The organism is uncultured Merdimonas sp., from assembly GCF_963929015.1.
Classification (GTDB): domain Bacteria; phylum Bacillota; class Clostridia; order Lachnospirales; family Lachnospiraceae; genus Merdimonas.
On sequence record NZ_CAWVHE010000003.1, the window covers coordinates 317,672 to 374,323 of the forward strand.

The following is a 56,652-nucleotide window of genomic DNA, read 5'->3' on the forward strand; positions in this document are numbered from 1 at the left end:
CCGCAATAGCTTTACCGGAATCTGTCAGATGGATAAAACCGCTGTCTTCCATGACGATATGATTCTGTTCCCGCAGATGCTTCATGGCAACACTGACGCTTGATTTTTTAAAGCCCAGTTCATTTGCGATATCGACAGAACGGACCACAGGCAGTTCTTTACTTAAGATCAGAATCGTTTCCAGATAATTTTCCGCGGATTCGCTAGTATAGGTTCTCATATGCGTTCCCTCCTGTCATCATGTGTCCAGTATAACATATATTTTTTTTGAATACAAAATAAAAAAATATTCTCAGGAAGGATTGACAAAACAGCCCGGTTAGTTTAAACTATCAAATGTTAGAAGAACCTACTAAAAATTTGTTATGTATAACCATCCGGGAAGACGGATGAAAAAGATAAGTGAGAGGATCTGGTTTTATGACATTAATGGATGCAAAAGAAGGGGAAGAGTATATTGTGAAAGAGATTGTCACAGAAGATGATGATCTGGAAGCATTTCTTTTTTCCCTGGGATGTTACAGCGGAGAGCCGATTACCGTGGTTTCCCGTGTCCGCGGCGGCTGCACGGTTTCCATCAAAGATGGGAGATATAATATAGATACTGATCTGGCGAAAGCCATATCAATATAATTTTTTTACAACTGGGTTAGTTATAGCTAATCAATATAAAGGAGGAGATCAGAACATGAGAATTGCTTTTGCAGGGAATCCCAACAGCGGGAAGACAACCATGTACAATGCTCTGACCGGCAGGAATGAAAAGGTCGGCAACTGGGCCGGCGTGACGGTGGAGCGGAAGGAAAGCCTGATTAAAAAGGCATATTATGCCGGGGAAGAGGAGCTGGTGGCAGTAGACCTGCCGGGCGCTTATTCCATGTCGCCGTTTACGTCTGAAGAAAGTATTACCAGCAGTTATGTGAAAAATGAACATCCGGACGCGATCATCAATATCGTGGATGCAACCAATTTGAGCCGGAGCCTGTTTTTTACCACGCAGCTTCTGGAACTGGGAGTGCCGGTGGTTGTTGCGTTGAACAAAAGTGATATTACCGATAAGAAGCAGACGAGGATTGATGAGAGACTTTTGTCAGAAAAGCTTGGCTGCCCGGTGGTAAAGACGATTTCTACATCTTCCGGCCACGATGGTCTGAAAGAGGCGGTTGCGGCCGCGGCTTCCCTGAAAGGAGCCGGACAGAGAGCGCCTTATGTGCAGGCCGATATTGATCTGACCGATAAAAATGCGGTAGAAGAGGCGGACAGAAAGCGGTTCGCTTTTGTTAATGAGATCGTAAAGCAGGTAGAACAAAGAAAAGTCTTCACAAAAGATAAAAATGCACAGGATAAAGTAGACGCTGTTATCACTCATAAGATTGTGGGGATCCCGATTTTTGCGGCAGTGATCTTCCTGGTGTTCTACATTTCCCAGACAACGCTGGGAACCTGGATCGCCGACTGGCTGGTGGCCTGGATCGAGACATTCCAGGGATGGGTCGGAGGAATGATGGAGAATGCCAATCCGTTACTGTATGCGATCCTGGTGGATGGTATCATCGGCGGCGTGGGAGCGGTCATCGGTTTCCTTCCGCTGGTTATGGTGATGTACTTCCTGATCGCTCTTCTGGAAGATTGTGGGTATATGGCAAGAGCTACGGTGGTGCTGGATCCGATCTTTAAGAGAGTGGGGCTTTCCGGAAAATCCGTGATCCCGATGGTCATTGGAACCGGATGCGCGATTCCCGGAGTCATGGCCTCCCGCACCATCCGCAATGAGAGAGAACGGCGTACCACGGCGATGCTGACGCCATTTATGCCCTGTGGAGCAAAGATCCCTGTGATCGCTTTATTTGCAGGCGCATTTTTCGCAGATGCCTGGTGGGTGTCCGCAACCATGTATCTGGTGGGAATCGTACTGATTCTTTTGGGGGCTTTGCTGGTAAAGAGAATTACCGGTCAGAAATACCGGAAATCTTTCTTCATCATTGAACTTCCGGAATATAAGATCCCAAGCCTGAAACGGGCATGTATTTCCATGCTGGAACGCGGCAAGGCATACATCATCAAGGCCGGAACAATTATTCTGGTGTGCAACACCGTTGTCCAGATCATGCAGACCTTTAACTGGCAGTTCCAGCTGGTGGCAGAAGGCGCAGAGGATACTTCCATTCTGGCAAGCATTGCCCACCCGATCTCCATTCTCTTTATCCCGCTTGGATTTGGCGTATGGCAGCTGGCGGCAGCGGCAGTGACCGGATTTATCGCAAAAGAAAATGTAGTCGGCACGCTGGCGGTAGTATACGGCGTCACCAATCTGATCGATACTGATGAACTGGCGCTGGTGGGAAGCGGAAATGCAGTGGCAGCAGTTCTGGGACTTACCAAAGTGGCTGCTCTTGCGTACCTGATGTTCAATCTTTATACGCCGCCATGCTTCGCGGCACTCGGAGCCATGAACTCTGAGATGAAGAGCAGAAAATGGCTGCTTGGAGGCATCTGCCTTCAGCTGGGAACCGGCTACACCGTTGCCTTCCTGGTATATCAGATCGGCACATTGATCACAACCGGATCTCTGGGAACCGGATTTGTTCCGGGACTTGTCGCAGTCATCGTCTTTGTTCTGATCGTGCTGTGGAGAATCCGCAAGTCCGACCGGGAGTTCGCGGAAACCTACAGCCTGCATGCGGCGGCATAGGAAAAAGGAGGAATTCATATGGTGGATTTCATAGCGTTGGCTGTATTGGCGGCCATGCTGGGAAGCGCGATTACTTATATCGTAAAAGCAAAAAAGAAAGGCGTGAAATGCATCGGATGCCCGGCGGGCGGGAAATGCTCCGGGTGTAAGAAATAGCAAATGGGGACGTAGTACTTTGCAAAAGGACTACGTCCCCATTTGCATTTTGCCCTGTCCCTTTTTGACAAGAAGGGTGTACCCAACTAAAAAAAGATCAAAAAAATCCGGGGTCATGGGTGGATGATCCCGGGTTTTTCTGATAATATGATATATATTTCTATATTTCTTAACTATATTTCTGAATATCTTCTTCTACGTTCTGTATCTGACCCTGAAGGTGTTCCCGTTCGGAATCAGAGAGATGATCTGCCAGTGCTTCCATGTCTTCGCGGATCCGGATGGGATTGTAGGGGACTTCCAATGCGAAATCGCTGTAAGCGCGTATTTTCTGAAAATACAGGTTGGTATCCGGTTCTTCGCCGGCTCTCCGGCACATCTGATACATCATGACGCAGTCGGATGCATCGGTGTCCGTACACATTTTGCAGATCCATTTTCCAAGATAATAGTAATTCCCGCTGACCTCATAAATGAAACCGGGCATGGTCAATAATTTTTCTACCAGCATGAAAACCCCTCCTTGTTTGTAATGCGGTTCTTTACAGTCTTTATCGTAACAAATTTTATACTGAAATGCAATGTATGCGGAAAGGCGGAGCATGAAAATATTTTTTAATGTTGTAATGATTGGGATTTTATTGAAAATTGCATGGGTAGATTTTCGTTCCTGCCGGATACGCGACCGGCTGCTGATTTTGCTGCTGGCGGCAGGACTCTGGAATCGTTTCGGGTATGGGGAGATGCAGGAAATCCTTTGGGAAAGTTTGGCCGGTATTTTGAGCGTCAGTGCGGGGATGCTCCTGATCTGTCTGTGGAAACCCGGCTGTTTTGGAGGCGGGGATATCAAACTGATGGCAGTATCCGGTTTTCTGCTTGGCTGGGAGAAGAATCTGGATGCCTTTTTTGCCGGCATGTTGTTTGCGGGGATTTTCTGTATCTGGATGCTGGCGGCAGGGAAGATTGATAGAAAATCGAAAATTGCACTGGGTCCGTTTTTGTGTGCAGGACTGATCTTGAAGATCCTGTGCGGTTGTTTCGGTTAATCGGTTCGTTGGTTAAGTTTGCTGGTCTGCAGATGTCGCGCGCCAGAGCAGATGGAAGCAAAATGCGCCTGTCACAGATGCCAGAATGTAGAGGAAGATCCCGGCGGCATCCCCGGTGTATTCCGCAATATCCCGGAATACCTTCTGATTCATGGGAAGATAGGGGCTGATATAAAACAGGTTGATATTTCCCAGAGAATGCAGGGCAACATTGAAACCGGTGGCGATCAGGCAGCAGGCAAGATAAAGCAAAGTCCCATGAAAATATCCGCAAAGAGAATATTCTGACATCTGACTAAAGCCTGCCGCAAGCCCCAGGATGATCAGAAGAATGTGCCAGGTAAAGGAGTGGACGGTTAGCGGAAAGTAGGAATAATGCATGCCGCTGGTGTCAAAAAAGGCAAAAATCCCGCCCAGAAGACCGTAATCCATAAGAAAAACCAGCATGATTTTCTGCAATTTTTCAGAATGTATCCATGGAAACATCAGACAGATGTACATGGGAATACTGCAAAGCTGGAAAGGGAAATGCCACCAGTTGTAGTGGCCCTGTCCAAGGAGGAAGGTCAGGCACCATTGTTTCCAGATTTCGCTGACAGCCATGACAAGACCGCAGGTAAAGAAGAATGTTTTGTATCGATACACAGACATCACCTGTTTTCACATTATTTCATACCATTGTATTTTAATTAAAGTGTCTTAAAATACAATTATTATACACCCGGAAGGGGAAATATGCTATAATACATCCTGGCTTAAGAGAAGACATAAGAATAGAAAGAGATGTTTATGAAGACAAAAAATGTATGTATGCTGATATTGACCGCATTTATCTGGGGAACGGCGTTTGTGGCCCAGAGCGTAGGAATGGATTATCTCGGCCCTTTTACTTTCAACGGAATCCGGAGCCTGATCGGCGGCGTGGCCTTGCTGCCATGCATCTGTTTTCTTGGGAAATGGAAAAGAACGGCTGAAAATAGCGCAAAAGAGGAGAATGCGGCGGGGGCCGGAGGCAGGGATCTTCTGACAGGAGGGATTGCCTGCGGGATCCTGCTGTTTGGAGCCAGCAGCCTGCAGCAGGTGGGAATTCAATACACAACTGCAGGAAAAGCAGGATTTATCACCGCGTGTTATATTGTGATCGTGCCGGTTTTGGGAATATTCTTGAAAAAGAAGATTGGATGGAAGGTGTGGGCTGCAGTTGTGTTGGCAGTTGTCGGACTCTATTTCCTTTGTATTACAGAAAGCTTACGCATCGGGAAAGGAGACTTTCTTGTATTTCTCTGTGCGCTGGTTTTTTCTCTGCATATTCTGGTGATTGATTATTTTGCGCCAAGAGCAGATGGCGTGAAAATGTCCTGCATTCAGTTTTTCGTGTGCGGGATCCTTTCCCTGCCGGTTATGTTTTTTACAGAGACACCTGCGATCGAAGGAATGATCGCAGGCTGGTTTCCACTTTTTTATGCAGGAGTATTATCCTGCGGCGTGGCGTACACGCTACAGATCGTTGGGCAAAAGGATATGAATCCGGCTGTCGCCGCCCTGATCTTAAGTCTGGAATCCTGCTTCTCCGTACTTGCAGGCTGGGCGCTTTTGGGGGAACAGATGTCTACAAGAGAAACCATTGGCTGCGTGCTGATGTTTGCGGCAATCATTCTGGCTCAGCTGCCCGAAAAAAGTAAAAATATATAATCAAAAATAACAAAATAAAAGGAGAACTTCACAATGAGATTTGTAATTCAGAGAGTATCAGAAAGCGAAGTAAAAGTCGAAGGAGAAACCCTGGGAAAGATCGGGAAAGGATTTATGGTGCTGATCGGCGTGAGCAATTCAGACACAAAAGAAATCGCAGACCGGATGATCAAAAAAATGCTAGGACTGCGGATCTTTGAAGACGAGCAGGGAAAAACCAATCTTTCTCTTGATACAGTGGGAGGAAGTCTTCTTCTGATCTCCCAGTTCACATTATATGCCAACTGCAAAAAAGGAAACCGGCCAAGTTTCATTGAAGCAGGCGCGCCGGATATGGCAGAAGAAATGTACGAATATATTATTGCAAAATGCAAAGAGCAGGTTCCTACGGTAGAGCGTGGCAGGTTCGGCGCAGATATGAAAGTCAGCCTGGTAAACGACGGGCCTTTCACGATAATTTTGGATTCAGAGACTTTATAACTTTATAGAAGGAAATGGGGGACGGGGGATTTCCAGAAATCCCCCGTCCCCCATTTCCTAAAACTGAATGCAGAAAGGGACTAGATAGATATGAAAAAATTATTTGAGTTTTTGAAGCCATATACCGGGCAGGTGCTGCTGGTGATCTGTGTGCTGATCATCCAGGCCTATTGCGATCTGTCTCTGCCGTCCTATACGTCTGATATTGTAAATGTAGGGATCCAGCAGAGCGGGATTGACGAGCAGGTGCCGGAAGCAGTGGCAGAGGAGGATCTGGGAGTGCTCCTTACGCTGGCGAAAGAGGAAGACCGGGCAGAGATAGCAGATGCCTATCAGAAAACTGATGAGTCATATGACTATGACGGAACAGTTATGGCTCTTAAAGAAGAGATAAAAGAAAATGAAGACGAGATGGAAAAGCTGGTGGAGAAGCTGGAACTTCCCATGGTCATGGCCATGATGCTGGAGGAAACGAATGCCGGCGGGGCCGTTTCGGGAAATGTGGGGGATACCGTTGAATCCGGTGGGGCCGCACGGGAGAAGGTGATGGAAAGCCTCCCGGAGACCATGACGGAGCAGGCGGCCGCAGCCTACATTCGGTCCGCATACGAGAAGATCGGTATGGATCTTGACAAGATCAGTTCCAGCTACATCCTGGTTACCGGCGGGAAAATGCTGGCGCTTGCAGGGGCAGGCATGGCGGCCAGCATCCTGGTGGGCCTGATCGCTTCTCTTGTGGGCGCCGGGCTTGGCCGGAACTTAAGAAAGGATGTGTTCCGCAAAGTAGTCGGCTTCTCCAATGGAGAGTTTGATCAATTTTCGACTGCGTCTTTGATCACACGCAGCACCAATGACATCCAGCAGATCCAGCTTCTGACGGTGATGATCCTGCGAATGGTGCTCTATGCGCCGATCCTGGCGGCGGGCGGCGTCTGGAACGTCTTCCACACGAATGTGGACATGTCCTGGATCATTGCCCTTGCAGTGGCGCTGATCTTCCTTCTGGTAGCGGTGCTGTTTGCTGTGGTCATGCCCAGATTCCGGATCCTGCAGAATCTGGTAGACCGTCTGAATCTGGTAAGCCGGGAGATTCTGACCGGCCTTCCGGTGATCCGCGCCTTTGGAACAGAAATGCACGAAGAAGAAAGATTTGATCAGGCAAACCGGGAACTGACAAGAACCAATCTTTTTGTCAACCGGGCGATGACATTTATGATGCCGGCCATGATGCTAATCATGAACGGAATCTCGGTTCTGATCGTGTGGGTGGGCGGCCACAGCATTGACGCTGGAACGATGCAGGTGGGAGACATGATGGCATTTATCCAGTATACCATGCAGATCATCATGGCATTTCTTATGATCTGCATGATTTCTGTGATGCTGCCGCGAGCGGCCGTGTCGGCGGAGCGTGTCAGCAGCGTGCTGGAAAGCCATACCATGATCTGTGATTCTAACATGCCGGAAGAACTGCCGGAATGCGGCAGGGGCGAACTCTCTTTTGACCACGTTTCCTTCCGGTATCCGGGAGCCGAAGAAGAGGTTCTAAAAGACATTACATTTACTGCAAAACCGGGACAAACCACGGCCATCATCGGAAGCACGGGAAGCGGAAAATCCACACTGGTAAATCTGATCCCCAGATTTTATGACGTGACAGAAGGAAGCATCCGGATCGATGGCCGGGATATCCGTAAGATCCGGCAGCACGATTTGCGGGAAAAACTTGGGTTTGTGCCGCAAAAGGGGATTCTCTTCTCTGGTGATATTGCTTCCAATATCCTGTTTGGCCGTCCGGATGGTACGGAAGAGGAAATGAAGGAAGCGGCCCGGATCGCCCAGGCTGCGGAATTTATTGAGGTCAAAAATCATAAGTATCAAAGTCCCATTGCTCAGGGAGGAACCAATGTGTCCGGCGGACAAAAGCAGAGGCTTTCCATTGCAAGAGCCATCGCAAAACATCCGGATATCTACATTTTTGACGACAGTTTTTCTGCGCTGGATTATAAAACTGATACTGCGCTTCGCAAGGCGCTGAAGGAAAAGACGGCAGACAGTACAGTGATTATTGTGGCCCAGAGGATCAGTACGATCCTGCATGCGGAGCAGATCCTGGTGCTGGATGACGGAAGGATTGTGGGGAAAGGAACCCACGGGGAATTGCTGGAAAATTGTCCGGAGTATTATCAGATTGCTTCTTCGCAGTTATCACAGGAAGAACTTTCGGGCAGCAGGAAGGAGGCGGTCTAACATGCCGGGAAGAAGAATGGGCCATGGGGGCGGCCATATGCCTGGAGAAAGGGCAAAGGATTTTAAAGGAACCATAAGAAAACTGATAAAATATCTTAGAAACTATAAAATTGTTTTAATAGCAATTGTGATATTTGCTGTCGGAAGTACGATTTTTAATATCGCAGGACCAAAGATCCTGGGACAGGCCACCACAGAGTTGTTTGAAGGCCTGGTGGGAAAGGTATCCGGAAGCGGCGGCATAGATTTTGGGAAGATCGGCCGCATCCTGCTGACACTCCTTGGCCTCTACCTGCTTAGCGCGGTGTTGTCTTTTGTTCAGGGATATCTGATGACCGGTGTTTCCCAGAAAATGACGTATCAGATGCGTAAGGAGATTTCAGAGAAAATCGACCGGCTGCCGATGGGGTATTTTGACCGTATGACACATGGAGAGATCCTTTCCAGGATCACCAATGATGTGGATACCTTAAGCCAGAGCCTGAATCAGAGCGCGACACAATTGATCACTTCGGTTACCACCATCATCGGAGTGCTGGCCATGATGCTGAGTATCAGTCCTTTGATGACTGCGGCCGCCCTTTTGATCCTGCCGGTTTCGCTGGGGATGATCACTGGGATTGTCAGACATTCCCAGAAATATTTCCGGGCGCAGCAGGAGTATCTGGGCCATGTCAATAGTCAGGTGGAAGAGGTATATGGGGGACACAGCATCGTAAAAGCTTTTAATAAAGAAGAGGATGTGATCCGGGCGTTTGAAGAGGATAACGATGTTTTATACCGCTCTGCCTGGAAGTCCCAGTTCCTGTCCGGAATGATGATGCCGGTCATGCAGTTTGTAGGGAATCTGGGCTATGTGGGTGTGGTGATCCTGGGCGGATATCTGGCCGTCCAGAAGACCATTCAGGTGGGAGACATCCAGTCTTTCATCCAATACGTGAGAAATTTTACATCGCCTATCCAGCAGGCCGCACAGGTGGCAAACCTTTTGCAGTCCACAGCTGCGGCGGCGGAACGGGTATTTGAATTTCTGGAAGAAGAGGAAGAAGTACAGACAACTGCGCGGCCTCTGGATGCAGATGGCCTGAAGGGATGCGTAGAATTTGATCATGTAAAATTCGGATATCACAAAGATCATATGATCATCCATGATTTCAGCGCCAGGGCGCTGCCTGGGCAGAAGATTGCGATCGTTGGGCCCACTGGCGCAGGGAAAACAACTATGGTAAAATTATTGATGAGATTTTATGACGTATGTGACGGCGCGATCCGTGTGGACGGTCACGATATCCGGGAGTTTGACCGGACGGAACTGCGCCGGGTGTTCGGCATGGTGTTGCAGGATACCTGGCTGTTTAAAGGAAGCATTGAGGACAATATCCGTTACGGAAAACTGTCTGCTTCTCATGAAGAAGTAGTGGAAGCGGCAAAAGCTGCTTATGTCCATCATTTTGTACAGACGCTGCCAGGCGGATATCAGATGGAATTAAATGAAGAGGCAAACAATGTGTCGCAGGGGCAGAAGCAGCTTCTGACCATTGCAAGGGCGATCCTGGCAGATCCGAAGATCCTGATCCTGGATGAAGCCACCAGTTCGGTGGATACCAGGACCGAAGTACGGATCCAGAAGGCATTTGAACGGCTGATGGAAGGCAGGACCACATTTATCATCGCCCACCGGCTGTCCACCATCCGGAATGCGGATCTGATCCTGGTGATGAAGGACGGGGATATCGTAGAACAGGGAACTCACCAGGAACTTCTGGAAAGAAACGGATTCTATGCGGAACTTTACAATTCCCAGTTCGAGCAGGATCCGGCCGCCAGTGCGTAACGGCGTAAAAGGATTGTAAAATACAGTGTGAAATCAGAAAATATAGGGAGAGGATGTGGATGTATGGACCGGCTGGATCAGTTGTTTGCATTTGCAAAAGAAATAGACAAGGAAAAACTCATTGGGCGCCAGACGTATCTCGCTGATGGGCAAAGGAAGGAAAATGACGCGGAGCATGCCTGGCATCTGGCGCTGATGACGATTTTATTCAGCGAATATGCCAATGAAAAAATTGATGTACTGAAAACGGTGACCATGGTACTGATCCATGATATCGTGGAAATCGACGCAGGGGATACCTACGCTTACGATGAGGAAGCGAAAAAGACCCAGAAGGAGCGGGAAGAAAAGGCAGCCGCAAGGATTTTCGGAATGTTGCCGGAGGATCAGGGCAGCCGTCTGATGGGACTCTGGCAGGAATTTGAAGAAAGAAAGACGCCGGAAGCCAGATTCGCAAGGACTATAGACAATATTCAGCCCATCATGCTGAACCATGCCTCGGACGGCAAGGCCTGGGAAGAGCATGAGGTCTGCCTGGATCAGATCCTGAAGCGAAATGAGCGGACAGCTGAAGGATCCCGGTCTCTCTGGGATTATGCAAAAGAACATCTTATCCGGCCGAGCCTGGAAAAAGGCAGGATCCGGCGCATTCCGTCAGAGTAAGAAAAAGTTTTCCCATTCCCGGATCCAGGGATAAAAGGACTTCCGGATGCCACTGGACGCCAAGGGCAAACGGATGCCCGGGAATCTCAATGGCTTCCACCACTCCGTCGGAAGCAGTTGCCACGGGGCGGATCTGCGGCGGAATGAGGTGGAGACATTGGTGATGAAAACTATTTACATTTGCATGAGTTCCAAGAAAATCAGATAGCATGCTATTTTGCGAGACGGTGATCTTGTGACAGGGATCCTTGCGGGAACCGGAGATCTGCATGTGCTGCAGCGTGGGGGAAGGGCGCAGGGAAAGATCCTGGTAGATACTGCCTCCAAGGGCGAGATTCATAACTTGCATGCCCCGGCATATGGCAAGGACCGGACGTTTTGCACGCAATACCTTTTGCATCAGAGCTAGGTGGAAACGGTCTGTGAAAAGGTCTGTACTGCCGCGGTCTGTGAGCAGTTCCTCGCCAAAAAGCAGGGGCGTGATGTCCCCGCCGCCGCAGAACAAAAATCCATTACAGATCTGCAGGTACTCCGTCAGGAGCGCGGCGTCATCCAGAATGGGAAGGATCAGAGGGATCCCGCCTGTGCGGGAGACCGCCTCGACGTAAGCTTCTGTCACAAACTGCCGGTTGTCCGCTGATCCGCATGCGGCGATTCCGATGACTGGTTTCATAAAACAGCACCTTCCCCAATACAATAGCAAGAGTTATACTGAACATATGAGAGGAGCGGATAAAATATGAAACTGATCGATCTGCACTGTGATACATTATGGAAATTAATGGATCTAAGTGGAAACGGAGATCTGATGAAGAACGATGGATGCGTCAGCATAGAAGCCATGAAACAGGGCGGAACGATGGCACAGTTTTTCGCCTGCTTTACCTATGCGGACGATTATAAAGAAACGGGTGGGTACGATGCTGCCTGGCGGCATGTGCTGGAAATGATCGCATATCTGAAAGAACAGACCCGGATTTATGCAGACCAGATTTCCCTTGCCACTTCCTGTCAGGAAATGCGGGAAAATGCCGGACACGGGAAGATTTCTGCATTTCTTACTGTAGAAGAGGGCGGTGTGCTGAACGGTCACCTTGACCGGCTGGAAGAACTGTATCGACAGGGAGTGCGCCTGATGACACTGATGTGGAATTACGAAAACTGCATCGGCCATCCAAACAGCCGGGATGCTTCGGTCATGTGGCAGGGACTGAAGCCCTTTGGCAGAGAAGTGGTGGAACGGATGAACGAGTTGGGGATGATCATAGATGTGTCTCACGCATCCGATGGAGTCTTCCGGGATGTGCTGGAAATCTCCCGGGTGCCGGTAGTGGCGTCTCACTCCAACTGCAGAGCGCTTTGTTCGCATCCCAGAAATCTGACAGATGACATGATCCGGGCACTGGCAAACACAGGCGGCATCGCAGGCCTGAACTTTTACGGAGCCTTCCTTGGAAATGAACATGCGTCGAAGCTGGAAGAAATGGCTATGCATGTGCTGCATATGCTGGACGTGGGCGGCAGTGAATTTCCGGCCATTGGAACAGACTTTGACGGATTCGACGGAATAGAAGAACTGGATATCCCGGATGTTAGCCAGATGGAACGGCTCTGGGAAGCACTGCGGAAAAAAGGCTTGTCAGAAAATCAGCTGGATAAGATCTGGAATGGAAATGCAGAAAGAATCTGCAGGCAGATACTGTAAAATGTAAACGGAATATGAACGGGGCCGGGGGATTTTTGAAAATCCCCCGGCCCCGTTCACATTTTTGTTTACATCTATTTGCTCTCTGTCTGTGTTTTCTGCATTTTCATAGCGCGCACTTTGAGCGGCAGGCCGAACAGGTTGATGAATCCGTCGGCGTCATGGTGGTCGTAGAGATCACCGGTGGTGAAGCTTGCCAGGGATTCACTGTAGAGTGAGTAAGGAGAGGTGGTTCCGGCTTTGGTGATGTTGCCTTTGTAAAGTTTGAATTTGACCTCTCCGGTTACGTATTCCTGGGTGCTTTCGATGAAGGCCTGGATCGCTTCGCGAAGAGGAGTAAACCATTTTCCTTCATAGATCACCTGGGAAAGTTTGTTGGCCATGTCTTTTTTCACTTCATAGGTGGCCCGGTCTAACACCAGTTCTTCCAGCTGCTGGTGCGCCTCGTAGAGAATGGTTCCGCCCGGTGTCTCGTAGACGCCGCGGGACTTCATGCCTACGACGCGGTTTTCTACGATGTCGCAGATACCGATGCCGTGTTTGCCGCCCAGCTCGTTTAATGTGCGGATGATGTCGGAGACTTTCATCTCTACACCGTTGATGCTCTTTGGAACGCCTTTTTCAAAGGTCATGGTTACGTATTCCGGTTCATCCGGAGCATCTTCCGGTTTGGCGGTCAGCACCAGAAGTTCATCGTAGTTGGGTTCCAGAGATGGATCTTCCAGCTCCAGGCCTTCATGGCTGATGTGCCAGAGGTTTCGGTCGCGGCTGTAGCTGTGGCTTGCGTCGAAAGGAAGATCAATGCCGTGCTGTTTGCAGTATGCGATCTCATCTTCCCGGGACTGCATGGTCCACAGATCGGTCATTCTCCAGGGAGCAATGATCTTGATATCCGGAGCCAGAGCGCGGATGCTGAGCTCAAAACGGATCTGGTCATTTCCTTTTCCGGTTGCGCCGTGGCAGATGGCGACAGCGCCTTCTTTTCTGGCAATCTCTACCAGACGTTTGGAAATGGCCGGACGGGCCATAGCGGTTCCCAGCAGATATTTATTTTCATAGACTGCGTGTGCCTGTACGCAGGGCACAATGTAGTTGTCGCAGAAATCATCTACGATATCTTCAATATATAATTTGGAAGCGCCGGACATTTTGGCTCTTTCTTCCAGTCCGTCCAGTTCTTCACCCTGTCCGCAGTTAACGCAGCAGCAGATGACGTCATAACCAAATGTTTCTTTGAGCCACGGGATGACGGCTGTGGTATCCAGACCGCCGGAGTAGGCCAGTACAACTTTCTCTTTCATCTTTGAAAACCTCCTGAATTTTGCAGTAATTTATGATGATTCTTTTTCTCAATGAATTGCAAGGAATACTATACACTAAAATTTATATTTATGCAAGAGAAAGTATAAAAATAATATCACAAAAAATGAAGAAAGCGGTTGACAGATCACAGGCTTCCCGATATTATATAGATAACCGATATATAGATAATCTACATAATGCTGTAAAGGAGGGATCGAAACATGCGTATGGATAAGAGTCTGATTTCCGGAAGTACTTCGATGCTGGTGCTGCGTCTTCTGGAAGAAGGGGATCTGTATGGATACCAGATGATTGAAAGGCTTAGGGAGCGATCCAATTATGTATTTGAACTGAAGGCGGGAACCCTTTATCCGCTGCTCCACGGGATGGAAGAGAAAGGCTTTCTTACCTCTTATGAGCAGGAGGAAGGCGGAAAGGTCCGCAAATATTATCATTTAACCAGAGACGGCAAAAAGGCGCTGAAGGAAAAGGAGGAAGAGTGGAACACCTATCGAAGTGCAGTCGAGCGTGTGCTGCAGATGGGAGGTGCGCTGTGAAGCGGAGAGAATATCTGAAGACGATCACAGAACAGATCCGTTGTGAGAAAGCCAGGGAAGGGATTGCAAAAGAATTGAACGGCCACATTGAGGATCAGAAAGAAACCTTTTTAAAGGAAGGAATGACAGAGACCGAGGCAGAAGAGGCGGCGGTCCGGGAGATGGGTGATCCGGTGGCAGCAGGTGTGGAACTGGACCGGATTCATCGGCCGAAAATGCCCTGGGGGCTGATCGCCCTGATCGGAATCCTTCACGCTGCCGGATTTTTCCTGCGTCACCTTCTGGATGCCAGGATCGAAGGCGTGGTGTTTGTGTCATCCGGAGGATCCGGGATCCTGGGAGAAATCGTTTTTCTGCTTGCAGGTCTGGCTCTGATGATCGGCGTGTGTTACCTGGATTACAGCCGGATCGGAAGGTACGCAAAGGGAATCTGGTGGGGCGCTTTTCTGGTGTTGTTTCCAGGCGTGTGGTTTTTTGGTCCTGTTATCAACGGAGCGTCCTGGGGCGCCTATGGAATAGTGTTTAATCTGCAGTTGGTGCTGTTTCTGGCTCTGCCGCTTTATGGAGCCATCTTATTTCAGAGCCGGGGCGGCGGGTACCGGACGGTAGCCGGAAATCTCTTTCTTATCAGCCTGCCGGTGCTGCTCTGCCTGGGGATCCCGAGCGCGGGCAATGCCATTTTCCTGGGAGGACTTCTGGTGGTTCTGATGTGCCTGGCGCTCTGGAAGGGCTGGTACCGCGTGAACAGGGCAGGGATGTTTCTGGCGATCCTTGGGATTTTCGTTGGTCTGCCGGCGCTTCTGGCAGTGCTGTGGTGGAAGGGGGCCTTCGGATTGCCGCCCCTGTATCAGATCGAAAGACTCCGGGCCATTTTCCATCCTTCCGTCTATGCGCCGGAGGTCGCAGACTGGATGGAAAGCCTGCGGCGGATCTTTCTATCGGGGAAATGGATCGGATCCGGCAAAGAACTCCCGCAAGACAGCTATCTGGCAGGAGACGGCGGCTCTTATATGCTGGCCTATATCGCGGCCAGTTTCGGCCTGCTTTTGGCCCTTGTGCTGACCGGGCTGATCGGATATCTGTTCTTCCGCCTGCTGCAGGTTTCCCTGAAACAGAGCAACCAGCTGGGAAGAATGATGGGAATCGGCTGTACGCTGGCGCTGGCGGCCTGGTTTGGCCTCTATGTTCTGGTCAATACGGGACTATTGCCCCGCGGATCGGTGTATTGTCCCTTCCTTTCCTTTGGAAATACCGGCATGCTGGTGACAGATGTGCTGCTTGGGATCTTGCTTGGCATCTACCGGTATCAGAACGTGCCGCTTGTCACGACCCGTCCGGCGGGAGGGAAAAACGTCTGGCGGGGGAGATTCCTCTGGCAGGGAAGATCGTAACAAAAGAAATATATAGAAAATGAGAAAAATAGCTTGCATGTTTTATACAAATGGATGTATAATTATGCAAGCTATTTTCTTGTGAAAATACCTTTGATTCTCAAAGGATTTCATATATAATGGAATGCGTAAGTCAAGAGAAGAAATAAAGGATGTGAGCATATATGATAAAAGCAGGAATCATTGGCGCGACGGGTTACGCGGGAGCGGAACTGGTGCGGATCCTGGCAGGACATAAAGACGTGCAGATCGTCTGGTACGGGTCCAGAAGTTATATTGATCAGAAATTTGCGGATATTTACCGTAACTTTTTCCGGATCGTGGATGCCAGGTGCCTGGATGACCACATGGAAGAGCTGGCAGAGGAGGCGGACGTGATCTTTACCGCCACGCCTCAGGGGTACTGCGCCTCTGTGATCAGCGAAGAAATCCTGTCAAAAACCAAAATCATCGATCTGAGCGCGGATTTTCGTATCAAAGATGTAGATATTTATGAAAAATGGTACGGGATTAAACATCAAAGTCCACAGTTTATCGAAGAAGCTGTCTATGGACTTTGCGAGATCAACAGGGAAGAGATCAGGCAGGCCCGGCTGGTAGCCAATCCAGGGTGCTACACCACCTGTTCGATCCTGACGGCCTATCCGCTGGCAAAAGAAGGAGTGATCGACATGAATACCCTGATCGTGGACGCGAAATCCGGCACCAGCGGCGCGGGAAGAGGCGCAAAAGTTGCCAATCTCTTCTGCGAGGTCAATGAAAATATCAAGGCCTATGGCGTTACGACTCATCGCCACACGCCCGAGATCGAGGAACAGCTTTCCTATGCTGCGGGCGAGCCGGTCCTGCTCAACTTTACGCCCCATCTGGTTCCGATGAACCGGGGGATCCTGGCTACGGAATATGCGTCTTTAAAGAAACCTGTGACCATGGAAGAGGTCGGCAGGATCTATCAGGAGTATTATGGCGGGGAAAGATTTATCCGCCTGCTGGAGCCGGGGACCTGTCCGGAGACCCGATGGGTGGAAGGAAGCAACTATGTAGATATCGGTTTTCAGATCGATGCGCGGACCGGAAGGATCGTGATGATGGGAGCCATCGATAATCTGGTGAAGGGAGCGGCCGGCCAGGCAGTGCAGAATATGAATCTGATGTTCGGCCTTCCGGAAAACGAAGGACTCGATCTGGTCCCGCTCTTCCCATAGAAACGTGACCGGTGATAAGGAGAAGGAGAACATGTATACAGTAAGAGTGATGAACAGCAGGGATTATGACCAGGTGTATGCGTTGTGGAAGACCATCAAAGGATTCGGGATCCGCAGCATGGACGATTCCAGAGAAGGTGTGGAACGGTTCTTAAAGAGAAATCCAACCACCAGTGTGGTGGCAGAAGAAGACGGAAAGATCGTAGGAGCGATCCTGTGCGGCCATGATGGAAGACGGGGCTGCCTTTATCATGTGTGCGTAGATCCGGCCCACCGGATGCGGGGGATCGGCAGAGCTATGGTGGGAGCGGCAATGAATGCCCTCAAAGAAGAAGGCATCAATAAGGTTTCCCTGATCGCTTTTACCAGAAATGACATTGGAAATGCATTCTGGAAAGAGATCGGATGGACAAAGCGGGAAGATTTAAATTATTATGATTTTACATTGAATGAAGAAAACATCACTGCATTTATTCAATAGAAAGAGAAAGAAAGGAAGGATAGTTTTATGGAGATCATTACCGGAGGAGTAACAGCAGCAGAAGGATTTGAAGCGGCCAGCACGGCGGCGGGGATCAAATATCAGGACCGCACTGACATGGCGCTTGTATACAGCAAAGAGCCCTGCGTGGCGGCAGGAACTTTTACTACGAATGTGGTAAAAGCGGCGCCGGTTCAGTGGGACCGGCAGGTCATTGACGGCAAAGGAAAGGTCCAGGCAGTTGTGGTTAATTCCGGGATTGCCAACGCCTGCACAGGTAAAGAGGGTCTTGGATATTGCGAGGAAACCGCACGTGCGGCAGGAGAAGCGCTGGGGATCGCTCCGGAATCCGTTGTTATCGGTTCAACAGGAGTGATCGGCATGCAGCTTCCCATCGAAAAGGTCAAAGCAGGGGTCCGGGTGCTGGCGGAGAAGAAAAACGGTTCTCTGGACAATGGCACAGATGCAGCCAGGGCTATCATGACTACAGATACCTGCGAAAAAGAGCTGGCAGCAATCATCAAGGTGGGGGAAAAGACGGTGACCATCGGCGGTATGGCAAAGGGCTCCGGCATGATCCATCCCAATATGTGTACCATGCTGGCATTTATTACTACAGATGCCGTCATCGGGCAGGAAACGCTGCAGAAAGCTTTAAGTGAAGATGTGCAGGATACTTACAATATGATCTCGGTAGACGGAGACACTTCTACCAATGATACGGTTCTTTTGCTGGCAAACGGACTGGCGGGCAATCCCGAGATCCGGTATGGCACTCCGGAATACGAGACCTTTGCCGGGGCCCTTCATGCGATCAATGAGTATCTGGCAAAGAAAATCGCAGGAGACGGAGAAGGAGCCACCGCACTGCTGGAAGCAAGAGTGGAAGGCTGCGAGAACAGGGAACAGGCGAAAACTCTGGCAAAATCCATCGTATGCTCCAATCTGACCAAGACAGCCATCGCCGGCCATGACGCCAACTGGGGCAGGATCCTGTGTGCCATGGGATATTCCGGTGCACAGTTTGATCCGGAAAATGTGGATCTGTTCTTTGAAAGCAAGGCAGGAAAGATACAGATCATTGAAAATGGAACGGCTCTTCCCTACAGCGAGGAAGAGGCTGCAAAGATCCTCTCTCAGCCGGAAGTCACTGTGATCGCCGATGTAAAGATGGGAGAGGCAGGCGCCGCCGCCTGGGGCTGCGACCTGACGCACGGATATATTGACATCAACGCAGATTACCGCAGTTAAGTTTGGAAGGAAGCGAAAGAAATGGAAAAAAGCATGCAGAAGTATCTGGACAAGGCAGAGGTGCTGATCGAAGCGCTGCCTTATATCCAGAGATTTAACCGGAAGATCATTGTAGTAAAATATGGCGGCAGCGCCATGGTTGATGAGACGTTAAAAGAACGGGTCATTCAGGATGTTACCCTTCTGAAGCTGGTTGGATTCAAGCCGATCATTGTTCACGGCGGAGGAAAGGAAATCAGCAAGTGGGTGGGAAAGGTCGGCATGGAGCCGGAGTTTGTCAACGGATTGCGGGTCACCGATGAAGCCACCATGGAACTGGCGGAGATGGTGCTGGGAAAGGTCAACAAAAGCCTGGTACAGCTGGTGGAAAGCCTGGGCGTGCGTGCCATCGGCATCAGCGGAAAAGACGGAAAACTCCTGTCTGTGGAGAAAAAGTATGCAGACGGAGAAGATATCGGGTTCGTAGGAGAGATCACGCACGTCAATGCAGATATCCTTTACGACCTGCTGGAAAAGGATTTTCTGCCGATCGTCTGCCCCATCGGCCTGGATGATGCGTACCAGACCTACAATATCAATGCCGACGACGCGGCCTGCGCCATTGCGAGGGCTATGAAGGCGGAGAAACTGGCGTTTCTGACGGATATTGAAGGCGTCTATAAGGATCCGGATGATCCGGACACGCTGATCTCAGAACTGCCGGTCACAGAGGCGGAAGCTCTGATGAACCAGGGCTATATCGGAGGCGGCATGCTGCCCAAGCTTCAGAACTGCATTGACGCCATTGAAAACGGAGTGTCCCGGGTGCATATCCTGGACGGAAGGATTCCCCACTGTCTCCTGCTGGAGATCTTTACCAACAAAGGAATCGGCACAGCCATTCTGAACGATATGGATGAGCGGTACTATCAGGGAGAATAGGACGGACAGTGAGAAAGAACGGAGATGAGAAAATGAGAACCCCATATATGAAGGAAACAGAAGAGGCGCTTTTACACACCTACAACCGGTTTCCGGTAGAATTTGACCGGGGAGAGGGCGTGTATCTTTACGATGCGGAAGGCAGGAAATATCTGGATTTTGCGGCAGGTATCGCTGTGTGCGGTCTGGGATACGGCCATCCGGAACTGACAAAGGCTCTGAAAGAGCAGGCGGAAAAACTTCTGCATACATCGAACCTGTTTTACAATGAGTCCTGCGGAAAGGCGGCGGCAGCGCTTAAAAAGGCCTGCGGCATGGACCGGGTATTTTTTACCAACAGCGGGACGGAAGCCAATGAAGGGATGCTCAAAGCAGCCAGAAAATACGCATGGAAAAGAGGAACCGGCCGATACGAGTTTATCGCAATGGAAGGTTCCTTTCACGGGCGGAGCATGGGAGCGTTGTCTGTGACAGAGCATGAAGCTTACCGGACTCCTTTTGAACCGCTGATCCCCGGGGTAAAGTTTGCAAAATGGAATGATCTGGAAAGTGTAAGGGCGCTGGTAACGGAGAAAACCTGCGGCATCCTGTTAGAACCCATCCAGGGAGAGGGCGGCATCAACATGGCGTCCCCGGAATTTTTAGAGGGTGTCCGCAGGATCTGTGACGAAGAGGGGATCCTTCTGCTCTTTGATGAGATCCAGTGCGGCATGGGACGGACCGGCGAGATGTTTGCCTGGCAGTATTACGGCGTGAAGCCGGATATCATGTCCATGGCAAAGGCCATCGGAAGCGGCGTTCCGGTGGGGGCATTTGCCATGACAGAAGCAGTGGCGGCAGATTCTCTGGAGCCCGGAGACCACGGCACGACCTATGGAGGCAACCCTTTTGCCTGTACGGCAGTGGCAAAGACACTGGAAATCTTTGAAAAAGAACATGTGACAGAACATGTCAGAGATATAGGGGAATATCTGGCAGAACAGCTGGATCGGCTGGTGCAGGAAGAAGAAAGCGTCCTGGAACGTAAGGGCACCGGACTGATCCAGGGCATCCGTCTGAACCGCCCGGCAGGAGAGGTGACAGCAAAAGCCATGGAAGAGGGGCTGGTGATCATTACCGCAAGAAGCGACGTGATCCGTCTGGTTCCTCCGATGATCATCGAAAAAGAGCATGTGGATGAGATGATTGAAAAACTGAAGAAATCTCTGTAAGGCGACAGGAAGAGTAAAACATAAAAATCCCGGTCATTGGAGACACTAACCTGAAAAAACAAGGAGGTATCCAGACAATGATCGGGTTTTTGATTGCCATTTTATCCGGCGCGCTGATGAGCGTGCAGGGTGTGTTTAATACCCAGGTGACAAAGACAACGGGGATGTGGGTCAGTAACGGCTGGGTGCAGTTCAGCGCCCTTCTTCTGTGTCTTGCGGCCTGGCTTCTGACCGGGAGAGACAGTATTGCGGCTATCGCGAAGGTGGAGCCCAAATATATGCTTCTTGGCGGGGTGATCGGCGCCGGGATCACCTGGACTGTGATTAAGAGCATGGCCCAGCTCGGCCCAGCAAAAGCTGCCTTTTTTATTGTGATGAGCCAGCTGATCGTGGCTTATGTGATCGAGGTGCTGGGGCTTTTTGGAGTGGAAAAAGAACCGCTGGAATGGAGACGGGTGATCGGCATGGGGATCGCTTTGATTGGAGTTGCAATTTTCCAGTGGAAATAGTACAATAGCTTTATCTAGGCATAAACGGGGTGCCTGCGGTGTCGACAGCCGTAAAGGAGCAGATTATGCTAAGAAAAAGAAAGAATAGAGTCCTTATTGTGGCGGCCGCTTTGCTACTGTTTACAGCGGGATGCGGTTCGGAGGAAACCAATGTGCTGACAGAAGAAAATCTTGCCGCAGCGGAATTCTCAGAGAAACAGGGATCCGGGGAGGAGCTCCCCGGCACAGGAGAGACAGGTGCGGCCGGCGAAGAGGAGGACCCGGGGAATGGCCGGAAAGAGACGCTGGTAGTCCATGTCTGCGGACAGGTTCTTACGCCTGGAGTCTATGAGCTTCCGGCAGGGAGCAGGATCTACGAGGCGATTGAAGCCGCGGGAGGACTGGGACAAGAAGCTGCGCCGGAAGGACTCAACCAGGCGGCCAAAGCTATGGATGGCCAGCAGATATATGTGCCTTCTGCCAGTGAGGTCGCCGAAGGGACGGTTTCTCCGGCGGGCGTTAATGGCGGATCATTGCAGGATGCCAAAGTGAACATTAATACGGCAGGGGAAGAAGAACTGATGACCCTGACCGGGATCGGAGAAGCCAAGGCTGCGGCAATTATCCGGCACAGGGAAGAAAACGGCGCATTTGAGGCGATTGAAGAGCTGATGGAGATCAGCGGGATCAAAGAAGGCGTATTTGAAAAGATCAAAGAGCAGATCACAGTGTAGCAGGGGAGAAGATTCATGAACAGACGTGTGTTGGTAGTAGACGATGAAAAATTAATCGTGAAAGGGATCCGGTTCAGTCTGGAACAGGATGATATGGATGTGGACTGCGCCTACGACGGAGAAGAGGCCGTTAAACTGGCAAAGGAAAATCATTATGACATCATTCTTCTGGATGTAATGCTTCCGAAGCTGGACGGATTTGAAGTCTGCCGGCAGATCCGGGACTTTTCAGAAGTTCCTATTATCATGCTGACTGCGCGGGACGATGATATGAATAAGATCCTGGGGCTGGAATACGGGGCGGATGATTATATTACCAAGCCGTTCAATATCCTGGAGGTAAAGGCAAGGATCAAGGCCATTATGCGCCGTACCGGCAAACGGGATATGGATCACTTGGGAGGGAAACTGGTGGTCAAAGGAGAGATGAAGATTGACTGTGAGAGCCGCAGAGTGATGATCGCAGAAAAGGAAATCAATCTTACGGCAAAGGAATTTGATCTTCTGGAACTCCTGGCGACCAATCCGGGGAAAGTATACAGTCGGGAAAATCTTCTGAATATCATCTGGGGATACGAATATCCGGGAGATGCAAGGACTGTGGACGTACATATCCGAAGACTGCGGGAGAAGATCGAGACGAATCCAAGCGATCCGAAATATGTTTATACAAAATGGGGTGTTGGTTATTATTTCAGGGGTTAAACGATATTTTACCAATAATATACTGGGGAGCCTCCGCTTCCGGATCATTCTTCTGGTGGTCCTGGCGGGCGCTGTCCCGGCATTTATCATGCAGGCTGTGATCCTGAACAGCTATGAGACCAGGGCGGTAGATGTACGGACTGCCGAAATCCAGAATCAATGTACAATTCTATGCAATCAGCTGGCCGCGCGAGAGAACCTGAACGGCCGGGCGGATGAGTCTGTCAGATCTGAACTGGTGCAGATGTCCAACATTTATGATGGACGGGTGCTGGTGATCGATAAAAATTTTCAGATAGAAGAAGATACTTATGATGTTGATATAGGCAAGACCATTGTGTCTGCAGACGTGATCCACTGTCTGGAGGGAACGGGGACCAGTCATTATGACAAAGAAGGGCATTATATTGAAGTGACGGCTCCCATCTATGATATATCCGGAGAAAATGTCATGGGAGTGCTTCTTGTGAGCACATCTACAGATTCCGTGGAAAATAATCTGGCTGTGCTGGGAGGAAAGGCCACCGTGGCCTTTGTCACAATGACGCTGGTGGTGCTGGTGCTCGCTGCGACGTTTGGATTTATGATGGTGAAGCCTTTTCAGCGGATCACCCGTTCCATCTCTGCGGTCACAGAAGGGTATGAGGACCATTATCTGAAAGAGTATGCCTATACAGAGACAAGGGCTTTATCAGAGGCTTTTAATAAAATGCTGGGACGGATGAAGGTACTGGATGATTCCCGGACAGAATTTGTGTCCAACGTATCCCATGAGCTGAAGACGCCGCTGACATCCATGAAAGTGCTGGCGGATTCCCTGCTGACGCTGGAGGAGGTGCCGCCGGAGCTGTATAAGGAATTTATGGGAGATCTCTCAGAGGAGATTGAACGAGAGAATAAGATCATTAACGATCTGCTGTCGCTGGTGAAAATGGATAAGACGGCGGACACTTTGAATATCACTTCAGAGAATATCAATGCCCTGGTGGAAAAAATATTAAAAAGAATCCGTCCGATCGCCGCTACCCGCAATGTGGAGCTGGTGTTTGAAAGTTTCCGTCCGGTTACCGCGGAAGTGGATGAGGTGAAGCTTTCCCTGGCGGTCTCAAATCTGGTGGAAAATGCGGTCAAATATAACAAAGAAGGCGGATGGGTCCATGTGACTCTGAATGCAGATCATAAATATTTTTACCTGGAAGTGGCAGACTCTGGGATCGGGATCCCGGAAGAGTCTATGGAACATATTTTTGAAAGGTTTTACCGGGTGGACAAATCTCATTCCAGGGAAATCGGCGGCACGGGTCTTGGGCTGGCGATAGCAAGAAGCGCGATTGTTATGCACAGAGGCGCGATTAAGGCTTACAGTCAGATTGGCGAGGGAACCACGTTCGCAGTCCGGATTCCCCTGACGTATGTCAAGTAATGGAGAAATGAGGGATAGAGCATGAAACAAAAGCAAAAGATAATTCTGGCAGGCATTTTCCTGCTGACCCTCTTTGGGATGTTCGGATGCGGCGGAACAGAAACCATGGAAGAACCGCAGGATGCAGAAGGCACTTATCTTTGTTATGTCAATGCCGGGGAAGACGCTTTGGTGCGAAAGAATTATGAGATTCAGGGAGAATCGACAGACCAGGCGGTCCGGGAATTGATCCGGGTTATGAAAGAGGAGCCGGACTCTATTGATTATCACAGTGTATTTCCGGAAAATGTGCGTATCACTGACTGGGAACTGGACGATGGAAGGCTGACACTTACGTTTAGCAGGGCGTATCTTAGAATGTCCGGCGCGCAGGAAATTCTTCTTAGATCCGCGGTAGTGGAAACTTTCTGCCAGGTCAGAGGTGTGGATGTGGTTGCCTTTCTGGTGGGTGATGAGCCGCTTACGGATCAGGACGGACAGGTGATCGGCGCGATGGGGCCGGAAGATTTTGTAAAAAATACCGGTTCATCGCTGCATGCCTATCAGGAAAAGGAGATCCGGCTTTATTTTGCAGGAAAAGACGGGGCAAAGCTGGTGCCGGAGACGGTAAAAGTCCGGCACAATATTAATCAGTCGGTGGAAAAACTGGTGGTGGAACAGCTGATAAAAGGTCCGTCCTCCCAGGAAGAGCTGGCAGTGATCCCGCCGGAGACAAAGGTGCTGGGCGTTACAGTGAGAGATCATATCTGTTATGTGAATCTGGATCAGGGCTTTCTGGAAGGAGCGCCGGGAGTGAGTCCCGAGATCACGGTCTATGCCATTGTGAATTCGGTGACAGAAAGTGGCGGAGCCAGCCAGGTGCAGATTCTGGTAAATGGAGAAAGCAATATCCAGTATATGAATCGAGTAGATTTAAGCAAACCAATGACCCGCGATCTTGATTATGTGGAGGAGGGCGCTTTTGAAGAACAGACCACTTCTTAGCCTTTGCATCCTGCTCCTTGCGGGGATCGTTCTTGCGGTGACAGTGGGCGGCAGCCGGTGGATCCGGGAACTGGCGCCCTCGCCGCTGGAAGAAAACACAGACGCCGGCCAGAAAGCAGAGCTGTCAGGTACGGTGTATCAGGCGGAGCAAAAGACAAAGGTTCAGGCAATTTATCTAAAGAACAATTCTATTTGGTGCCGCGGCGCATCATTCTTTGAAAAAAAGATTTTAGTCTATACAGATCCCGGAATACAGGTAAAAATCGGAAATAAGGTGAAAGTGACCGGAGAAGTGTCGTTTTTTGATCCGGCCAGAAATCCCGGCAATTTTGACCAGAAACTTTATTATCAGAAAATGGATATCCATGGCCTTATCTGGGCCGAAAAAGTAGAGATCACAGATCCGGGAACAGATGCTCTGGGGCAGGGGCTTGCCGGTTTTCGGAGCGGATGGAAGGATCTTCTGGTGAGAGCGATGGGGGAAAAAGACGGACACACGCTGGCAGCCATGATGCTGGGAGAAAAGTCCGGCATGGATCCAGAGATAAAAACATTGTATCAGGCAACAGGCATCGGGCACATTCTGGCCATTTCCGGCCTTCACTTGACATTTCTCGGGCTTGGCGCCTATCACATCCTAAGGAAAGCGACCGGGTCGTATCTGCTTTCGGGCGTGGCTGGAATCGGACTGATGCTGATCTATGTGCTGATGATTGGATTTACAGTCTCGGTGGTCCGCTCTCTGGTCATGTTTTTTGTTCCGGACAGGAGCTGATATGACCGGACGTCATTATGATCCGCCCACAGCCCTTGGGTTTTCTGCTGCAGTTGTGCTTTTGTGGAGACCGTTATACCTCTGTGACGGCGGATTCTGGCTGTCCTTTGGGGCGGTTCTTGCCATGATCTTATTTTTGCCGGAGTTTCGGGGGCTGCCTTTTCAGGGGTTCCTGGCAAGTCTAAGTGTGAATCTGATGCTTTTTCCCATTATTCTTTACTATTTTTATGAATTTCCAATCTATTCCACGATCCTGAATCTGTGGGTGGTTCCGTTGTCTTCCGCGCTGCTGGCTCTTGGAATGGCGGGCAGTCTGACCTGTTTTCTATTTCCCTGGGCAGGGGAAGGAATCCTGAAGATCTGCGCGTGGATCTTGACTCTTTTTGAAAGAAGCTGTCTTTTTATGCTGGAACTGCCTGGTTCCAGATGGGTAGCCGGGCGTCCCGGGGGCGTCCGGATCGGACTGTATTTTGGAATATTGCTTCTTATTTATGTTTTGTGGAAGCGGTGGAAAAAAGTGTGGCCTCTTTGTCTTTATGGGATCGGGATCTGTCTTCTGGTATACAGACCTTTTGATACCGGAACACTGTCGGCTGTGGTGCTGGATGTGGGGCAGGGAGACTGCATTTTTATCCGGGGACCGGAAGGCGGCGCCTATCTGGTGGATGCGGGCAGCAGTGATGTGGGGAATGTAGGGCAGTACAGGATTGAGCCCTTCCTGAAATCGGAGGGGGTGGGAAAACTGGATTATGTGTGGGTGACCCATGGAGATGAGGATCATATCGGAGGGATCCTTGAACTTCTGGAACGGCAGAACATCGGGGTAAAGATTGGAGCTTTGGTGCTGCCGCCCCGGGAAGTATGGGATGAAAAGCTTGAAAATCTCGGGAGAACGGCGCGCTCTTTTGGGACGGATGTCCTGGTGATGGGGGAAGGTGAGAAGATCCGGGAAGGGGAACTGATCCTGACCTGCCTGGGACCTGGAGAGAGGGAGAGAATTTCTCCCGGCAATGAAGCGTCTCTGGTTCTTGCAGTACAGTACGGTGCGTTTGATATGCTGCTTACCGGGGACGTGGAAGGAAAAGGGGAAACTCTGCTGACCAGAAAGCTTCTGGAAGCGTATCCGGATACGGAGTGGGAGGTGTTGAAAGTGGCTCATCACGGGTCAAAGACATCTACAGGAGAAGCATTTCTGCAGGCAGTGCGGCCGGGATATGCCTGTATCTCAGCCGGTCGGGGAAACCGGTACGGACACCCGCATGAAGAGACGCTGGAGCGGCTGGGGGCATACGGAGCGACAGTTCTTTCCACGCAAAATCTGGGCGCTGTTATGATACAAGTGGTTGAATTTGAAATGAAAATTCAGTATACTATGAAAGAAGCAGGCGCATACCTGTGAAAGGATCAATGGCAAAATGGAAAAGAGGGAACATACTATGACTTATCAAGAAGTATTAGAAAACGCAAGAACATGTATCGGGCCATTCTGCAAAGCCTGCCCTGTCTGCAACGGCAAGGCGTGCAGCAATAAGATCCCGGGACCGGGGGCAAAAGGGACCGGTACGGTAGCAATCCGGAATTATGATGCCTGGCAGAAAATCTGTATCAATATGGATACGATCTGTGAAAATAAACCAGTGGACACCTCGCTCACATTGTTCGGACAAAAATTTAAATATCCGATTTTTGCAGGGCCGGTGGGAGCCATGAAGCTTCATTATGGCGATAAATATGATGACCTGGAGTATAACAGCATCCTGGTGTCCGCCTGTGCCAAAGCAGGAATTGCAGCTTTTACAGGGGACGGAACCAATCCGGCGGTCATGGAGGGCGCAACAAAGGCAATCCAGGCGGCCGGAGGAACAGGGATTCCGACCATTAAACCATGGGACATTCATACGTTAAAAGAAAAGTTTGCACTGGTGAAAAATTCCGGCGCATTTGCCGCGGCCATGGATATTGATGCCGCAGGGCTGCCCTTCCTGAAAAACCAGACGCCGCCGGCAGGCAGCAAGTCTGTGGAAGAGTTAAAAGAAGTAGTCCGGGCGGCAGGAGTACCCTTTATCCTGAAGGGGATCATGACGGTAAAGGGAGCTGTCAAGGCAAAAGAGGCGGGAGCTTCTGCTATTGTAGTGTCTAATCACGGCGGTCGTGTTCTGGATCAGTGTCCGCCCACCGCAGAAGTTCTTCCGGAGATTGTAAAAGCAGTGGGGAAAGATATGAAGATCTTTGTGGACGGAGGCATCCGTTCCGGAACCGATATCTTAAAGGCGCTGGCTCTTGGCGCTGACGCAGTACTGGTGGGAAGACCTTTTGTTACCGCGGTATACGGCGGAGCAGAGGAAGGCGTATCTGCGCTTGTGGAAAAACTTTCTTCGGAACTGTCTGACGCAATGGCCATGTGCGGCGTACACAGCTTAGATGAGATTACAGGCGATGTGGTGAGATTATAACCGATAAAGGATATTTATGAAGAATTTAAACGAAGATATAAAATCCGGAAATTTTAAACAGGCCTACCTCCTCTATGGGGAGGAGGCCTATTTAAAAAAGCAGTATAAAGACAAGCTGACAGACGCCATGTTCCCGGATGGGGACAGGATGAACTATGCTTATTATGAAGGAAAAGGAATTCATCCGGGGGAATTGATCGATCTGGCTGAGACGATGCCCTTTTTTGCTGCGCGCAGACTGATCGTGGTGGAAAACTCCGGTTTCTTTAAATCGGCGTCTCCGGAACTGGCCGATTATATAAAGAACATGCCGGACACGGCATGTTTTCTGTTTGTGGAACAGGAAGTGGATAAGCGGGGCAGACTCTATAAGGCAGTAAAAGAAAAGGGCCGTATTGTGGAATTCGGAAGGCAGGACGAAAAAACCCTTCTTTACTGGATTGCCTCGACGGTAAAACGGGAAGGGAAAAAGATACGGGAGTCTTCTGCCAGGCATCTGCTGGAGCGGACAGGAACAGATATGGAAAGTCTGACGCAGGAAATGGAAAAACTTTTTTCCTATACGATGGGGCGCGAAGAAGTGACGGCAGAAGACATTGATGCGGTCTGTACCCACCATATCAGCAGTCAGATCTTTGCGATGGTTGAGGCCGTGGCCTCAAAACAGCAAAAAAAAGCGCTGTATCTTTATTATGACCTTCTGGCGTTAAAGGAGCCGCCTATGCGGATCCTCTTTCTGCTGGTCCGTCAGTTCAAACTACTGATGGAGGTGGGGGATATGAAGAGGCAGGGCTTTGATAAAAGCAGGATTGCCAAAGAAGCCGGGATCCATCCCTTTGCGGCGGGCAAATACATGCAGCAGAGCCGGTATTTCTCTTCCGAAGAGCTGCGTGGCATCCTGGAAGAGGCGGCGGATATCGAAGAAAGAGTCAAGACCGGACGGCTTTTGGACCGGATGGGAGTCGAACTTTTCATTGTAAAGAACAGTGGGATGTGATATACTACGCTGTGCAAATTGTTGAACGGGAAGGGAAGAAGACAGGTGGCAGGAATAGAGCAGAAGAATATTCGTAATTTTTGTATTATTGCACATATTGATCATGGAAAGTCCACACTGGCAGACCGGATCATTGAGATGACAGGACTCCTGACTAAGAGGGAGATGCAGTCCCAGGTTCTGGACAACATGGATCTGGAGAGAGAAAGAGGCATTACGATCAAGGCCCAGGCAGTCCGGACGGTTTACCGCGCAAAGAACGGAGAGGAGTATATTTTCAATCTGATCGATACTCCTGGGCATGTGGATTTTAACTACGAGGTATCCAGAAGTCTTGCAGCCTGCGACGGAGCGATCCTGGTGGTGGACGCGGCACAGGGAGTGGAGGCGCAGACGCTGGCAAATGTATACCTGGCCCTGGATCATGATCTGGATGTGATGCCTGTGATCAATAAGATTGATCTTCCAAGTGCAGATCCGGAACGGGTGATCGAAGAGATTGAAGATGTGATCGGTATTGAGGCCCAGGACGCTCCCAGGATCTCTGCCAAGACCGGTCAGAATGTTGAGGATGTGCTGGAGCAGATCGTGGAGAAGATTCCGGCGCCAAAGGGCGATCCCGGGGCACCGCTGAAGGCACTGATCTTCGATTCTATCTATGATTCCTACAAAGGTGTGATCGTGTTCTGCAGGATCAAGGAGGGAAGCGTCCGGAAAGGAACGCCGATCCTAATGATGGCCACGGGGGCGAAAGCAGAAGTTGTGGAAGTCGGATACTTCGGAGCCGGACAGTTCATTCCCTGCGAGGAGCTGGAGGCGGGCATGGTGGGTTACATTACTGCCAGCCTGAAAAATGTAAAAGATACCCGGGTGGGCGACACCATTACCAACGCAGCCTGTCCCTGCGATGAACCGCTGCCTGGTTACAAGAAAGTAAATCCCATGGTGTATTGTGGGATGTATCCTGCAGACGGAGCCAAGTACCCGGATCTTCGAGATGCACTGGAAAAGCTGCAGCTTAACGATGCGTCCCTGCAGTTTGAGCCGGAGACTTCTATAGCTCTTGGGTTTGGATTCCGCTGCGGTTTCCTTGGACTTCTCCACCTGGAGATCATCCAGGAGCGGTTGGAGAGGGAATACAATCTGGATCTGGTTACCACTGCGCCGGGAGTTATCTATAAAGTCCACAAGACCAACGGGGAAGTGATCGATCTGACCAACCCCTCCAATCTGCCGGATCCTTCAGAGATCGAATATATGGAAGAGCCGATCGTAAAGGCAGAGATCATGGTTACCTCAGAGTATATTGGCGCGATCATGGAACTTTGTCAGGAAAGGCGCGGGATATATGACGGGATGGAATACATGGAGGCGACCCGTGCGGTGCTGCATTATCATCTCCCTCTGAATGAGATCATTTATGATTTCTTTGACGCGCTTAAATCCAGATCCAGAGGCTATGCGTCCTTCGATTATGAGATGGACGGTTATGTGCAGTCCAGTCTCGTAAAGCTGGATATCCTGATCAACAAGGAAGAAGTGGACGCCTTGTCCTTTATTGTCCATGCGGATACTGCCTATGAGCGGGGAAGAAAGATGTGCGAAAAGCTGAAAGAAGAGATTCCAAGGCAGTTGTTTGAGATCCCGATCCAGGCAGCTATCGGCAGCAAGATCATTGCCCGGGAGACGGTGAAGGCTATGCGAAAAGACGTGCTTGCTAAATGCTATGGCGGCGATATTACCCGGAAAAAGAAACTTTTGGAAAAGCAGAAGGAAGGAAAGAAGCGGATGCGCCAGGTGGGCAATGTGGAGATTCCGCAGAAAGCCTTTATGAGCGTTTTGAAGCTGGACGATAAGTAATGAGACCACTGGAAATTTATCTTCACATTCCTTTTTGTGTACAGAAATGTAAATACTGTGATTTTCTGTCCGCCCCCGCATCCTCCGGGGAGCGGGCGGATTATGTAGAAAGCCTTTGCCGGCAGATCCGCAGTTATCGGAAGCTGGCAGAGGCTTATCATGTTGTCAGTATTTTTATCGGCGGAGGAACGCCGTCCCTGCTGGAAACCAGACAGATGGAAGCAATCACAGGGGCGCTTCAGGACACATTTGCCATTGAGAAAGACGCAGAGTTCACCGTGGAAGCCAATCCGGGAACTTTGTCTGAAGAAAAGCTGAAAGGATACAGAAAAGTCGGGATCAACCGGCTGAGCATAGGTCTGCAGTCGACAGTGGACGAAGAGCTTGTCTGCCTGGGAAGGATCCATACATTTGAAGAGTTCCTGGAAAGTTTTTGTCTTGCCAGAGACGCCGGGTTTACCAATGTGAATGTGGATCTGATGTTCGGGATCCCGGGACAGACGCAAAAGAGCTGGGAAAGAAGTCTGCGGAAGGTGGCGGATCTTGGGCCGGAGCATATCTCTGCTTATGGGCTGATCATAGAAGAGGGAACGCCTTTTTATGAAATGTACGGGGAACAGGGGAAAGAACGGGGGCTTTATGCGGACAGGCTGCCGGGAGAAGAGACAGAGCGGGAAATGTACCACCGGACCCTGACTATACTGCGAGAATACGGATACGAGCGATATGAGATTTCCAATTATGCAAGGCCGGGATATGCCTGCCGGCACAATCTGGGATACTGGGAGCGCAGAGAGTATCTGGGGATCGGGTTGGGCGCCGCATCCCTGATCGGAAGAGAACGGTGGAATCAGGGAGAAGAACACACGCTCCTTTCCAAAGAGGATGAGATGGAGGAATATATGTTTCTGGGGCTTCGGAAAATGGAAGGAGTGTCCAGAAAGCAGTTTGCACTTCTGTTTGGAGTGGAGATGGAACAAGTATACGGAGATGTGATCCGAAAGATGCAAAAAGAAAATCTCCTGGAATACGCAGGAGATTTTGTGAGGCTGACAGAATTTGGGATCGACGTCAGCAATTATGTTATGAGTGAATTTATTCTGTAACGCTCTACAGCAGATGCGACATGATCAGGGCGTAGATTTCTTCATTTTTCTGCTGCCAGTTGTTGGCGATGGTTTCTGCTTCCTGTTCCGTGGGGGCTGTTACTGTCAGATCGATCAGGGGGACGCCCTGCTCTATCACCTGACAGTGGATGGAATACTCCCGGTTGGTGTTGCGGTAATAGTCGGATTTTACGGAGACCTCATTTTTCAGCTCATAATTCTTTTCCCTGAGAAAGGAATCGATGTCTTCCTGGATCGCAGGAGAGATGTCGTTTTTAAAAAAGAGGAGCGTCTGCCGGCCTTCTTCGGTCAGATGATAGAAAGTGCGGCTGTGGGTAGACTCTTCCCGGATAAATCCGGATTCGGCCAGTTCGGCAAGCGCCTGCCGAAGTTTAAAATACGTGGTGTACCCCTCGTCCAGGATAAATTCGGAAATCTGAGAATTTGTCAGGGGGAAGTCTACTTTATTTAGCATATAGAGAATAATCAGTTTATATAGTTTAAAGGTTGATGTCATATGGATAATCCTTTCCCTGCCACAGATCTTTTTCTTTCAGATAGCTGTGGAGCTGATTTAAAACGCGGCGTTTGTCTCTGGTCCATTGGGGAGCGATCAGGAGATCCCCCGGACCGTCGCCGGTAAGCCGGTGTATTACGATATCCGGGCGCAGAGTACACAGGCAATCTCCCAGCAGCCGGACATATTCATCAAGGGAGGGGAGCCGAAAGGGGTTCTGCTCATAAAGATCTGCAAGATCTGTGCCGCGAAGTACATGAAGAAGCTGGAATTTGATGCCCTGGATGTCCAGACTGTTGAGATAGCGGACAGTATCCAGCATCATAGTGTCTGTTTCTCCGGGAAGGCCCAGGATTACATGGACAATGACCGGGATCCCTCTGGATCTTAGACCGGCGACAGCTTTCTCAAAAACCGGCAGGTCATAGCCGCGCCGGATCAGCCGGGCAGTAGAAGGATGGATCGTCTGAAGTCCAAGTTCCACCCATACCGGCTTTTGGCGGTTCAGGATCTCCAGAAGATCCAGGCAATCCTCGCCAAGGCAGTCCGGCCTGGTGGCGATGGAAAGGATCCGGATGTCCGGATGAGCAATGGCCTCACTGAAAACCTTTCGCAGGTAGGGGAGAGGTCCGTAGGTGTTGGTATATGCCTGAAAATAGGCGATGTATCCGTTTCCGTGGTATTTTGCGGCAGTCTGAGATCTGCCGGCCTCAATCTGTTCTGTAACAGAAAGCTTCCGGCTCGCCGCAAAATCTCCGGATCCGCCCCGGCTGCAGAAGATGCAGCCTCTGGTTCCCAGGGAGCCGTCCCGGTTTGGGCAGGTAAATCCTGCGTCCAGGGATATTTTATAAAATTTTTCTCCAAACCTGCTCTTTAGAGCATAATCCAGAGAGTGGTATCTTTTTTCATTCCAGTGCGTTTTCATATCTGCCTTTTATCATAACATTACAAATGCTCCATTTCAATAAAAAAACTCTTTAAAAACGGAAGCCTTTGTAGTATAATACCAATGTATTTTATTCAGGTCATATCGACATGGAAATCCCGAACTTATCATTATAGAACAAAAGATGCAGCAGAAGCTGATGAATAGAGGAATCGTAAAAAGTAGAAAGGATGGAATCATGAGAGAAAAGTATGAATCGCTGCCGCTGGCTACTTTGAAGGATCTTGCAAAAGCAAGAGGCATCAAAGGTGTTTCTGTCATGAAAAAGGCAGAAGTGGTAGAGCGGATGCTGGAAGAAGATGAGAAAGAGAAGCAGGCGGAGAGAGAGGCGGTAAAGGAGATGTCCGCCAATACAGGAGATAAAGATATCCATGATATTGACAAGCTTGACAGCGGCGTGAAGGCGCGGGGGATCCTGGAAGTAATGCCGGACGGCTACGGTTTTATCAGAAGCGCCAATTATCTTCCGGGAGAAAATGACGTGTATGTGTCTCCTTCCCAGATCCGCAAGTTTAATCTGAAGACGGGGGATATTCTGGAAGGACATACCCGCATTAAGACACAGCAGGAGAAGTTCAGCGCTCTGTTATATCTGACAAAGATTAATGAGATCGATCCCATGAAGGCGGTGCGGCGGTCAAATTTTGAGGATATGACTCCGATCTTTCCTGATGAGAGACTGCGGCTGGAGTGTGGAAAGACAAGCACAGCCATGCGGATCGTGGATCTTCTTTCGCCCATCGGAAAAGGACAAAGAGGAATGATCGTATCTCCGCCAAAAGCCGGAAAGACGACGCTTTTAAAGCAGGTAGCGCTGTCTGTCAGAAAGAATAATCCGGAGATCCATCTTCTGATCCTGCTGATCGATGAACGGCCGGAAGAAGTCACAGATATTAAGGAAACCATTGAAGGAGAAAATGTAGAGGTGATCTATTCTACCTTTGACGAACTGCCAGAGCATCACAAGAGAGTCTCCGAGATGGTGATCGAGAGGGCAAAAAGGCTGGTGGAGCATAAGAAGGATGTTATGATCCTTCTGGACAGTATCACAAGACTGACCAGGGCCTATAATCTGACAGTTCCGCCTTCAGGCAGAACCCTGTCCGGCGGTCTGGATCCGGCAGCCCTTCATACGCCGAAGCGTTTTTTTGGCGCGGCCAGAAATATGAGAGAGGGCGGAAGCCTGACAATCCTGGCTACAGCGCTTGTGGATACCGGCAGTAAGATGGACGATGTGATCTACGAAGAGTTTAAGGGAACCGGTAATATGGAACTGGTGCTTGACCGCAAGCTTTCTGAACGCAGAATGTTCCCTGCAGTGGATATCCATAAGTCCGGGACCAGACGGGAAGACCTTCTTCTTTCCCCGGAGGAGCAGGAAGCTGTGGATACCATGCGCCGTGCGCTGAACGGCATGCGTGCAGAAGAAGTGGCGGACAACATCCTTAATATGTTCAGCAGGACCCGAAATAATGCGGAATTAATTCAAATGGTAAAAAAGACAAAATTAATCTAGACAATAATTGACATTTATGCTATGATTATATAGCTGTTTAGAAAAAATAGAGATCGCGTTTTCAAAGCGCGGCTGACAAAATAAAGAAGAGGTGAAAATCATGAAAGAAGGAATCCATCCGGCATATCATCAGGCAACTGTAACTTGTAACTGTGGAAATACATTTGTGACAGGTTCTACCAGCGAGGACATCCATGTGGAGATCTGTTCCAAATGCCATCCGTTCTATACCGGACAGCAGAAAGCTGCACAGGCACGCGGCCGTGTAGATAAGTTCAACAAGAAATACGGAATGGGCAAATAAGCTTACAAGTGACGGGTTGAGGTGAAAATCTCAACCCTTTGTTTGTATCGGCGGCCACATACAATCCCGGAAGGCGTTCACTGAAGCTTCCGGTGATTTTATCTGAGAAAAAAGAAGGCTTGCCGGAAAGGATAAGAATATGAAGTCATCAAACATTGGCGGACAGGCAGTGCTGGAAGGCATTATGATGAAGCATCAGGATGAATACGCGGTTGCTGTGCGAAAGAGCGACGGCGAGATCGTGGTGGAAAAAGATGTCTATCACAGTATTGTCGGGAATGCAAAACAGCTGACCAGGATCCCCTTTGTACGGGGAATTTTTAATTTTATTGATTCTATGGTGCTGGGGATTAAGACACTGACATTTTCTGCTTCTTTCTTTGAGGAGGAAGAGGAAGAAGAAACATTGACGCAGGAGGAAGCAGAAAAGAGAGAAAAACAGGAAAAGTGGCTGATGCGGGGCACGGTTGCCTTTTCTGTAGTGGTTGCAGTGGCTATTTTCATGGTCCTGCCTTATTTTCTTTCTTCCTTTCTGGAACCAAGAGTGCCTTCTTACCATGTAAGAACCATTATTGAAGGATTTATCCGGATCGGGATTTTCGTGCTGTATGTTCTTCTGATCTCGCGGATGGAAGATATACAGCGGACGTTTATGTATCACGGGGCGGAACACAAATGTATCAATTGTATTGAGCATGGGCTTCCGCTTACTGTAGAAAATGTGCGGATCAGTTCCAGACAGCATAAGCGCTGCGGTACCAGTTTTTTGTTCTTTGTGCTGGCGATCAGTATTATTTTGCTGTTTCTGGTCCAGGTGGAATCCACGGGGATGCGGGTGCTGATCCGGATTCTGCTGCTTCCGGTGATCGCAGGTATTTCCTACGAAGTGTTGAAGCTTGCGGGAAATTCCGACAACCCGGTGATCAATCTGTTAAGTAAGCCGGGGCTTGCCATTCAGAAGCTGACTACCAAAGAACCGGATGATTCCATGATCGAAGTTGCGATACAGGCTGTGGAAGCTGTCTTTGACTGGAGAGCGTATGAAAGAGAAAATTTTGACACTGCGGGAAATGTATAAAGAAGGAGCAGATGATCTTGCCCGGGCGGGCATCCGGGATGCCGGGACGGACGCGTGGTATCTTCTGGAATATGTGACAGGTATCAACAGGGCGTCATATTATGGATCACCGGATCGCGAACTGTCCCGGGAAGAGGAAGAAAGATACCGGGATCTGCTGAAAAAAAGAGCCGGACATCTTCCGCTCCAGCATATTACCGGGGAACAGGCGTTTATGGGATTTACATTTCTTGTAAATGAAAATGTGCTGATCCCGCGGCAGGATACAGAAGTGCTGGTGGAAGAAGCGCTTACGCACCTGAAATCAGGAATGGAGGTTCTGGATCTCTGCACCGGTTCCGGCTGTATTCTGATCAGTCTTTTGAAATTGTGTCAGGAGATTACAGGAACCGGGAGCGATATTTCCGAAAAAGCTCTGGAGACTGCCGAAGAAAACGGACGCCGTCTGGGCGTGGAGGAACGGGTGAAATGGGTAAAAAGCGACTTGTTTGACCGGCTTTCCGGAAGCTATGATCTGATTGTATCGAATCCGCCTTATATCCGGACGGAAGTGATCGAGGAACTGCAGGAAGAAGTCCGGCTTCACGACCCCAGGATCGCGCTGGACGGCAGGGAGGACGGCCTGTTCTTTTACCGGCAGATTGCCCGGGAGAGCAGGAAGTATATGAAACAGGACGGATGGCTGGCCCTGGAGATCGGTCATGATCAGGCGGAAGCGGTGGCCGGGTTACTTGACGATGCAGGTTATACGCAGATACAGGTAAAAAAAGACCTGGCAGGTCTTGACCGTGTGGTGACGGGAAGGTACAATAAAAATTGCGCTTAGTAATGAAGGAGGAAGACTCATGTTTGATAAATTAGAAGATCTGGTCATCCGGCTGGAGGAGATCTTAAGTGAATTGCAGGAGCCGGATGTAGCCAACGATCAGAACAGATTTCGTAAACTGATGAAAGAACAGAACGATCTTACACCGATCGTTGAGGCTTATCAGGAATATAAATCCTACAAACAGGCGATTGACGACAGTCTGGAGATGCTGGAGGAAGAGTCTGACGAGGAGATGCGGGAACTGGCCAAAGAGGAGCTGAATGAAGCAAAGGCCAGAGTCGAGGAGCTGGAGCATGAGCTGAAGATCCTGCTGCTTCCCAAAGATCCTAACGATGAGAAAAATGTTGTGGTTGAGATCCGGGCAGGGGCCGGTGGAGATGAGGCTGCTCTTTTTGCCGCGGAGATTTACCGGATGTACCTGCATTATGCAGAGAGCCAGCACTGGAAGGTAGAGCTGGTAGAATGTGAGGAGATCGGGATCGGCGGCATGAAGAATGTTACCTTTATGATCGATGGAAAGGGCGCGTATTCCAAGATGAAATACGAGTCCGGGGTACACAGGGTACAAAGAGTGCCGGAGACAGAATCCGGCGGACGGATCCACACATCAACGATTACTGTGGCGGTGATGCCGGAAGCAGAAGATGTGGATATCCAGATTGATGAAAAAGACATCCGCATCGACGTAATGCGTGCTTCCGGAAACGGAGGACAGTGTGTTAATACTACGGACTCTGCGGTTCGTCTGACGCATTATCCGACCGGTATCGTCATTTACAGCCAGACCGAGAAATCCCAGCTGCAGAATAAGGAAAAAGCGTTTGCCCTGCTCCGGGCAAAACTCTATGATCTGGAGTGCCAGAAACGTCACGATGCAGAAGCGGAGGCCAGAAAGAGCCAGATCGGAACCGGAGACCGGTCCGAAAAAATCCGTACTTATAATTTCCCGCAGGGACGAGTGACCGATCACCGGATCGGGTTGACTTTGTATAAGCTGGACAAGATCATGAACGGAGATATCCAGGAGATCATTGATGCCTGCATCGCAGCTGATCAGGCCGCCAAACTCGCAAATATGAACGAATAAGCACGAACGCACCGTCAATAAAGAGGGATCGCGCAAGTTTACTTGCGGCGGTTCCTCTTTTTGACGGTATGTGAGTGTAAACGAACACCGAAAAATGCGTATATATAGACAAAATCTATATATACGCCCTTTTATTATATTTATCTGTTAGACATGTCTGAAAGAAAAAATGTAAAATAAAAGTAGTTGTGATTTTTGTGGGAAAGGAACAAAAAAGTTTATTGACTAGTCACAGAAAGGACCGGTAATGTGAAAAATAAGAAATTGTGGATTTTCATTGGTCTGGTGGTTCTGATCATGGTTCTGAACCATATGTTCGGATGGTCCGCTTATCTGGGAGATCCCGGGAGCCTGGATTTCCTGGAACAGCTGATCCGGGAAAATATGGCGGGCGCGATAGGAATCTATCTGGCAGTCACCGTGATCGGCAGCGTAGTGCTGGCTTTGCCGGGCGTAACATTTGCTGTTCTGGCAGGTCTTTTGTTTGGACCGGCGCTCGGGACGTTTCTGTGTGTAGTGGCAGCGACTGCGGGGGCTGTTCTTGCATTTCTGGCAGGACGTTTTTTCCTTCGGGACAGTATCCGTCCGGCGGCGATGAAGAATAAGTATTTGAAAAAATGGTTATTTGATGAAACGGGAAAAAATCAGCTGTTTGTTCTGATGATTACCAGACTGGTACCGGTATTTCCTTATAATCTGCAGAATTTTGCTTATGGAGTGACAGATATCCGGTTTGGAACGTATACAGTTGGTTCCTTTCTGTTTATGATCCCGGGCACGGCCATGTATACCATAGGTACGGCTGGTCTTGCGGACGCCGGAAACCGGACGTTGTATATCGGGCTGGCGCTTTTGATCGCGGCAGCGGTGATCGTGGTGGGAATGCTTCTGAAAAAGAAATACATCGTGGAGGAGACAGATGGAGAGAAATAGAGCAAAGACTTCGGGATTTCCCGGGGCGGAGGCATGTGTACACTGCCATCTGTGCCGGAAACATTGCGGCTTTTTGAAGAAATATCAGATCGATATCGGAGATACAGATAAGCTTCGGAGTCTTTCATACCACTGCTTTTTATGTGGGACCTGTACCGGCGTTTGCCCAAAAGGGATCGACGGCAGACAGATCATTCTTAATATGCGCCGGGCCCATGTGGCTGAATCCGGGAAAAAACCGGAAGGGTACCGGACGCTTCTGTGGGAGAAAGATCCGTATAAGTTTCGTAATTACAGAAAATCCAGTGGAAAATCTGTTTTTTTCCCGGGCTGTAATTTTCCGTCTTTTTATCCCCGGACCAATGCTTTTCTCACCCGTTTTTTGCAGGAAGAAGCCGGGATTGGCGTCATCTATGATTGTTGTGGGAAGCCGGTGGCAGAACTTGGAATGGAAGAACGGGAGAAGGAGAGTATCCGGGAACTTGAGAAAAGACTTTCCAGAGAAGGGGTAGAAGAACTGATCGTTGTCTGTCCTAATTGTTATCACTTTCTCAAGGGGCGGATTGGGATTCGGGTTGTCAGTATCTACCAGAAACTGGAAGAGCTGGGAACCGGAAAGAAAAGCAGATGGATGAAAGTAAATAATAAAGGTGTTCCCATATTCCTTCCCTGTCCGGACCGGAGAGAAAAAGAAATTCTGGAAGATATCAAACCATTTCTGGAAGCGGAGCCACTTATCCGAAGGGATGTCCAGTGCTGCGGACTTGGCGGCTGCGGAGCCCGGAAAGAACCGGAGATTGCCGCACATATGACAGATCCGTTAAAAAATGAAGAACTGGTATATACATATTGCGCCTCCTGTTGTGGGAATCTTGCAAGGAAAGGGATACGGGTCAGGCATGTGCTTGTGGAGATTCTTGGAAACAAGGAAGAGCCGGATACAAAAAAATCCCTGATCAACAGGGCAAAGTTAATATTTTAAAAGGAGAAAAAATGGAAATGAGAGAAAAAAGAAATTGGGGGAAAAAAATCGTGATCCTTGCAATCGCTGTGATCTGCGTTGCGGTGTATTTTCTGGTGCCGTCCGTAAACAGCGCCATGAACCGGGTGTTTGGAATGTTTGCCAGCGGAGATTTTGACGTGGTAAGGGATTTTGTGGCATCCTATGGCGCGTATGCAGCGGCGGTATCCTTTTTTCTGATGATTTTTCAGTCTGTGGCTGCGCCTCTTCCGGCGTTTCTTCTGACTCTTGCAAACGCAAATCTTTTTGGATGGTGGCAGGGCGCGGTTCTTTCCTGGAGCAGCGCCATGGCCGGCGCTGCGGTCTGCTTTTTTATCGCGCGGATCCTGGGACGGGATGTGGCAGAGAAGCTGACCAGCAAAGCGGGGATCGCTCAGATTGACACGTTTTTTGAAAAATACGGGAGGAATACGGTTCTGATCTGTCGGTTGCTTCCTTTTGTATCGTTTGATTTTGTCAGCTACGCAGCTGGACTAACTTCTATGTCTTTCCCGGCCTTTTTTATCGCTACCGGGATCGGACAGCTGCCGGCTACGATCGTATATTCTTATGTGGGAGGCATGCTGACCGGCGGAGCGCAGCTTCTGATGACCGGACTTTTGATTTTATTTGCTTTATCAGCGCTGGTTGTAATGTTAAGAAAAATTTATATGGACCGGCAGAAAGCGAAATCATAATTCCGAAAGAAAATCCGGATACAGACGATATGATTATGGTTTAAAATTGCTTGTAACAACACCGGGAGTTATGCTATACTATACACAGATTTGATAAGGAGGGCGTACAAATGGGCTGGAAAACACCATTTTTGATGATTCAAAAAGGCAGTTTTTTTGATGTTCAGGCTATAAGTGCGCCAATTTTTAGATAAATCTGTCATTATGATCTGTAATTCTAAAATGGGCATTATTCTTGATTTTATGAATGACGATGAAAGGATAATGCTATGAATATCAAAAAACAAATTTCCAGATTATATTTATATGAAATTGTCAGTGGCCTGCAGATTGTAGATGCTGTGTGGGTCTTTTTTCTGTTGGAACGGGGATTTTCTCTTGCACAGGTTGGAATCGCAGAAGGGGTTTTTCATGCGGTAAGCATGTGCTTTGAGATTCCAAGCGGTATGGTTTCAGATACCATAGGGAGAAGAAAAAAACTATCTCAAAGTAGCCTCCAGACAGGATTTTCTGTATGAAGGGCTCTTTGCATTTGCGAATCTGATGAGTATTGTAACAGTAGCTATCGGATATCAAAAAGCATATTTTCTCTCGATCCTGCAGGGGATTTTATGTGCCTTTTGTGCATCTTTTCTGAAAGAAGCAATGGAAAGTGAACGAACTTTCGGAAAAAGCCGGACACCTGCCGACCTGTTTCGGGAAATCGGAGCGCATTTTCTTCAAACAGCTGCATTCCTGCGAAAAGTCCCGGAGACTGCCTGGCGTATGGCATATTCCGGCCTTATATCCGCGGCTGTGTATGTGGTCTACATGCTGCTTCAGGACCATCTGGTGGAGACCGGACTGGAACCGGGATTTCTCGGTATTCCGCTGCTTTTGATCTCTCTTTGTTCCATGGCCGGAGCTGTGCTGACAGAAAAAACCGGAAGAATGTCTCTCCGGTTCTTTTACCTGGCTGGTGGAATTCTGACAGGGATCTTCCTCTTTTTGAGCGGAAGAAATTCTCTGGTCGTTTCTGTAGCAGGAGCCGGCGCTGCCCGTTGTATCGGTGAAATGATCATGCTTCGTACAGAGGCTGAAAACCAAAAAGATTTTTCCGGCAGTTCCAGAGCTACCATGGTATCGGTGGGAAGTATGGCTTATAGCATATTCATGGTGCTTTTAAGTCCGGCGGCTGGAATGGCTGCGGAAAAGTTCTCCATTTTGGCAGCCTTTTCCATGCTGGGACTTTTAACAGCGGCAGCCGGTCTGATCATGTTTGTCCGGCGTGCTGCTACAACTCAATCTCTTCCGCATGAGGAATAAAGGTTTGTGTATAGATAATTACCACATCCCGTTCACGCAGGATCATATTTCCATTCGGAATTAGCACCTTACCCCGCCGCTTGATCAGTACGATGATCGAGTGGCGGGAAATATCCAGATCCCGGATGCGTTCTCCGATCCAGGGATGATTGACGGAAAGGGAAATTTCCTTTAGTTTAATTTTTTGTTTATCGTCTTTAAAAGATTCGGCGCCCAATACCAGCACATCGTTCGCATGAAGCATCATATTCCCTCTTGGTACCAGGATCCGGCCATCCCTCTGGATAGCGGAAACAATAACGCTTGCCGGAAGTTTCAGCTGCCCTACTGTATGTCCGGGCCAGAAATCTTGTTCTGTCAGATGAATTTTGATGAAATGGATATCTGCCTCCGGACCGATCTCTGCGATTCGTTTGATCCGGGAATATTGATCTACGAATCCTGCAGATATGATACCGGTCGGGATAGCAACCATGCCTACGCCAAGAAAGGTGATAAAGATTCCGAACATTTTACCAAGGGTGGTAATGGGATAAATATCTCCATAGCCGACAGTCAGCAATGTGGATGCGGACCACCAGATGCCGGAAAAGGCGTTGGTAAAGACATCCGGCTGTGCTTTATGTTCCAGACTGTACATGCAGAGGCTGGAACCGATCATCAACATCAAAATTATAAAAACCGAGGAAATAAGCTGCTGCTTCTTCCCTGCAATAACATCTGTGATCACACTTAGCGAGTCATAATAGGCATTGATGCGGAAAAGACGAAAGATCCGCACGATCCGCAGCATACGGAATGCCACAGCGCCTTCCGGGAAAAAGAAGGGAAGGTACTGGGGCAAAAAAGACAACAGATCTACAAGACCGGTAAAGGAACAGACATAACGCCGCACAGCCCGCCACTGCGGAAGCTCCGGATATAAGTATTTGGCGGTCCATACCCGCAGGATATAGTCGATCATAAACAGGGCGACTGTAACTTCTTCCACTGCGGAGAGAAGGGCGCCATATGGTTCCCGGTAATTATCAAACGTGTACAGAATACTGACTGCAAGATTCAAAATGATGCAGAATGCATTAAAAAAATCATAGATTCTGCTGACATAGTCATATTCTGTGCCGACCTCAATGATTTCAAAAATTCTTTTCCTGCGTTTTTCGTAAGTAGATGGATTCATGTTATCTCCTGTTATAAATCTAAGTTAAAGGATCGTCTCCTGCCCTTCGGATCTTAATGGAACGACCTGCTTTTTATAAAGGCTGCCTTTTGGAGAAGCGAGAAATGTAGAAATCATCTCATAGTCCTTCCAGAAATGCATGGGAAAGGCATGAGCCGTTTTTGTGTGCTCCAGGATGTATAAGAAGCCTTTGTCATACCATTCTTCCTGGCGGGGATCTAAAGGAAGAAAAGCCGCAAAGAGTTCCATTCCCTCTAACGGTGCAGTATATTTTTTAAAATTAGCAGTCATATTATGATTGTATTGTTTGGTTTCTTCTTTCCACACCCACCAGTTCAGATCTCCGGCGTGGTAAATCCATTTATCATGAAACCGTACCAGAAATGCCACGCCGAAATCCGTAGAGTGCAGCGTACGGATCAGAAGCTGTCCATTCATGAGAGACAGTTCCTGGCCGGGACGCATGGTATACAGATTCTTTGGAAGTTCTTCCGGAGAGATCTTCCTGTGGCGAAGAACATCGTGAGATAGAATATAAGTCGCACCCGCATGAGCTTGAATCTGAAAAATGGCAGGATTAAAGTGGTCTGCATGGAAATGGGATACAAATATGTATAAAGGTTTCTCTGGTGGAACGTCCGGAAGTTTTCCTTCGTAATAATCAAACAGCCATATACAGTCCGGCCATTCCATCCAGAAGCCGCTGTGACCGATATACGTTACTTTGATCATGATAACTCCTCGAGTTTCATTACTTTTTCAACATACTCCTTATTCAGTTCCAGCCATTCTGCGATGTCATCTGCAGAAAGGCCCTTCTGCTGTTTCCGTCGGATGATCTCTACCAACTCCGCTTCTTTGCCACTTGCATAACCGTCCTCACGTATCAGACGCTCCCGTTCAAATATCTTCATATACTCCAGTGACACCTCCCTGTCATGCTTCACTTTCTGGACCATCTATTTTCTTCCATTGTATTGCTTTTTCTCTGAAAAGCCAAGGAGAAATCTCTTCTGTGAGAATGAATTGTAATATTTCCGGGAATCGTCTATGATAGTAGACAGAAAGGAGCACAGCTTATTTATGTGTACATGTATGACTTATCAGACGGATGAATTTTACTTTGGAAGGAACCTGGATCTGGAATATTCTTTTGGAGAACAGATTGTTATAACGCCGAGAAATTATCGTTTCTCTTTTGAAGGGAATGAGGATGGGCAAAATCATTTTGCTATGATCGGAATGGCGAATATCACAGACCGCTATCCTCTGTATGCGGAGGCGGCCAATGAAAAGGGCCTTTGTATGGCAGGATTAAATTTTCCTGAAAATGCGGTGTACCATGAGGAAACTACTGGAAAAGAAAACATAGCATCCTATGAAATAATCCCGTGGATATTGCGGAGGTTTTCCAATGCGGAAGATGCGGCAGAATACCTGAGGAAGGTTGTGGTCACAGGAAAAGCATTTGCAGAAACAATGCCGACTGCTCCGCTGCACTGGATGTTGGCCGACCGGAAGACTTGTTATGTAATAGAGCCAATGAAAGATGGCCTTCATATTAATCAGAACCCTTATGGAGTGTTGACCAATAATCCGCCGTTCCCTTTTCACATGGAAAATGTAAAGCAGTATCTGAATTTAACTTCAGAGAGTCCCACAAACCAGTTTTGCAAAGAACTGGACTTAAAACCTTTTGGACAGGGCTTGGGAAGTTTCGGACTTCCAGGGGATTTCTCACCAGCGTCACGGTTTATAAAGGCAGTGTTCCTGCGGTGGAATTCTGTCAGCAGCAAGGGAAAATATGGAGATGTCACACAGTTCTTTCACATCCTGGACGGAGTCGGGATGGTAAGAGGTTCTGTCAGAACAGAAGAGGGAAGAAACGATATTACCACTTATTCCTGCTGTATCAGTCCGGAACAAGGTGTTTACTACTGTAAGACGTATGAGAATTACCAGATTCAGGCAGTGGATATGTTTAAGGAGGATCTGGGGAGCGCGGAACTGATCGCGTACCAGATGCAGAAGGATCAGAATATCTGCTGGAAGAATCAGAGGAAGGCGGTCGAAGAAGAGCGAAAAAGAGGAGAGGAAAGAAGCGGACGAAAAAAATAGAAAAAAAGAACGGGAATATGTTATACTATGGAAGGTATACAGGCAATTACGAATGTTAAGGAAAAGAAGGTAGAATATTTATGACAGAAATACCGTTTAAACGACCGGAGCTTGCCGACCGGGAGATCATTACCCATTATTTTGAACATCACACCAGCAGAAGCTGCGAGAGAACCTTTGCGAACGTATATCTCTGGTCGCGGCAATACCCGGTAACCTGGGCGGTTGTGGAGGACGCGCTGGTGTTCAAGAGTGAGGATGAGACCCATCTGTCTTACGCATACCCGGCGGGAGAACCGCAGCAGGTGAAAAAAGCCCTGGAAGTACTGATGGAATACAGCAAAGAAAAAGGGTGGCCATTTGCTCTCTACAATGTGACTCCGGAATATTTCGCGCAGCTGGAGGAATGGTATCCCGGCAGATTTCAGATCGAGTACGACCGTGACAGCGCGGATTATGTGTATGAAAGTGAGAAGCTTGCGACCCTGGCGGGGAAGAAACTGCACGGAAAACGAAATCACATTAATAAATTTAAATCTCTCTATGAGGGCCGCTGGAGTTATGAAAAACTTACAAAGGACAATCTGGAAGACTGTTTCCAGATGGCGCTCAAATGGAGAAATGAAAACGGCTGCGAGGACGATCCGGAAAAACGTGGAGAGATCTGCGTGACCTTAAATTCTCTGCGTTTGTTTGAAGAATTGAAGCTGACGGGAGGAATTCTTAGGATAGACGGAGAGGTAGTGGCATTTACGATCGGAGAACCGATCTGTCCGGACACCTTTGTGGTTCATATAGAGAAAGCGTTTGCTGATATCCAGGGAGCCTATCCTATGATCAATCAGCAGTTTGTGGAGCATGAATGCATGGCTTACCAGTATGTGAACCGGGAGGAAGATACCGGGGCGGAGGGCCTTCGGAAGGCCAAGCTTTCCTACCGGCCGGTATTCCTGGTAGAAAAGGGCAAGGTTACAGAAAAAGAGTGATACAAGTCAACAGACATAAAGAAAAAGGAGAGAGAAAAAATGATCGCTGAAAAGATGAAAAATATGGTAGCCAACAGCTCGGCGATCCGGGCGATGTTTGAGGAAGGGAATCGTATGGCAAAGCTGTACGGCGCTGAAAATGTCTATGATTTCAGTCTGGGGAATCCCAACGTCCCGGCTCCGGAAGCGGTAAAGAACGCGATTGTTGAACTGGTCAGCGACAGCGATCCGGTGGTGCTTCACGGATATACCAACAGCAACAGCGGATATGCCGATGTCAGAGAGGCAGTGGCGGAATCCATAAATGAACGGTTCAGTACAACATTTGCAGGAGAGAATATCATTATGACGGTGGGGGCTGCAGGAGGACTGAACGTGATCTTAAAGTCTCTGATCAATCCGGGGGATGAAGTTATCGTGTTTGCCCCGTATTTTGGAGAATACCGGTCCTATACCAATAATTATGACGGCGTTCTGGTGGAAATCTCGCCGGATACCGAGACGTTCCAGCCAAAACTTGCGGAATTTGAACAGAAGATCACTCCAAAGACCAAAGCTGTGATCGTAAACACCCCCAATAATCCGACTGGCGTGGTATATTCTGAAGAGACCATTAAAGAGATGGCGGCTATCATGGAACGGAAGCAGAAGGAATATGGAACGGATATCTATCTGATTTCTGACGAGCCCTACCGGGAGCTGGTATATGACGGAGTGGAAGTGCCGTATCTGACAAAATACTACGCAAATACGATTGTGGGATATTCCTACAGCAAATCGCTGTCCCTGCCAGGAGAACGGATCGGGTATCTGGTTATTCCGGATGAGGTGACAGACAGCGAAGACCTGAAAGCAGCGGCCAATGTGGCAACCAGGATCCTGGGCTTTGTCAATGCGCCGACTCTGCAGCAGAAACTGGTGGCAAAATGTCTTCATGAAAAGACAGATATCGGCTTTTATGACAGAAACAGGGAAACTCTGTATAACGGGCTAAAGGAATGCGGTTTTGCATGTATTAAGCCGGAAGGTGCATTTTATCTGTTTGTAAAGTCTCCGATCGAAGACGAGAAACAGTTCTGCGCCGACGGAAAGGAATTCCACATCCTGATGGTTCCGGGCAGTTCTTTCGGGTGTCCGGGGTATGTGCGTCTGGCTTACTGTGTGGCTTATGAAACCATTGTGAACGCACTTCCGAAATTCCGGGAACTGGCAAAGAAATATTTCTAAAAAGGATGTGGAGTATGAAGGCATTTGAAAAAAACATACGGAAGGTAGAACCTTATGTTCCGGGAGAACAGCCGCAGGGGCGGGTGGTCAAGCTGAATACCAATGAAAATCCATATCCTCCGGCGCCGGGCGTGGCAAGAGCTCTCGAAGAACTGGACTCCGGCAGGCTTAGACTTTATCCGGATCCGACGGCGGAAGTTCTGGTGGACGCTCTGGCGGAATTTTACGGGGTAAGTCCGGATCAGGTGTTTGTGGGAGTGGGATCGGACGACGTTCTGTCCATGTGTTTCCTGACCTTTTTTAACTCTGAAAAACCCATCTTTTTCCCGGATGTGACGTATTCATTCTATAAAGTCTGGGCGGATCTTTACCGGATCCCCTATGAATGCAAAGCGCTGGATGAGGAGTTCCGGATCCGGAAAGAAGAATATTATCCGGAAAATGGCGGCGTGATCTTTCCAAATCCCAATGCGCCCACAGGAATCTATCTGGAACTTGACCAGGTGGAGGATATTATCGCTCACAACCAGGATGTGGTTGTAATAGTGGACGAGGCATATGTGGATTTTGTAGGCCGGTCTGCCATGGAACTGATCGACAGATATGATAATCTGATCGTAGTGCAGACATTTTCAAAAGCCCGGTCCATGGCCGGGATGCGTATCGGCTATGCGATCAGCAATCCGGAACTGATCCGGTATCTCAATGACGCCAAGTATTCGTTTAATTCCTATACGATGAATCAGACTTCTCTGATCTGCGGAGCGGAGGCGGTGAAAGACCGGGCATATTTTGAAGATCACCTGCAGAAGATTATCGAAACCAGAGAGTGGGCAAAGAAAGAGCTTGCAGGAATGGGATTTACATTTACGGATTCCAGGGCCAACTTTATTTTTGCCAGACATTCCCGCTATAGTGGAAAAGAGTTGTTTGAATATTTAAAGGAGCAGAATATTTATGTCAGGTTCTGGGGAAGCAGGCGGATCGAGGATTATCTTCGCATTACAGTCGGAACCAGAGAAGAAATGGCAACCCTGTTTGCGGCGCTGAAAAAATATATGGAAGAGCGTTAGCCCTTTGGTTTTCATTTTCCAGGCGATATGCTAAAATAAAAAATAAAAGTGGATAAGGAGATTAGGGTATGGAAAAAGTATATGATGTAACAGCTATGGGCGAAATGTTGATCGACTTTACGTTGAATGGTCAGAGCGATCAGGGGAACAACCTGTTTGAAGCCTGCCCGGGAGGCGCGCCCTGTAACGTGCTTGCGATGCTGAATAAGCTGGGAAGAAAGACCGCATTTATCGGTAAGGTAGGAGAAGATCAGTTTGGCCGTCTGTTAAGAGATACCATCGACGAACTGGGAATTGAGACAAAAGGCCTGCTTCTCGATCGGGAAATCCATACCACTCTTGCATTTGTACATACATTTCCGGATGGCGACAGGGAGTTTTCGTTTTACCGGAAGCCGGGGGCGGATATGATGCTTTCTGCAGATGAGGTGGATTATGATCTGATCCGCAAGTCAAAGGTTTTCCATTTTGGAACCCTGTCCATGACAGACGAGCCGGTCAGGACTGCGACCAAAAAAGCGCTTGAGACCGCAAAGGAGGCCGGATGTCTGATCACCTTTGATCCGAATTTAAGGCCTCCGCTCTGGGACAGCCTGGATACGGCGAAAGAGATGATGGAGTACGGATTCCGGTACTGTGATATGCTGAAAATATCGGATAACGAAATCCAGTTTGTAACAGGAAAAGAGGATTATGATGAAGGGATCCGCTTCCTTCAGGAAACCTACCATATTCCGCTGATCTTCCTGACCATGGGAAAAGAAGGAAGCCGGGCCTACTATCAGGATCTGCGGGTGGAAAAGAAGGGATTTACGGTGAAGGCCATTGAGACAACCGGCGCAGGAGATACCTTCTGCGGATGTGCGATCCACGGACTTCTGACTCATGGTATGGAGGGCCTGAATGAGGAAGTGTTGGGAGAAATCCTGACCTATGCAAATGCCGGCGCTGCCCTGATCACCATGAAGAAGGGCGCGATCCGCTCTATGCCGGAGCCGGAAAATATTACGAAAATGATTGAGGAAGCTTAGGGATTATGAGACTACGCAGGATGATCGCCGTGTGGGCGGCAAAACTGGCAGAAAAAATCAGCGTGCATATCTTTCACCGTCAGGGGGTAACCTGGGCGGGAAAGATCGCGCTCCGGCTGGATCCGTCGATTTTGCGGACCCTGGCGGGACAGGTGAAAAAGGATATCTATATTGTCTGCGGGACCAATGGAAAGACGACGACCAACAATATGCTGTGCGCGGCGCTGGAAGCAGAAGGATACCGGGTGATCTGTAATCATACCGGATCTAACATGTTAAACGGAGTGGCGGCGGCATTTGCCCTGGCTGCCGGATGGTCGGGAAATCTGAAGGCGGACTACGCCTGCATTGAGATTGATGAAGCGTCTACCCGCAGGGTGTTTCCCCATTTTAAGCCGGATTATATGGTGCTTACGAATCTCTTCCGGGATCAGCTGGATCGGTACGGCGAGATTGATATTACCATGAATATTTTAAAAGAAGTGATGCAAAGCGCGCCAAAGATGAAGGTGATCGTGAACGGAGACGATGCGCTGTCTGCATTTCTTGCCATGGACAGCGGCAACCCCTATGTAACTTACGGTATCGGGCAGAAGGTCATGGACGACAGTCAGTCCCATGAGATCCGGGAAGGCCGGTTCTGTAAAAAATGCGGAGCTCTGCTTCATTATAATTTTTATCATTACAGCCAGCTTGGGGATTACAGTTGCACCGGATGCGACTTTTGCCGCCCTAAGCTTGACTTTGACGCGGAAAACGTAGAGGTGGGCGATACCCTTGCGTTTACGGTGGGAGAAGAGAAAATCCTTGCAAATTATAAAGGTTTCTATAATGTATACAATATTCTTGCGGCTTATGCGGCTGTTCGGACCGGAGGGATCAACCCCGTTCACTTTAATCAGATGCTGCAGAATTTTCATCCGGAGAATGGACGGATGGAAGAATTTCAGATTAAAGGGACAAAGGTTGTATTGAACCTGGCGAAAAACCCGGCAGGATTCAACCAGAATATCTCTGCCGTGATGCAGGATCCTTCTAAGAAAGATATCATTATTTTGATCAATGATAACGCCCAGGACGGTATCGATGTTTCCTGGCTGTGGGATGTGGATTTTGACCGCTTTAAAGAGGACAACATCCATTCTGTTACGGTCAGCGGCATCCGGTGCCAGGATATGCGGCTTCGGCTGAAATATGTAAATATTTCCTCCATTCTGGAGGCGGATGTAGAGACGGCGATCCGGGAACGTGTCAAAGACGGATGTGGAAACTTATATGTGCTGGTAAATTACACGGCGCTTTTTGGCACCAGAAATATATTAAAGAGACTGGAGGAAAACGGATAATGGGAGATACACAGAAGAAAATCGTGATCGGACATCTTTATCCGGATCTTCTGAATCTTTACGGGGACAGGGGAAATATTGCCTGCATGATGGAAAGATGTCGGTGGAGAGGGATCGAGGCAGAGACGATAGAATTTAATACCGGGGATGAGATTGACTTTTCCGGACTGGATATCGTACTTCTGGGAGGCGGTTCAGACAGGGAGCAGGCGATCGTCTGCAAAAATCTCCAGGAGATCCAGAAGGATTTCAAAGAATATGTAGAGGACGGAGGCGTGGTGATCGCAGTATGCGGCGGCTATCAGCTTCTTGGAAATTATTATAAGACGGAAGACGGTGTGATCGAGGGCCTTCATCTGGTAGATATTTATACGGAACAGGGAGAAGGCCGTCTGATTGACAACATTGTTCTCCAAAGCGAACTGACCGATATGCCAGTGGTAGGATTTGAAAATCACGGCGGAAGAACTTTTATCGGTGAGAATCAGCCGTTTGGGAAAGTTCTTTACGGGTATGGCAACGACGGGGAGAGCGGATATGAAGGCGTGGTCTACAAAAATGTGATCGGCACCTATCTGCACGGACCGTTACTTCCGAAGAATCCGGAGGTCTGCGACTGGCTGTTAAAAAGAGCGCTGGAAAGAAAATACGGAAGCGCAGAACTTGCTCCGCTGGATGACCAGGAAGAAAAAGAGGCAAATGCTTATATTTATCACAGATTTGTAAAAGAATAAGACGTAAGTGGCTTCAGGATTTCTGTTGGTCGCGGAATTCAAGAAACTGCATGAAATCCAGGATCTCCATTCTGGATCTGGGTGAAAGATTCTGATATCTGACCAGCAGATCCGTCTCGGATGCGTCCGGAAGCGGGGTGCGCGAAGGAGATAATTGAACGATATCTGTCTGATTGTCCAGAAGATAATCGACAGACACCTGAAAGAGAGCGGCAAGCGCCGTCAGCTTTTCATGAGATGGCTGGCGGTTCTTTGTTTCGTAGCCTGCAATGGTAGAACGGGAAACATTCAGCCTGCTGGCAACGTATTCCTGTGTCATTTCATTCTGCTCCCGCAGATATTTCAGCTTTTCGGCAAATGACATGATTTCTCGCTCCTCCTTCGTGTTTTGGTATATTTTACCAATTGTGGCAATAAAGAACACAGGATGTGCTTAATATCAACAAAGTGTTGCGTGAAGTGTTCCAAATTGGAACGAATTATAAAAAGGAGTGGGCTGATATGCGTCTGGAAAGGTTTAAAATGGAACGGGAAGGCCTGGTAGAAGAAGGCCAGGAGGTGGAGATCAGTGAAAGGAGCGCTGTCACCGGACAGTATACTTATCTGGTGGAACCTTCAGTAGCAATGTCCGGGATCTATCGGACCGGAAACAGGATCCGCGCAAGAAAAGGACGGATCCGGAAGATTGAAAAGACAGAAAAAGGATATTATCTGGTGGTCGAAGTGCCCGAATAGAGGCCGGGGCGGCGGGGGAGGCTGCCGACGTTGACACTGGAATGGAAAGACTATATAATGTAAGAAATGAGAAAGAATACCGAAAGGATACCATATATATGATTGCAAAAAGAGACGAAGCAGTACGAAGCAGGATCTGGAGGATCACGACGATGGTTTCCTCCGCGCTGATCGTGATCATAGCGATTTTTCTTCTGACCAAACTTTTTACGACCAATCCGCTGGAAGGAAGCTGGGTCAATGAAGACGGCAGTCTGGAGCTGGATGTGGCGGGCGGCGGGGATCTGACCGTAGTCCTTCCGGAATTTGCAGAAGGCGGCACGGTGGATATCCCCATGACCTATACTATGGATACGGATGAAAAGACGATCACCATATTAAGCAATGAAGAGGAACTTCAGAAGGCGGCGGACGCCTCAGACGGATTGTACACAAAAGAGATGCTGGAGAATGCAGTCAGCCAGGTGACCACTTCTTTTGACTATAGTGTGGATCAGGAAGAGCTGACGCTTGCAGAACGCGAATATGGCGAGCAGTTTGTATTTATCAAAAAGTAAAAACGGAAAGGTACCCCGCACGAAAACTGCGGGGTTTTTGAACGAAAAGGAGAGATGGCCATGATTACAAGAGAGGATACCAGAAAGATCCGGATCGGGGGACGGACCATCGGGGGCGGAAGTCCGGTGGCGATCCAGTCCATGACCAACACCAGAACGGAGGATGTAGAGGCAACTGTTTCGCAGATCCTTGCGCTGGAAAAGGCAGGATGCGAGATCATCCGCTGCGCGGTTCCTACCATGGAAGCGGCGGAAAGCCTTGTAGAGATCAAAAAGCAGATCCATATTCCGCTGGTGGCAGATATTCATTTTGATTATCGTCTGGCAATTGCAGCTATTGAGCACGGAGCAGATAAGATCCGGATCAATCCGGGGAACATCGGAGATGCAGACCGGGTACGGGCCGTGGTGGATAAGGCGAAAGAATATCAGATTCCCATCCGGGTAGGCGTCAACAGCGGTTCTCTGGAAAAGCATCTGGTGGAAAAATACGGAGGAGTTACGGCGGAAGGGCTGGTGGAGAGTGCGCTGGAAAAGGTCCATATGATTGAAGACATGGGATATGACCAGCTGGTAGTCAGCATTAAGTCTTCGGATGTGATGATGTGCGTCCGCGCCCATGAGCGGATCGCGGAAGTCTGCCCGTATCCGCTGCATGTGGGGATTACAGAATCCGGCACTTTGCTGGCAGGAAATATCAAGTCCTCTATCGGACTGGGTCTGATCTTGTCTCAGGGCATCGGGGATACGATCCGTGTATCATTAACCGGTTCTCCGGTGGAAGAGATTAAGTCAGCCAAATTGATCTTAAAGACACTGGGGCTTCGAAAAGGCGGTATTGAAGTAGTGTCCTGTCCTACCTGTGGAAGAACCAGGATTGATCTGATCGGCCTTGCCAATAAGGTGCAGGATATGGTGGAAGATATTCCGCTGGATGATGTGAAGGTAGCTGTGATGGGATGCGTGGTCAACGGCCCCGGAGAGGCGAAAGAAGCGGATATCGGCATTGCCGGGGGCGTCGGCGAAGGACTGCTGATCAGAAAAGGCGAGATCGTAAAGAAAGTAAAAGAAGAGGAACTGCTGGAAACATTAAGACAGGAGCTGCTGCACTGGAATGAGTAAACCATTTTTTGAAGTATTTCCTACTTTAAAATTGAATGATGATCTGTGGATGCTCTTTGAAGCCACGAAGGTGACCCGGGTAGTAACAAATTCCACCAGGGACTTTATCCGCGTCCACCTTTTCAGCCGTCACCTGATCCAGAAACAGCATATTTATGAGATCGAACACATTCTGAAGGATCAGTTGTTTGCAAGGACCAGGATCCGTGTAGAGGTGGTGGAACAGTATGAGCTGTCCGGGCAGTATACTCCGGAGAATCTGATGCGGGAATATTATGACAGCCTGCTTCTGGAGCTGAATGAAAAAAGTGTGGTAGAGCGTAATATGCTTCAGAGCGGGAACTATTCTTTTGAAGAAGAAAATATCCTGCTTCTGAAAATGACGGATACCATTGTGGCGCAGGGCAGAAGAGAGTCCCTGACCCGGTATCTGACGGAAGTGTTTAATGAGCGGTTCCATCGACCGATTGAAGTGCGCGTAGTCTTTGAAGAGCCGACAGACAGCAAGCTGAAGTATAATGAAGAAAAGTTAGAACTGGAGGTAGACGCTATCCGCAGGCAGCGAAAAGCGCTGCGGGAGGAAAAAGAGGCCAGAAAGCAGGAAGAAAAGAAGGAATCCGGTGCGGTTCCCCATACATTCTCCGGTGAAAAAGGACGAAGAAGCAATTACAAAAGTTCCTATTTTGGCGCGAAAAAGCAGAGTACAGATCCGAATCTGATTTACGGCACCGATTTTGACGATGATCCCATTGAACTTTCCCAGGTAGTGACAGAAATGGGAGAGATCACGATTCACGGAAAGGTGATCAGTTTTGATACCCGGGAGATCCGCAATGAAAAAACTATCGTAATGTATGCGGTGACAGATTTTACAGATACGATCATGGTCAAAATGTTTGTAAAAAACGAACGGCTGCCGGAAATCCTGGCAGAAGTAAAGCCTGGCGCTTTTTTGAAGATCAAAGGAGTGACGGCGATTGACAAATTTGACCGGGAACTGACGATCGTCTCTGTTACCGGGATCCGCAAGATCAGTGATTTTACCCAGTCCAGGCAGGATACGGCGCCGGAAAAGCGGGTGGAGCTTCACTGCCATACCAAAATGAGCGATATGGACGGGGTCTCTGAAGTCAAAGATCTTGTAAAGCGGGCCCATGACTGGGGACATAAGGCTATTGCGATTACCGATCACGGAGTGGCGCAGGCGTTTCCGGACGCCAACCATTACATAGAGGGTCTGGATAAAGAGGATCCCTTTAAGGTGATTTACGGCGTGGAAGGCTATCTGGTAGACGATCTGACAGATGTGGCCGTCAATGAGAAGGGTCAGTCTCTCGATGGGACCTATGTGGTGTTTGATCTGGAGACCACAGGATTCAGCCCCATAAAAGACAAGATCATTGAGATCGGGGCTGTAAAAGTGGAAAAGGGAAAAATTACCGACAGGTTCAGTACATTTGTAAATCCGGGGATCCCGATTCCTTTTGAGATCACCAGACTGACCAGTATCACGGATCAGATGGTGATGGACGCACCCGGCATAGAAACAGTGCTTCCGGAATTCCTTGCATTTATCGGAGACGCGGTGCTGGTGGCGCACAACGCGTCCTTTGACGTGGGCTTTCTGGAGCAGAATATGCGCTATCTGGACCTGATGCCGGATTTCACCTCTGTGGATACCGTGGCGCTTGCCAGGATGCTTCTGCCCACATTGTCCAAGTTTAAGCTGAACATTGTGGCAAATGCTTTGAATATTTCGCTGGAGAATCATCACCGGGCGGTGGATGACGCGGGAGCGACCGCAGAGATCTTTGTAAAATTTGCACACATGTTAAAGGACAAAGGGATCCACGATCTGACGAAGCTGAATCATTTCGGGACCCAGAGTGAAAATGTGGTGAAAAAACTTCCCACGTATCATGTGATCATCCTGGCCTGCAATGAAGTGGGGCGGGTGAATCTGTATAC

At 49.0% G+C, this 56,652-nt stretch carries 60 protein-coding genes (2 of these 60 only partly in view); 49 read left to right on the forward strand and 11 right to left on the reverse strand.

Translation table 11 applies throughout. The features are described 5' to 3' along the window. Positions 1-220, reverse strand: the 5' portion of a protein-coding gene (locus tag ABGT54_RS02335) for a metal-dependent transcriptional regulator (RefSeq protein WP_204909616.1). Its footprint begins 146 nt before the window's first position; the window shows 220 of its 366 coding nt (coding positions 1-220); its start codon is at positions 218-220; the stop codon falls past the left edge of the window. Positions 221-420: 200 nt separating this feature from the next. Between ABGT54_RS02335 and ABGT54_RS02340 the strand changes: the two genes are divergently transcribed. Genes ABGT54_RS02340 through ABGT54_RS02350 form a run of 3 tightly spaced genes read left to right on the forward strand, consistent with a single transcriptional unit; the run spans position 421 to position 2,848 of the window. Then, complete coding sequence (locus ABGT54_RS02340) at positions 421-633, forward strand: FeoA family protein (RefSeq protein ID WP_204909615.1); 213 nt, start codon at positions 421-423, stop codon at positions 631-633. Between the two features lie 55 nt (positions 634-688). Continuing rightward, on the forward strand, positions 689-2,692 hold the full coding sequence (feoB, locus tag ABGT54_RS02345) for a ferrous iron transport protein B (RefSeq protein ID WP_204909614.1): 2,004 nt from the start codon (positions 689-691) through the stop codon (positions 2,690-2,692). Between the two features lie 18 nt (positions 2,693-2,710). Continuing rightward, positions 2,711-2,848 (forward strand): FeoB-associated Cys-rich membrane protein, encoded by a 138-nt coding sequence (locus ABGT54_RS02350; RefSeq protein ID WP_204909613.1) that lies wholly within the window; start codon positions 2,711-2,713, stop codon positions 2,846-2,848. A gap of 169 nt (positions 2,849-3,017) precedes the next feature. On the opposite strand, the gene ABGT54_RS02355 is transcribed toward ABGT54_RS02350, so the two are convergent. Next, a complete protein-coding gene (locus ABGT54_RS02355) occupies positions 3,018-3,359 on the reverse strand; it encodes a hypothetical protein (RefSeq protein ID WP_204933080.1) in 342 nt (113 codons plus the stop codon). Between the two features lie 91 nt (positions 3,360-3,450). On the opposite strand from ABGT54_RS02355, the gene ABGT54_RS02360 reads away from it, so the two are divergent. Beyond that, the gene (locus tag ABGT54_RS02360) at positions 3,451-3,894 is read left to right on the forward strand and encodes an A24 family peptidase (protein WP_346662663.1); all 444 of its coding nucleotides are present in this window, start codon (positions 3,451-3,453) and stop codon (positions 3,892-3,894) included. A 12-nt stretch (positions 3,895-3,906) separates the two neighbouring features. On the opposite strand, the gene ABGT54_RS02365 is transcribed toward ABGT54_RS02360, so the two are convergent. Next, the gene (locus ABGT54_RS02365; protein WP_346662664.1) at positions 3,907-4,539 is read right to left on the reverse strand and encodes a hypothetical protein; all 633 of its coding nucleotides are present in this window, start codon (positions 4,537-4,539) and stop codon (positions 3,907-3,909) included. Positions 4,540-4,683: 144 nt separating this feature from the next. Between ABGT54_RS02365 and ABGT54_RS02370 the strand changes: the two genes are divergently transcribed. The 5 genes from ABGT54_RS02370 (at position 4,684) to ABGT54_RS02390 (ending at position 10,813) form a co-directional block, all read left to right on the forward strand. Then, complete coding sequence (locus ABGT54_RS02370; protein ID WP_346662665.1) at positions 4,684-5,586, forward strand: DMT family transporter; 903 nt, start codon at positions 4,684-4,686, stop codon at positions 5,584-5,586. Positions 5,587-5,619: 33 nt separating this feature from the next. Next, entirely contained in the window at positions 5,620-6,066 is a 447-nt protein-coding gene (gene dtd, locus ABGT54_RS02375) for a D-aminoacyl-tRNA deacylase (RefSeq protein ID WP_346662666.1), read from the forward strand. A gap of 90 nt (positions 6,067-6,156) precedes the next feature. Next, positions 6,157-8,316 carry an ABC transporter ATP-binding protein gene (locus tag ABGT54_RS02380; RefSeq protein WP_346662667.1) on the forward strand — a complete coding sequence of 720 codons (2,160 nt, stop codon included), beginning with the start codon at positions 6,157-6,159 and terminating at the stop codon, positions 8,314-8,316. Position 8,317: 1 nt separating this feature from the next. Further along, a complete protein-coding gene (locus ABGT54_RS02385; protein WP_346662668.1) occupies positions 8,318-10,150 on the forward strand; it encodes an ABC transporter ATP-binding protein in 1,833 nt (610 codons plus the stop codon). 63 nt (positions 10,151-10,213) lie between these two features. After that, the gene (locus tag ABGT54_RS02390; RefSeq protein WP_346662669.1) at positions 10,214-10,813 is read left to right on the forward strand and encodes an HD domain-containing protein; all 600 of its coding nucleotides are present in this window, start codon (positions 10,214-10,216) and stop codon (positions 10,811-10,813) included. Here ABGT54_RS02390 and ABGT54_RS02395 read toward each other — a convergent pair. After that, a complete protein-coding gene (locus ABGT54_RS02395; protein ID WP_346662670.1) occupies positions 10,761-11,486 on the reverse strand; it encodes a gamma-glutamyl-gamma-aminobutyrate hydrolase family protein in 726 nt (241 codons plus the stop codon). The two genes, ABGT54_RS02390 and ABGT54_RS02395, sit on opposite strands and share 53 nt — an antisense overlap. A 66-nt stretch (positions 11,487-11,552) precedes the next feature. Here ABGT54_RS02395 and ABGT54_RS02400 point away from each other — a divergent pair, with 66 nt between their 5' ends. Then, complete coding sequence (locus tag ABGT54_RS02400) at positions 11,553-12,518, forward strand: dipeptidase (protein WP_346662671.1); 966 nt, start codon at positions 11,553-11,555, stop codon at positions 12,516-12,518. Between the two features lie 74 nt (positions 12,519-12,592). On the opposite strand, the gene ABGT54_RS02405 is transcribed toward ABGT54_RS02400, so the two are convergent. After that, positions 12,593-13,819, reverse strand: coding sequence for an argininosuccinate synthase (locus ABGT54_RS02405; protein ID WP_204909215.1), 1,227 nt, complete (start codon positions 13,817-13,819; stop codon positions 12,593-12,595). A 222-nt stretch (positions 13,820-14,041) separates the two neighbouring features. Here ABGT54_RS02405 and ABGT54_RS02410 point away from each other — a divergent pair, with 222 nt between their 5' ends. The 18 genes from ABGT54_RS02410 (at position 14,042) to hemW (ending at position 32,362) form a co-directional block, all read left to right on the forward strand. Then, positions 14,042-14,377 carry a PadR family transcriptional regulator gene (locus ABGT54_RS02410; RefSeq protein WP_204909214.1) on the forward strand — a complete coding sequence of 112 codons (336 nt, stop codon included), beginning with the start codon at positions 14,042-14,044 and terminating at the stop codon, positions 14,375-14,377. Next, positions 14,374-15,768, forward strand: a complete 1,395-nt coding sequence (locus tag ABGT54_RS02415) for an FtsW/RodA/SpoVE family cell cycle protein (RefSeq protein WP_346662672.1) — start codon at positions 14,374-14,376, stop codon at positions 15,766-15,768. The genes ABGT54_RS02410 and ABGT54_RS02415 overlap by 4 nt, the downstream gene beginning before the upstream one ends. Before the next feature lie 164 nt (positions 15,769-15,932). Continuing rightward, complete coding sequence (gene argC, locus ABGT54_RS02420; RefSeq protein ID WP_346662673.1) at positions 15,933-16,973, forward strand: N-acetyl-gamma-glutamyl-phosphate reductase; 1,041 nt, start codon at positions 15,933-15,935, stop codon at positions 16,971-16,973. A gap of 31 nt (positions 16,974-17,004) precedes the next feature. Next, positions 17,005-17,454 carry a GNAT family N-acetyltransferase gene (locus ABGT54_RS02425; protein ID WP_243416482.1) on the forward strand — a complete coding sequence of 150 codons (450 nt, stop codon included), beginning with the start codon at positions 17,005-17,007 and terminating at the stop codon, positions 17,452-17,454. A gap of 27 nt (positions 17,455-17,481) precedes the next feature. Then, positions 17,482-18,705 carry a bifunctional glutamate N-acetyltransferase/amino-acid acetyltransferase ArgJ gene (gene argJ / locus ABGT54_RS02430; RefSeq protein ID WP_346662674.1) on the forward strand — a complete coding sequence of 408 codons (1,224 nt, stop codon included), beginning with the start codon at positions 17,482-17,484 and terminating at the stop codon, positions 18,703-18,705. A 21-nt stretch (positions 18,706-18,726) separates the two neighbouring features. Beyond that, on the forward strand, positions 18,727-19,626 hold the full coding sequence (argB, locus tag ABGT54_RS02435) for an acetylglutamate kinase (RefSeq protein WP_346662675.1): 900 nt from the start codon (positions 18,727-18,729) through the stop codon (positions 19,624-19,626). A 32-nt stretch (positions 19,627-19,658) separates the two neighbouring features. Further along, a complete protein-coding gene (locus tag ABGT54_RS02440; protein ID WP_346662676.1) occupies positions 19,659-20,837 on the forward strand; it encodes an aspartate aminotransferase family protein in 1,179 nt (392 codons plus the stop codon). A gap of 77 nt (positions 20,838-20,914) precedes the next feature. Then, positions 20,915-21,346, forward strand: a complete 432-nt coding sequence (locus tag ABGT54_RS02445) for a DMT family transporter (RefSeq protein WP_204909208.1) — start codon at positions 20,915-20,917, stop codon at positions 21,344-21,346. 65 nt (positions 21,347-21,411) lie between these two features. Beyond that, positions 21,412-22,059, forward strand: coding sequence for a helix-hairpin-helix domain-containing protein (locus ABGT54_RS02450; protein WP_346662677.1), 648 nt, complete (start codon positions 21,412-21,414; stop codon positions 22,057-22,059). Between the two features lie 15 nt (positions 22,060-22,074). After that, on the forward strand, positions 22,075-22,764 hold the full coding sequence (locus ABGT54_RS02455; RefSeq protein ID WP_346662678.1) for a response regulator transcription factor: 690 nt from the start codon (positions 22,075-22,077) through the stop codon (positions 22,762-22,764). Then, positions 22,721-24,187, forward strand: coding sequence for an ATP-binding protein (locus ABGT54_RS02460; protein ID WP_346662679.1), 1,467 nt, complete (start codon positions 22,721-22,723; stop codon positions 24,185-24,187). The genes ABGT54_RS02455 and ABGT54_RS02460 overlap by 44 nt, the downstream gene beginning before the upstream one ends. A gap of 21 nt (positions 24,188-24,208) precedes the next feature. After that, entirely contained in the window at positions 24,209-25,171 is a 963-nt protein-coding gene (locus tag ABGT54_RS02465) for a GerMN domain-containing protein (protein WP_346662680.1), read from the forward strand. Beyond that, a complete protein-coding gene (locus ABGT54_RS02470; protein ID WP_346662681.1) occupies positions 25,149-25,946 on the forward strand; it encodes a ComEC/Rec2 family competence protein in 798 nt (265 codons plus the stop codon). Before ABGT54_RS02465 ends, ABGT54_RS02470 begins: the two co-directional genes overlap by 23 nt. Position 25,947: 1 nt before the next feature. Continuing rightward, positions 25,948-27,345 (forward strand): DNA internalization-related competence protein ComEC/Rec2, encoded by a 1,398-nt coding sequence (locus ABGT54_RS02475; protein ID WP_346662682.1) that lies wholly within the window; start codon positions 25,948-25,950, stop codon positions 27,343-27,345. Between the two features lie 37 nt (positions 27,346-27,382). Next, positions 27,383-28,399: an alpha-hydroxy-acid oxidizing protein gene (locus ABGT54_RS02480; protein ID WP_346662683.1), complete on the forward strand. Its 1,017-nt coding sequence runs from the start codon at positions 27,383-27,385 to the stop codon at positions 28,397-28,399. A gap of 16 nt (positions 28,400-28,415) precedes the next feature. Further along, a complete protein-coding gene (gene holA, locus ABGT54_RS02485; protein WP_346662684.1) occupies positions 28,416-29,396 on the forward strand; it encodes a DNA polymerase III subunit delta in 981 nt (326 codons plus the stop codon). Positions 29,397-29,441: 45 nt separating this feature from the next. Continuing rightward, positions 29,442-31,256, forward strand: a complete 1,815-nt coding sequence (gene lepA, locus ABGT54_RS02490) for a translation elongation factor 4 (protein WP_346662685.1) — start codon at positions 29,442-29,444, stop codon at positions 31,254-31,256. Beyond that, on the forward strand, positions 31,256-32,362 hold the full coding sequence (gene hemW / locus ABGT54_RS02495; protein ID WP_346662686.1) for a radical SAM family heme chaperone HemW: 1,107 nt from the start codon (positions 31,256-31,258) through the stop codon (positions 32,360-32,362). The genes lepA and hemW overlap by 1 nt, the downstream gene beginning before the upstream one ends. A 4-nt stretch (positions 32,363-32,366) precedes the next feature. Here hemW and ABGT54_RS02500 read toward each other — a convergent pair whose 3' ends face one another. Together ABGT54_RS02500 and ABGT54_RS02505 are read right to left on the reverse strand one after the other, a co-directional pair. Beyond that, positions 32,367-32,879 (reverse strand): DUF4364 family protein, encoded by a 513-nt coding sequence (locus ABGT54_RS02500; RefSeq protein ID WP_346662687.1) that lies wholly within the window; start codon positions 32,877-32,879, stop codon positions 32,367-32,369. Further along, positions 32,863-33,804, reverse strand: coding sequence for a TIGR01212 family radical SAM protein (locus tag ABGT54_RS02505; protein WP_346662688.1), 942 nt, complete (start codon positions 33,802-33,804; stop codon positions 32,863-32,865). Before ABGT54_RS02505 ends, ABGT54_RS02500 begins: the two co-directional genes overlap by 17 nt. Before the next feature lie 199 nt (positions 33,805-34,003). Between ABGT54_RS02505 and rho the strand changes: the two genes are divergently transcribed. The 10 genes from rho (at position 34,004) to ABGT54_RS02555 (ending at position 42,575) form a co-directional block, all read left to right on the forward strand. Beyond that, the gene (gene rho / locus ABGT54_RS02510; RefSeq protein ID WP_346662689.1) at positions 34,004-35,341 is read left to right on the forward strand and encodes a transcription termination factor Rho; all 1,338 of its coding nucleotides are present in this window, start codon (positions 34,004-34,006) and stop codon (positions 35,339-35,341) included. 100 nt (positions 35,342-35,441) lie between these two features. Beyond that, complete coding sequence (gene rpmE, locus ABGT54_RS02515; protein ID WP_070089959.1) at positions 35,442-35,645, forward strand: 50S ribosomal protein L31; 204 nt, start codon at positions 35,442-35,444, stop codon at positions 35,643-35,645. A 139-nt stretch (positions 35,646-35,784) separates the two neighbouring features. After that, entirely contained in the window at positions 35,785-36,723 is a 939-nt protein-coding gene (locus ABGT54_RS02520; RefSeq protein WP_346662690.1) for a DUF1385 domain-containing protein, read from the forward strand. Then, positions 36,686-37,549, forward strand: a complete 864-nt coding sequence (gene prmC, locus ABGT54_RS02525; protein WP_346662691.1) for a peptide chain release factor N(5)-glutamine methyltransferase — start codon at positions 36,686-36,688, stop codon at positions 37,547-37,549. The genes ABGT54_RS02520 and prmC overlap by 38 nt, the downstream gene beginning before the upstream one ends. A 19-nt stretch (positions 37,550-37,568) precedes the next feature. Then, positions 37,569-38,639 carry a peptide chain release factor 1 gene (gene prfA / locus ABGT54_RS02530; RefSeq protein WP_346662692.1) on the forward strand — a complete coding sequence of 357 codons (1,071 nt, stop codon included), beginning with the start codon at positions 37,569-37,571 and terminating at the stop codon, positions 38,637-38,639. Positions 38,640-38,936: 297 nt separating this feature from the next. Next, positions 38,937-39,572, forward strand: coding sequence for a TVP38/TMEM64 family protein (locus ABGT54_RS02535; protein WP_346662914.1), 636 nt, complete (start codon positions 38,937-38,939; stop codon positions 39,570-39,572). Further along, positions 39,559-40,554 (forward strand): (Fe-S)-binding protein, encoded by a 996-nt coding sequence (locus ABGT54_RS02540; RefSeq protein WP_346662693.1) that lies wholly within the window; start codon positions 39,559-39,561, stop codon positions 40,552-40,554. Before ABGT54_RS02535 ends, ABGT54_RS02540 begins: the two co-directional genes overlap by 14 nt. Before the next feature lie 11 nt (positions 40,555-40,565). Then, positions 40,566-41,270, forward strand: a complete 705-nt coding sequence (locus ABGT54_RS02545) for a TVP38/TMEM64 family protein (RefSeq protein ID WP_346662694.1) — start codon at positions 40,566-40,568, stop codon at positions 41,268-41,270. Positions 41,271-41,539: 269 nt separating this feature from the next. Further along, positions 41,540-41,788 (forward strand): hypothetical protein, encoded by a 249-nt coding sequence (locus ABGT54_RS02550; RefSeq protein ID WP_346662695.1) that lies wholly within the window; start codon positions 41,540-41,542, stop codon positions 41,786-41,788. Positions 41,789-41,813: 25 nt separating this feature from the next. Further along, positions 41,814-42,575, forward strand: coding sequence for a hypothetical protein (locus tag ABGT54_RS02555; RefSeq protein ID WP_346662696.1), 762 nt, complete (start codon positions 41,814-41,816; stop codon positions 42,573-42,575). Here the strand turns inward: ABGT54_RS02555 and ABGT54_RS02560 are convergent. Genes ABGT54_RS02560 through ABGT54_RS02570 form a run of 3 tightly spaced genes read right to left on the reverse strand, consistent with a single transcriptional unit; the run spans position 42,544 to position 44,714 of the window. Next, positions 42,544-43,755: an ion transporter gene (locus ABGT54_RS02560; RefSeq protein WP_346662697.1), complete on the reverse strand. Its 1,212-nt coding sequence runs from the start codon at positions 43,753-43,755 to the stop codon at positions 42,544-42,546. The two genes, ABGT54_RS02555 and ABGT54_RS02560, sit on opposite strands and share 32 nt — an antisense overlap. A 24-nt stretch (positions 43,756-43,779) precedes the next feature. Next, complete coding sequence (locus ABGT54_RS02565; protein ID WP_346662698.1) at positions 43,780-44,487, reverse strand: MBL fold metallo-hydrolase; 708 nt, start codon at positions 44,485-44,487, stop codon at positions 43,780-43,782. Next, entirely contained in the window at positions 44,484-44,714 is a 231-nt protein-coding gene (locus tag ABGT54_RS02570) for a hypothetical protein (protein ID WP_346662699.1), read from the reverse strand. The genes ABGT54_RS02565 and ABGT54_RS02570 overlap by 4 nt, the downstream gene beginning before the upstream one ends. Positions 44,715-44,838: 124 nt before the next feature. Between ABGT54_RS02570 and bsh the strand changes: the two genes are divergently transcribed. The 7 genes from bsh to ABGT54_RS02605 all read left to right on the forward strand — a co-directional run bounded on the left by bsh (position 44,839) and on the right by ABGT54_RS02605 (position 52,270). Then, positions 44,839-45,873, forward strand: a complete 1,035-nt coding sequence (bsh, locus tag ABGT54_RS02575) for a choloylglycine hydrolase (RefSeq protein ID WP_346662700.1) — start codon at positions 44,839-44,841, stop codon at positions 45,871-45,873. 80 nt (positions 45,874-45,953) lie between these two features. Beyond that, positions 45,954-46,859: a phosphatidylglycerol lysyltransferase domain-containing protein gene (locus ABGT54_RS02580; RefSeq protein WP_346662701.1), complete on the forward strand. Its 906-nt coding sequence runs from the start codon at positions 45,954-45,956 to the stop codon at positions 46,857-46,859. Positions 46,860-46,898: 39 nt separating this feature from the next. Then, the gene (locus ABGT54_RS02585) at positions 46,899-48,086 is read left to right on the forward strand and encodes a pyridoxal phosphate-dependent aminotransferase (protein ID WP_346662702.1); all 1,188 of its coding nucleotides are present in this window, start codon (positions 46,899-46,901) and stop codon (positions 48,084-48,086) included. A 14-nt stretch (positions 48,087-48,100) separates the two neighbouring features. Further along, positions 48,101-49,159 (forward strand): histidinol-phosphate transaminase, encoded by a 1,059-nt coding sequence (gene hisC, locus ABGT54_RS02590; RefSeq protein WP_346662703.1) that lies wholly within the window; start codon positions 48,101-48,103, stop codon positions 49,157-49,159. A 68-nt stretch (positions 49,160-49,227) separates the two neighbouring features. Continuing rightward, the gene (locus ABGT54_RS02595; RefSeq protein WP_346662704.1) at positions 49,228-50,190 is read left to right on the forward strand and encodes a carbohydrate kinase; all 963 of its coding nucleotides are present in this window, start codon (positions 49,228-49,230) and stop codon (positions 50,188-50,190) included. Between the two features lie 5 nt (positions 50,191-50,195). Further along, complete coding sequence (locus ABGT54_RS02600) at positions 50,196-51,536, forward strand: MurT ligase domain-containing protein (protein WP_346662705.1); 1,341 nt, start codon at positions 50,196-50,198, stop codon at positions 51,534-51,536. Next, complete coding sequence (locus tag ABGT54_RS02605) at positions 51,536-52,270, forward strand: glutamine amidotransferase (RefSeq protein WP_346662706.1); 735 nt, start codon at positions 51,536-51,538, stop codon at positions 52,268-52,270. Before ABGT54_RS02600 ends, ABGT54_RS02605 begins: the two co-directional genes overlap by 1 nt. A gap of 13 nt (positions 52,271-52,283) precedes the next feature. Here ABGT54_RS02605 and ABGT54_RS02610 read toward each other — a convergent pair whose 3' ends face one another. Then, entirely contained in the window at positions 52,284-52,634 is a 351-nt protein-coding gene (locus tag ABGT54_RS02610) for a helix-turn-helix transcriptional regulator (protein ID WP_346662707.1), read from the reverse strand. 137 nt (positions 52,635-52,771) lie between these two features. On the opposite strand from ABGT54_RS02610, the gene ABGT54_RS02615 reads away from it, so the two are divergent. From ABGT54_RS02615 to ABGT54_RS02630, 4 genes are all read left to right on the forward strand, one after another. After that, positions 52,772-53,005 carry a hypothetical protein gene (locus ABGT54_RS02615; RefSeq protein ID WP_346662708.1) on the forward strand — a complete coding sequence of 78 codons (234 nt, stop codon included), beginning with the start codon at positions 52,772-52,774 and terminating at the stop codon, positions 53,003-53,005. Positions 53,006-53,103: 98 nt separating this feature from the next. Then, positions 53,104-53,562 carry a hypothetical protein gene (locus tag ABGT54_RS02620; protein WP_346662709.1) on the forward strand — a complete coding sequence of 153 codons (459 nt, stop codon included), beginning with the start codon at positions 53,104-53,106 and terminating at the stop codon, positions 53,560-53,562. 63 nt (positions 53,563-53,625) lie between these two features. After that, a complete protein-coding gene (ispG, locus tag ABGT54_RS02625) occupies positions 53,626-54,684 on the forward strand; it encodes a flavodoxin-dependent (E)-4-hydroxy-3-methylbut-2-enyl-diphosphate synthase (RefSeq protein WP_346662915.1) in 1,059 nt (352 codons plus the stop codon). Beyond that, a protein-coding gene (locus ABGT54_RS02630) for a PolC-type DNA polymerase III (protein WP_346662710.1) crosses the window boundary here: on the forward strand, positions 54,677-56,652 show its 5' portion. The gene runs 2,512 nt beyond the window's last position; only the first 1,976 of its 4,488 coding nucleotides appear in the window; it begins with the start codon at positions 54,677-54,679; its stop codon lies beyond the right edge, outside the window. The genes ispG and ABGT54_RS02630 overlap by 8 nt, the downstream gene beginning before the upstream one ends.

Excerpts from the sequence above, each read along its gene's own strand:
- ABGT54_RS02340 (WP_204909615.1), top strand. The coding sequence starts at position 421 with ATGACATTAATGGATGCAAAAGAAGGGGAAGAGTATATTGTGAAAGAG.
- feoB (WP_204909614.1), top strand. The coding sequence starts at position 689 with ATGAGAATTGCTTTTGCAGGGAATCCCAACAGCGGGAAGACAACCATG.
- ABGT54_RS02350 (WP_204909613.1), top strand. The coding sequence starts at position 2,711 with ATGGTGGATTTCATAGCGTTGGCTGTATTGGCGGCCATGCTGGGAAGC.
- ABGT54_RS02355 (WP_204933080.1), bottom strand. The coding sequence starts at position 3,359 with ATGCTGGTAGAAAAATTATTGACCATGCCCGGTTTCATTTATGAGGTC.
- ABGT54_RS02360 (WP_346662663.1), top strand. The coding sequence starts at position 3,451 with ATGAAAATATTTTTTAATGTTGTAATGATTGGGATTTTATTGAAAATT.
- ABGT54_RS02370 (WP_346662665.1), top strand. The coding sequence starts at position 4,684 with ATGAAGACAAAAAATGTATGTATGCTGATATTGACCGCATTTATCTGG.
- dtd (WP_346662666.1), top strand. The coding sequence starts at position 5,620 with ATGAGATTTGTAATTCAGAGAGTATCAGAAAGCGAAGTAAAAGTCGAA.
- ABGT54_RS02380 (WP_346662667.1), top strand. The coding sequence starts at position 6,157 with ATGAAAAAATTATTTGAGTTTTTGAAGCCATATACCGGGCAGGTGCTG.
- ABGT54_RS02385 (WP_346662668.1), top strand. The coding sequence starts at position 8,318 with ATGCCGGGAAGAAGAATGGGCCATGGGGGCGGCCATATGCCTGGAGAA.
- ABGT54_RS02390 (WP_346662669.1), top strand. The coding sequence starts at position 10,214 with ATGGACCGGCTGGATCAGTTGTTTGCATTTGCAAAAGAAATAGACAAG.
- ABGT54_RS02395 (WP_346662670.1), bottom strand. The coding sequence starts at position 11,486 with ATGAAACCAGTCATCGGAATCGCCGCATGCGGATCAGCGGACAACCGG.
- ABGT54_RS02400 (WP_346662671.1), top strand. The coding sequence starts at position 11,553 with ATGAAACTGATCGATCTGCACTGTGATACATTATGGAAATTAATGGAT.
- ABGT54_RS02405 (WP_204909215.1), bottom strand. The coding sequence starts at position 13,819 with ATGAAAGAGAAAGTTGTACTGGCCTACTCCGGCGGTCTGGATACCACA.
- ABGT54_RS02410 (WP_204909214.1), top strand. The coding sequence starts at position 14,042 with ATGCGTATGGATAAGAGTCTGATTTCCGGAAGTACTTCGATGCTGGTG.
- argC (WP_346662673.1), top strand. The coding sequence starts at position 15,933 with ATGATAAAAGCAGGAATCATTGGCGCGACGGGTTACGCGGGAGCGGAA.
- ABGT54_RS02425 (WP_243416482.1), top strand. The coding sequence starts at position 17,005 with ATGTATACAGTAAGAGTGATGAACAGCAGGGATTATGACCAGGTGTAT.
- argJ (WP_346662674.1), top strand. The coding sequence starts at position 17,482 with ATGGAGATCATTACCGGAGGAGTAACAGCAGCAGAAGGATTTGAAGCG.
- argB (WP_346662675.1), top strand. The coding sequence starts at position 18,727 with ATGGAAAAAAGCATGCAGAAGTATCTGGACAAGGCAGAGGTGCTGATC.
- ABGT54_RS02440 (WP_346662676.1), top strand. The coding sequence starts at position 19,659 with ATGAGAACCCCATATATGAAGGAAACAGAAGAGGCGCTTTTACACACC.
- ABGT54_RS02445 (WP_204909208.1), top strand. The coding sequence starts at position 20,915 with ATGATCGGGTTTTTGATTGCCATTTTATCCGGCGCGCTGATGAGCGTG.
- ABGT54_RS02450 (WP_346662677.1), top strand. The coding sequence starts at position 21,412 with ATGCTAAGAAAAAGAAAGAATAGAGTCCTTATTGTGGCGGCCGCTTTG.
- ABGT54_RS02455 (WP_346662678.1), top strand. The coding sequence starts at position 22,075 with ATGAACAGACGTGTGTTGGTAGTAGACGATGAAAAATTAATCGTGAAA.
- ABGT54_RS02460 (WP_346662679.1), top strand. The coding sequence starts at position 22,721 with ATGTTTATACAAAATGGGGTGTTGGTTATTATTTCAGGGGTTAAACGA.
- ABGT54_RS02465 (WP_346662680.1), top strand. The coding sequence starts at position 24,209 with ATGAAACAAAAGCAAAAGATAATTCTGGCAGGCATTTTCCTGCTGACC.
- ABGT54_RS02475 (WP_346662682.1), top strand. The coding sequence starts at position 25,948 with ATGACCGGACGTCATTATGATCCGCCCACAGCCCTTGGGTTTTCTGCT.
- ABGT54_RS02480 (WP_346662683.1), top strand. The coding sequence starts at position 27,383 with ATGACTTATCAAGAAGTATTAGAAAACGCAAGAACATGTATCGGGCCA.
- holA (WP_346662684.1), top strand. The coding sequence starts at position 28,416 with ATGAAGAATTTAAACGAAGATATAAAATCCGGAAATTTTAAACAGGCC.
- hemW (WP_346662686.1), top strand. The coding sequence starts at position 31,256 with ATGAGACCACTGGAAATTTATCTTCACATTCCTTTTTGTGTACAGAAA.
- ABGT54_RS02500 (WP_346662687.1), bottom strand. The coding sequence starts at position 32,879 with ATGACATCAACCTTTAAACTATATAAACTGATTATTCTCTATATGCTA.
- ABGT54_RS02505 (WP_346662688.1), bottom strand. The coding sequence starts at position 33,804 with ATGAAAACGCACTGGAATGAAAAAAGATACCACTCTCTGGATTATGCT.
- rho (WP_346662689.1), top strand. The coding sequence starts at position 34,004 with ATGAGAGAAAAGTATGAATCGCTGCCGCTGGCTACTTTGAAGGATCTT.
- rpmE (WP_070089959.1), top strand. The coding sequence starts at position 35,442 with ATGAAAGAAGGAATCCATCCGGCATATCATCAGGCAACTGTAACTTGT.
- ABGT54_RS02520 (WP_346662690.1), top strand. The coding sequence starts at position 35,785 with ATGAAGTCATCAAACATTGGCGGACAGGCAGTGCTGGAAGGCATTATG.
- prmC (WP_346662691.1), top strand. The coding sequence starts at position 36,686 with ATGAAAGAGAAAATTTTGACACTGCGGGAAATGTATAAAGAAGGAGCA.
- prfA (WP_346662692.1), top strand. The coding sequence starts at position 37,569 with ATGTTTGATAAATTAGAAGATCTGGTCATCCGGCTGGAGGAGATCTTA.
- ABGT54_RS02535 (WP_346662914.1), top strand. The coding sequence starts at position 38,937 with ATGGTTCTGAACCATATGTTCGGATGGTCCGCTTATCTGGGAGATCCC.
- ABGT54_RS02540 (WP_346662693.1), top strand. The coding sequence starts at position 39,559 with ATGGAGAGAAATAGAGCAAAGACTTCGGGATTTCCCGGGGCGGAGGCA.
- ABGT54_RS02545 (WP_346662694.1), top strand. The coding sequence starts at position 40,566 with ATGGAAATGAGAGAAAAAAGAAATTGGGGGAAAAAAATCGTGATCCTT.
- ABGT54_RS02550 (WP_346662695.1), top strand. The coding sequence starts at position 41,540 with ATGAATATCAAAAAACAAATTTCCAGATTATATTTATATGAAATTGTC.
- ABGT54_RS02555 (WP_346662696.1), top strand. The coding sequence starts at position 41,814 with ATGAGTATTGTAACAGTAGCTATCGGATATCAAAAAGCATATTTTCTC.
- ABGT54_RS02560 (WP_346662697.1), bottom strand. The coding sequence starts at position 43,755 with ATGAATCCATCTACTTACGAAAAACGCAGGAAAAGAATTTTTGAAATC.
- ABGT54_RS02565 (WP_346662698.1), bottom strand. The coding sequence starts at position 44,487 with ATGATCAAAGTAACGTATATCGGTCACAGCGGCTTCTGGATGGAATGG.
- ABGT54_RS02570 (WP_346662699.1), bottom strand. The coding sequence starts at position 44,714 with ATGGTCCAGAAAGTGAAGCATGACAGGGAGGTGTCACTGGAGTATATG.
- bsh (WP_346662700.1), top strand. The coding sequence starts at position 44,839 with ATGTGTACATGTATGACTTATCAGACGGATGAATTTTACTTTGGAAGG.
- ABGT54_RS02580 (WP_346662701.1), top strand. The coding sequence starts at position 45,954 with ATGACAGAAATACCGTTTAAACGACCGGAGCTTGCCGACCGGGAGATC.
- ABGT54_RS02585 (WP_346662702.1), top strand. The coding sequence starts at position 46,899 with ATGATCGCTGAAAAGATGAAAAATATGGTAGCCAACAGCTCGGCGATC.
- hisC (WP_346662703.1), top strand. The coding sequence starts at position 48,101 with ATGAAGGCATTTGAAAAAAACATACGGAAGGTAGAACCTTATGTTCCG.
- ABGT54_RS02595 (WP_346662704.1), top strand. The coding sequence starts at position 49,228 with ATGGAAAAAGTATATGATGTAACAGCTATGGGCGAAATGTTGATCGAC.
- ABGT54_RS02600 (WP_346662705.1), top strand. The coding sequence starts at position 50,196 with ATGAGACTACGCAGGATGATCGCCGTGTGGGCGGCAAAACTGGCAGAA.
- ABGT54_RS02605 (WP_346662706.1), top strand. The coding sequence starts at position 51,536 with ATGGGAGATACACAGAAGAAAATCGTGATCGGACATCTTTATCCGGAT.
- ABGT54_RS02610 (WP_346662707.1), bottom strand. The coding sequence starts at position 52,634 with ATGTCATTTGCCGAAAAGCTGAAATATCTGCGGGAGCAGAATGAAATG.
- ABGT54_RS02615 (WP_346662708.1), top strand. The coding sequence starts at position 52,772 with ATGCGTCTGGAAAGGTTTAAAATGGAACGGGAAGGCCTGGTAGAAGAA.
- ABGT54_RS02620 (WP_346662709.1), top strand. The coding sequence starts at position 53,104 with ATGATTGCAAAAAGAGACGAAGCAGTACGAAGCAGGATCTGGAGGATC.